At 32.9% G+C, this 57,671-nt stretch carries 56 protein-coding genes and 1 pseudogene (2 of these 57 only partly in view); 31 read left to right on the top strand and 26 right to left on the bottom strand.

Annotated elements, in window-relative coordinates; all coding sequences use genetic code 11:
* Nucleotides 1-28, bottom strand: the start of a protein-coding gene (locus tag AC3Y25_RS10890; protein ID WP_489902759.1) for a LysM peptidoglycan-binding domain-containing protein. The gene continues 1,889 nt to the left of window position 1, outside the view; the window shows 28 of its 1,917 coding nt (coding positions 1-28); the start codon lies at nucleotides 26-28; the stop codon falls past the left edge of the window.
* Nucleotides 29-91: 63 nt separating this feature from the next.
* A complete protein-coding gene (guaA, locus tag AC3Y25_RS10885; RefSeq protein WP_012024443.1) occupies nucleotides 92-1,621 on the bottom strand; it encodes a glutamine-hydrolyzing GMP synthase in 1,530 nt (509 codons plus the stop codon).
* Between the two features lie 224 nt (nucleotides 1,622-1,845).
* Between guaA and AC3Y25_RS10880 the strand changes: the two genes are divergently transcribed.
* A complete protein-coding gene (locus AC3Y25_RS10880) occupies nucleotides 1,846-2,373 on the top strand; it encodes a hypothetical protein (protein WP_250835362.1) in 528 nt (175 codons plus the stop codon).
* A gap of 170 nt (nucleotides 2,374-2,543) precedes the next feature.
* Here the strand turns inward: AC3Y25_RS10880 and AC3Y25_RS10875 are convergent, their stop codons facing one another.
* Nucleotides 2,544-3,257 carry a hypothetical protein gene (locus tag AC3Y25_RS10875; RefSeq protein ID WP_250835361.1) on the bottom strand — a complete coding sequence of 238 codons (714 nt, stop codon included), beginning with the start codon at nucleotides 3,255-3,257 and terminating at the stop codon, nucleotides 2,544-2,546.
* Nucleotides 3,258-3,550: 293 nt separating this feature from the next.
* Here AC3Y25_RS10875 and AC3Y25_RS10870 point away from each other — a divergent pair, with 293 nt between their 5' ends.
* From AC3Y25_RS10870 to AC3Y25_RS10800, 15 genes are all read left to right on the top strand, one after another.
* Nucleotides 3,551-4,471: a DnaJ C-terminal domain-containing protein gene (locus AC3Y25_RS10870; protein ID WP_489902758.1), complete on the top strand. Its 921-nt coding sequence runs from the start codon at nucleotides 3,551-3,553 to the stop codon at nucleotides 4,469-4,471.
* Entirely contained in the window at nucleotides 4,468-4,773 is a 306-nt protein-coding gene (locus AC3Y25_RS10865) for a chaperone modulator CbpM (protein ID WP_489902757.1), read from the top strand. The genes AC3Y25_RS10870 and AC3Y25_RS10865 overlap by 4 nt, the downstream gene beginning before the upstream one ends.
* 150 nt (nucleotides 4,774-4,923) lie before the next feature.
* On the top strand, nucleotides 4,924-5,307 hold the full coding sequence (locus AC3Y25_RS10860; protein ID WP_095929905.1) for a RidA family protein: 384 nt from the start codon (nucleotides 4,924-4,926) through the stop codon (nucleotides 5,305-5,307).
* A 136-nt stretch (nucleotides 5,308-5,443) separates the two neighbouring features.
* Nucleotides 5,444-6,679 (top strand): voltage-gated chloride channel family protein, encoded by a 1,236-nt coding sequence (locus tag AC3Y25_RS10855; protein WP_489902756.1) that lies wholly within the window; start codon nucleotides 5,444-5,446, stop codon nucleotides 6,677-6,679.
* Between the two features lie 275 nt (nucleotides 6,680-6,954).
* Nucleotides 6,955-7,959 (top strand): DHH family phosphoesterase, encoded by a 1,005-nt coding sequence (locus tag AC3Y25_RS10850; RefSeq protein WP_095929903.1) that lies wholly within the window; start codon nucleotides 6,955-6,957, stop codon nucleotides 7,957-7,959.
* An 8-nt stretch (nucleotides 7,960-7,967) separates the two neighbouring features.
* The gene (gene gldI / locus AC3Y25_RS10845) at nucleotides 7,968-8,618 is read left to right on the top strand and encodes a gliding motility-associated peptidyl-prolyl isomerase GldI (RefSeq protein WP_250835356.1); all 651 of its coding nucleotides are present in this window, start codon (nucleotides 7,968-7,970) and stop codon (nucleotides 8,616-8,618) included.
* Nucleotides 8,619-8,641: 23 nt separating this feature from the next.
* Nucleotides 8,642-9,718 (top strand): peptidylprolyl isomerase, encoded by a 1,077-nt coding sequence (locus AC3Y25_RS10840; RefSeq protein ID WP_489902755.1) that lies wholly within the window; start codon nucleotides 8,642-8,644, stop codon nucleotides 9,716-9,718.
* A gap of 30 nt (nucleotides 9,719-9,748) precedes the next feature.
* Complete coding sequence (locus AC3Y25_RS10835) at nucleotides 9,749-10,873, top strand: peptidylprolyl isomerase (protein ID WP_489902754.1); 1,125 nt, start codon at nucleotides 9,749-9,751, stop codon at nucleotides 10,871-10,873.
* Nucleotides 10,874-11,095: 222 nt separating this feature from the next.
* Nucleotides 11,096-11,998 (top strand): EamA family transporter, encoded by a 903-nt coding sequence (locus tag AC3Y25_RS10830; protein ID WP_489902753.1) that lies wholly within the window; start codon nucleotides 11,096-11,098, stop codon nucleotides 11,996-11,998.
* An 87-nt stretch (nucleotides 11,999-12,085) separates the two neighbouring features.
* Nucleotides 12,086-12,442 carry a DoxX family protein gene (locus tag AC3Y25_RS10825; RefSeq protein WP_489902752.1) on the top strand — a complete coding sequence of 119 codons (357 nt, stop codon included), beginning with the start codon at nucleotides 12,086-12,088 and terminating at the stop codon, nucleotides 12,440-12,442.
* A gap of 25 nt (nucleotides 12,443-12,467) precedes the next feature.
* A complete protein-coding gene (gene aqpZ, locus AC3Y25_RS10820; RefSeq protein WP_489902751.1) occupies nucleotides 12,468-13,175 on the top strand; it encodes an aquaporin Z in 708 nt (235 codons plus the stop codon).
* A gap of 43 nt (nucleotides 13,176-13,218) precedes the next feature.
* The gene (locus AC3Y25_RS10815) at nucleotides 13,219-13,458 is read left to right on the top strand and encodes a GlsB/YeaQ/YmgE family stress response membrane protein (RefSeq protein ID WP_111286841.1); all 240 of its coding nucleotides are present in this window, start codon (nucleotides 13,219-13,221) and stop codon (nucleotides 13,456-13,458) included.
* Between the two features lie 114 nt (nucleotides 13,459-13,572).
* Nucleotides 13,573-14,400: a sterol desaturase family protein gene (locus AC3Y25_RS10810; protein ID WP_489902750.1), complete on the top strand. Its 828-nt coding sequence runs from the start codon at nucleotides 13,573-13,575 to the stop codon at nucleotides 14,398-14,400.
* Nucleotides 14,401-14,521: 121 nt separating this feature from the next.
* The gene (locus tag AC3Y25_RS10805; protein ID WP_008462445.1) at nucleotides 14,522-14,800 is read left to right on the top strand and encodes a DUF2805 domain-containing protein; all 279 of its coding nucleotides are present in this window, start codon (nucleotides 14,522-14,524) and stop codon (nucleotides 14,798-14,800) included.
* A gap of 109 nt (nucleotides 14,801-14,909) precedes the next feature.
* On the top strand, nucleotides 14,910-16,766 hold the full coding sequence (locus tag AC3Y25_RS10800; RefSeq protein WP_427872724.1) for a M61 family metallopeptidase: 1,857 nt from the start codon (nucleotides 14,910-14,912) through the stop codon (nucleotides 16,764-16,766).
* A 147-nt stretch (nucleotides 16,767-16,913) separates the two neighbouring features.
* On the opposite strand, the gene AC3Y25_RS10795 is transcribed toward AC3Y25_RS10800, so the two are convergent.
* Both AC3Y25_RS10795 and AC3Y25_RS10790 read right to left on the bottom strand, forming a co-directional pair.
* On the bottom strand, nucleotides 16,914-17,357 hold the full coding sequence (locus AC3Y25_RS10795) for a hypothetical protein (protein ID WP_095929892.1): 444 nt from the start codon (nucleotides 17,355-17,357) through the stop codon (nucleotides 16,914-16,916).
* Between the two features lie 198 nt (nucleotides 17,358-17,555).
* Nucleotides 17,556-19,889, bottom strand: a complete 2,334-nt coding sequence (locus AC3Y25_RS10790; protein ID WP_489902749.1) for a GH92 family glycosyl hydrolase — start codon at nucleotides 19,887-19,889, stop codon at nucleotides 17,556-17,558.
* A 144-nt stretch (nucleotides 19,890-20,033) separates the two neighbouring features.
* On the opposite strand from AC3Y25_RS10790, the gene imm9 reads away from it, so the two are divergent.
* Nucleotides 20,034-20,483 carry an Imm9 family immunity protein gene (gene imm9, locus AC3Y25_RS10785; RefSeq protein WP_379798017.1) on the top strand — a complete coding sequence of 150 codons (450 nt, stop codon included), beginning with the start codon at nucleotides 20,034-20,036 and terminating at the stop codon, nucleotides 20,481-20,483.
* A gap of 62 nt (nucleotides 20,484-20,545) precedes the next feature.
* Nucleotides 20,546-21,169 carry a M949_RS01915 family surface polysaccharide biosynthesis protein gene (locus tag AC3Y25_RS10780; RefSeq protein WP_489902748.1) on the top strand — a complete coding sequence of 208 codons (624 nt, stop codon included), beginning with the start codon at nucleotides 20,546-20,548 and terminating at the stop codon, nucleotides 21,167-21,169.
* Between the two features lie 88 nt (nucleotides 21,170-21,257).
* Here AC3Y25_RS10780 and AC3Y25_RS10775 read toward each other — a convergent pair whose 3' ends face one another.
* The 10 genes from AC3Y25_RS10775 to AC3Y25_RS10730 form a co-directional block, all read right to left on the bottom strand.
* The gene (locus AC3Y25_RS10775; protein ID WP_427872719.1) at nucleotides 21,258-21,614 is read right to left on the bottom strand and encodes a hypothetical protein; all 357 of its coding nucleotides are present in this window, start codon (nucleotides 21,612-21,614) and stop codon (nucleotides 21,258-21,260) included.
* A 163-nt stretch (nucleotides 21,615-21,777) separates the two neighbouring features.
* The gene (locus AC3Y25_RS10770; protein ID WP_489902747.1) at nucleotides 21,778-22,956 is read right to left on the bottom strand and encodes an AIR synthase related protein; all 1,179 of its coding nucleotides are present in this window, start codon (nucleotides 22,954-22,956) and stop codon (nucleotides 21,778-21,780) included.
* A gap of 154 nt (nucleotides 22,957-23,110) precedes the next feature.
* A complete protein-coding gene (locus tag AC3Y25_RS10765; protein WP_489902746.1) occupies nucleotides 23,111-24,595 on the bottom strand; it encodes a carboxypeptidase regulatory-like domain-containing protein in 1,485 nt (494 codons plus the stop codon).
* A gap of 57 nt (nucleotides 24,596-24,652) precedes the next feature.
* Nucleotides 24,653-26,014, bottom strand: coding sequence for a CsgG/HfaB family protein (locus AC3Y25_RS10760; protein ID WP_489902745.1), 1,362 nt, complete (start codon nucleotides 26,012-26,014; stop codon nucleotides 24,653-24,655).
* Nucleotide 26,015: 1 nt separating this feature from the next.
* Nucleotides 26,016-26,420, bottom strand: a complete 405-nt coding sequence (locus AC3Y25_RS10755) for a curli production assembly/transport component CsgF (RefSeq protein ID WP_489902744.1) — start codon at nucleotides 26,418-26,420, stop codon at nucleotides 26,016-26,018.
* 16 nt (nucleotides 26,421-26,436) lie between these two features.
* Nucleotides 26,437-26,724: a curli production assembly/transport protein CsgE gene (locus AC3Y25_RS10750; RefSeq protein WP_248730006.1), complete on the bottom strand. Its 288-nt coding sequence runs from the start codon at nucleotides 26,722-26,724 to the stop codon at nucleotides 26,437-26,439.
* A gap of 38 nt (nucleotides 26,725-26,762) precedes the next feature.
* Complete coding sequence (csgH, locus tag AC3Y25_RS10745) at nucleotides 26,763-27,164, bottom strand: curli-like amyloid fiber formation chaperone CsgH (protein WP_489902743.1); 402 nt, start codon at nucleotides 27,162-27,164, stop codon at nucleotides 26,763-26,765.
* A gap of 6 nt (nucleotides 27,165-27,170) precedes the next feature.
* A complete protein-coding gene (locus tag AC3Y25_RS10740) occupies nucleotides 27,171-27,695 on the bottom strand; it encodes a hypothetical protein (RefSeq protein ID WP_489902742.1) in 525 nt (174 codons plus the stop codon).
* 62 nt (nucleotides 27,696-27,757) lie between these two features.
* Nucleotides 27,758-28,606 carry a hypothetical protein gene (locus AC3Y25_RS10735; protein ID WP_489902741.1) on the bottom strand — a complete coding sequence of 283 codons (849 nt, stop codon included), beginning with the start codon at nucleotides 28,604-28,606 and terminating at the stop codon, nucleotides 27,758-27,760.
* 407 nt (nucleotides 28,607-29,013) lie between these two features.
* Nucleotides 29,014-31,203: a glutamine synthetase III family protein gene (locus AC3Y25_RS10730; RefSeq protein ID WP_250835337.1), complete on the bottom strand. Its 2,190-nt coding sequence runs from the start codon at nucleotides 31,201-31,203 to the stop codon at nucleotides 29,014-29,016.
* Nucleotides 31,204-31,632: 429 nt separating this feature from the next.
* On the opposite strand from AC3Y25_RS10730, the gene AC3Y25_RS10725 reads away from it, so the two are divergent.
* Both AC3Y25_RS10725 and AC3Y25_RS10720 read left to right on the top strand, forming a co-directional pair.
* Nucleotides 31,633-32,649: a glutamine synthetase beta-grasp domain-containing protein gene (locus AC3Y25_RS10725; RefSeq protein ID WP_012024410.1), complete on the top strand. Its 1,017-nt coding sequence runs from the start codon at nucleotides 31,633-31,635 to the stop codon at nucleotides 32,647-32,649.
* A gap of 285 nt (nucleotides 32,650-32,934) precedes the next feature.
* Nucleotides 32,935-33,906, top strand: a complete 972-nt coding sequence (locus AC3Y25_RS10720; protein ID WP_489902740.1) for a TerC family protein — start codon at nucleotides 32,935-32,937, stop codon at nucleotides 33,904-33,906.
* A 76-nt stretch (nucleotides 33,907-33,982) separates the two neighbouring features.
* Here AC3Y25_RS10720 and AC3Y25_RS10715 read toward each other — a convergent pair whose 3' ends face one another.
* From AC3Y25_RS10715 to AC3Y25_RS10705, 3 genes are all read right to left on the bottom strand, one after another.
* Nucleotides 33,983-34,513 carry a hypothetical protein gene (locus AC3Y25_RS10715; RefSeq protein ID WP_489902739.1) on the bottom strand — a complete coding sequence of 177 codons (531 nt, stop codon included), beginning with the start codon at nucleotides 34,511-34,513 and terminating at the stop codon, nucleotides 33,983-33,985.
* Between the two features lie 88 nt (nucleotides 34,514-34,601).
* Entirely contained in the window at nucleotides 34,602-35,471 is an 870-nt protein-coding gene (locus tag AC3Y25_RS10710) for an alpha/beta hydrolase (RefSeq protein WP_489902738.1), read from the bottom strand.
* A 162-nt stretch (nucleotides 35,472-35,633) separates the two neighbouring features.
* Nucleotides 35,634-36,506: an AraC family transcriptional regulator gene (locus AC3Y25_RS10705; RefSeq protein ID WP_095929875.1), complete on the bottom strand. Its 873-nt coding sequence runs from the start codon at nucleotides 36,504-36,506 to the stop codon at nucleotides 35,634-35,636.
* 450 nt (nucleotides 36,507-36,956) lie between these two features.
* Between AC3Y25_RS10705 and AC3Y25_RS10700 the strand changes: the two genes are divergently transcribed.
* The 4 genes from AC3Y25_RS10700 (at nucleotide 36,957) to AC3Y25_RS10685 (ending at nucleotide 40,063) form a co-directional block, all read left to right on the top strand.
* Nucleotides 36,957-37,322: a T9SS type A sorting domain-containing protein gene (locus tag AC3Y25_RS10700; RefSeq protein ID WP_250835333.1), complete on the top strand. Its 366-nt coding sequence runs from the start codon at nucleotides 36,957-36,959 to the stop codon at nucleotides 37,320-37,322.
* 695 nt (nucleotides 37,323-38,017) lie between these two features.
* Nucleotides 38,018-38,422 (top strand): T9SS type A sorting domain-containing protein, encoded by a 405-nt coding sequence (locus AC3Y25_RS10695; RefSeq protein WP_489902737.1) that lies wholly within the window; start codon nucleotides 38,018-38,020, stop codon nucleotides 38,420-38,422.
* Nucleotides 38,423-38,912: 490 nt separating this feature from the next.
* Nucleotides 38,913-39,314 carry a T9SS type A sorting domain-containing protein gene (locus AC3Y25_RS10690; RefSeq protein WP_489902736.1) on the top strand — a complete coding sequence of 134 codons (402 nt, stop codon included), beginning with the start codon at nucleotides 38,913-38,915 and terminating at the stop codon, nucleotides 39,312-39,314.
* A 362-nt stretch (nucleotides 39,315-39,676) separates the two neighbouring features.
* Nucleotides 39,677-40,063, top strand: a complete 387-nt coding sequence (locus AC3Y25_RS10685; protein ID WP_111375919.1) for a T9SS type A sorting domain-containing protein — start codon at nucleotides 39,677-39,679, stop codon at nucleotides 40,061-40,063.
* A 67-nt stretch (nucleotides 40,064-40,130) separates the two neighbouring features.
* On the opposite strand, the gene AC3Y25_RS10680 is transcribed toward AC3Y25_RS10685, so the two are convergent.
* Complete coding sequence (locus AC3Y25_RS10680; RefSeq protein ID WP_489902735.1) at nucleotides 40,131-40,568, bottom strand: hypothetical protein; 438 nt, start codon at nucleotides 40,566-40,568, stop codon at nucleotides 40,131-40,133.
* A 338-nt stretch (nucleotides 40,569-40,906) separates the two neighbouring features.
* Here AC3Y25_RS10680 and AC3Y25_RS10675 point away from each other — a divergent pair, with 338 nt between their 5' ends.
* The gene (locus AC3Y25_RS10675) at nucleotides 40,907-41,293 is read left to right on the top strand and encodes a tetratricopeptide repeat protein (protein ID WP_489902734.1); all 387 of its coding nucleotides are present in this window, start codon (nucleotides 40,907-40,909) and stop codon (nucleotides 41,291-41,293) included.
* A gap of 94 nt (nucleotides 41,294-41,387) precedes the next feature.
* Here AC3Y25_RS10675 and AC3Y25_RS10670 read toward each other — a convergent pair whose 3' ends face one another.
* The 5 genes and pseudogenes from AC3Y25_RS10670 to AC3Y25_RS10650 form a co-directional block, all read right to left on the bottom strand.
* Complete coding sequence (locus AC3Y25_RS10670) at nucleotides 41,388-42,959, bottom strand: T9SS type A sorting domain-containing protein (RefSeq protein WP_489902733.1); 1,572 nt, start codon at nucleotides 42,957-42,959, stop codon at nucleotides 41,388-41,390.
* Nucleotides 42,960-43,063: 104 nt separating this feature from the next.
* Entirely contained in the window at nucleotides 43,064-43,507 is a 444-nt protein-coding gene (locus AC3Y25_RS10665) for a hypothetical protein (protein ID WP_482500521.1), read from the bottom strand.
* 202 nt (nucleotides 43,508-43,709) lie between these two features.
* Nucleotides 43,710-44,045 (bottom strand): annotated as a pseudogene (locus AC3Y25_RS10660) (helix-turn-helix domain-containing protein); the annotation flags it as partial.
* Nucleotides 44,046-44,311: 266 nt separating this feature from the next.
* Entirely contained in the window at nucleotides 44,312-45,976 is a 1,665-nt protein-coding gene (locus AC3Y25_RS10655; RefSeq protein ID WP_489902732.1) for an arylsulfatase, read from the bottom strand.
* 339 nt (nucleotides 45,977-46,315) lie between these two features.
* A complete protein-coding gene (locus tag AC3Y25_RS10650; RefSeq protein ID WP_286966398.1) occupies nucleotides 46,316-46,723 on the bottom strand; it encodes a helix-turn-helix domain-containing protein in 408 nt (135 codons plus the stop codon).
* Nucleotides 46,724-46,915: 192 nt separating this feature from the next.
* On the opposite strand from AC3Y25_RS10650, the gene AC3Y25_RS10645 reads away from it, so the two are divergent.
* Nucleotides 46,916-47,230 carry a hypothetical protein gene (locus AC3Y25_RS10645; protein WP_489902731.1) on the top strand — a complete coding sequence of 105 codons (315 nt, stop codon included), beginning with the start codon at nucleotides 46,916-46,918 and terminating at the stop codon, nucleotides 47,228-47,230.
* A gap of 236 nt (nucleotides 47,231-47,466) precedes the next feature.
* Here AC3Y25_RS10645 and AC3Y25_RS10640 read toward each other — a convergent pair whose 3' ends face one another.
* A complete protein-coding gene (locus AC3Y25_RS10640; RefSeq protein WP_489902730.1) occupies nucleotides 47,467-48,168 on the bottom strand; it encodes a hypothetical protein in 702 nt (233 codons plus the stop codon).
* 478 nt (nucleotides 48,169-48,646) lie between these two features.
* On the opposite strand from AC3Y25_RS10640, the gene AC3Y25_RS10635 reads away from it, so the two are divergent.
* Nucleotides 48,647-50,146 carry a reverse transcriptase domain-containing protein gene (locus AC3Y25_RS10635; protein ID WP_489902729.1) on the top strand — a complete coding sequence of 500 codons (1,500 nt, stop codon included), beginning with the start codon at nucleotides 48,647-48,649 and terminating at the stop codon, nucleotides 50,144-50,146.
* A gap of 78 nt (nucleotides 50,147-50,224) precedes the next feature.
* On the opposite strand, the gene AC3Y25_RS10630 is transcribed toward AC3Y25_RS10635, so the two are convergent.
* Entirely contained in the window at nucleotides 50,225-53,665 is a 3,441-nt protein-coding gene (locus AC3Y25_RS10630) for a methylmalonyl-CoA mutase family protein (RefSeq protein WP_489902728.1), read from the bottom strand.
* 297 nt (nucleotides 53,666-53,962) lie between these two features.
* Between AC3Y25_RS10630 and AC3Y25_RS10625 the strand changes: the two genes are divergently transcribed.
* The 4 genes from AC3Y25_RS10625 to AC3Y25_RS10610 all read left to right on the top strand — a co-directional run.
* Complete coding sequence (locus tag AC3Y25_RS10625; protein ID WP_489902727.1) at nucleotides 53,963-55,525, top strand: L,D-transpeptidase family protein; 1,563 nt, start codon at nucleotides 53,963-53,965, stop codon at nucleotides 55,523-55,525.
* 181 nt (nucleotides 55,526-55,706) lie between these two features.
* Nucleotides 55,707-56,048 carry a hypothetical protein gene (locus AC3Y25_RS10620; protein ID WP_427872696.1) on the top strand — a complete coding sequence of 114 codons (342 nt, stop codon included), beginning with the start codon at nucleotides 55,707-55,709 and terminating at the stop codon, nucleotides 56,046-56,048.
* A 247-nt stretch (nucleotides 56,049-56,295) separates the two neighbouring features.
* Nucleotides 56,296-57,165, top strand: a complete 870-nt coding sequence (locus tag AC3Y25_RS10615; RefSeq protein ID WP_489902726.1) for a hypothetical protein — start codon at nucleotides 56,296-56,298, stop codon at nucleotides 57,163-57,165.
* Between the two features lie 171 nt (nucleotides 57,166-57,336).
* Nucleotides 57,337-57,671 carry the 5' end (the start) of a hypothetical protein gene (locus AC3Y25_RS10610; RefSeq protein WP_489902725.1) on the top strand. Its footprint extends 526 nt past the window's final position, so 335 of the gene's 861 nt are visible here — the first part of the coding sequence; it begins with the start codon at nucleotides 57,337-57,339; the stop codon falls past the right edge of the window.

Below are 57,671 nucleotides of genomic sequence, written 5' to 3'. Positions count from 1 at the left end.
CAAGAGAAATCGTTAAAAGTTCTCTCATAAATAGTAGGTTATAAAAAATTAAGGCCTTACAAATGTAAGACCTTAATTTTAAATTATGCTACTATTCCCACTCAATTGTTGCAGGTGGTTTCGAACTAATATCGTAAACTACACGATTCACGCCTTTTACTTTATTGATAATGTCGTTTGACACTTTCATCAAGAAATCGTAAGGTAAATGAACCCAGTCAGCAGTCATGCCGTCAGTTGATTCTACAGCTCTAAGCGCTACTACTTTTTCGTAAGTACGCTCATCACCCATAACACCAACACTGTTTACAGGAAGCAAAATTGCTCCAGCCTGCCAAACTTTATCGTATAATCCCCAAGATTTTAATCCTTCGATAAATACAGAATCAACATCTTGTAAAATTTGTACTTTCTCTGGCGTAATATCTCCTAAAATTCTGATTGATAATCCTGGTCCTGGGAAAGGGTGTCTTCCCAATAATTCTGGATCTATTCCTAATGTAGCACCTACTCTACGAACTTCGTCTTTAAACAACATTCTAAGTGGTTCTACAATTTTTAATTTCATATAATCTGGCAATCCACCAACGTTATGGTGCGATTTAATTGTCGCAGATGGTCCTTTTACCGAAACAGATTCGATAACGTCTGGATAAATAGTTCCTTGCGCCAACCATTTTACGTCTTCTAATAAGTGCGATTCATCATCAAAAACTTCGATAAATACTCGACCGATTGTTTTACGTTTCGTTTCAGGATCGCTGATTCCGGCCAATTCGCCAAGGAAACGATCTCCAGCATCTACTCCTTTTACATTTAATCCCATTCCTTTGTATTGATCTAATACATTTTGGAATTCGTTTTTACGTAAAAGTCCGTTGTTAACGAAAATACAGTATAAATTTTGTCCGATGGCTTTGTTTAATAAAACTGCCGCTACAGTAGAATCTACTCCTCCAGATAAACCAAGAACCACTTTATCGTTTCCTAATTTCTCTTTTAGTTCTGCTACCATTTCGTCAACGAAAGCATTTGGAGTAAAGTTTTGAGGAACTTCAGCAATTTTTACTAAGAAGTTTTCCAGCATTTTTTTTCCATCTGTAGAATGGTAAACCTCTGGATGATATTGAATTGCATAAGTAGTTTCGCCTTCAATTTTGTAAGCTGCGTATTCTACGTCATGCGTGCTTGCTAATTTTACAGCATTTGTTGGAAGCGCTTTGATACTATCGCTATGGCTCATCCAAACCTGACTGTTTTCTGAAACTCCTTCAAAGAAAGTTTCACCTTCTTTAATATAAGACAAGTTTGCTCTACCGTATTCTCTTGTATTGGAAGCAGCCACCTCTCCACCGCTGAAATGAGCCAAATATTGAGCTCCGTAACAAACAGCAAGCAAAGGCATTTTACCTCTAATTTGTGATAAATCAGGATGTGGCGCATCTTCTCCTCTAACAGAGAAAGGGCTTCCTCCTAAAATTACGGCTTTATAACTTGATAAATCACTTGGAATGTGATTGTAAGGAAAAATTTCGCAGAATATATTTAATTCGCGAACTCTACGCGCAATAAGCTGAGTATATTGCGATCCGAAATCTAAAATAAGTACGTTGTGTTGCATGCGCAAAAATACTTTTTATATTCGAAATTGAAAAATCGGAGCAGTGAAAAAAAATATTTTTTTTTCACTGTAGATTCTAAGATACTTAGTTACTAAGATTCTGAGCTTTTTTCTAACTCAAAAACAAAAAACTTAGCATCTTAGAACCTTAGCAACTCAGTATCTTTGCAAATCCAAAAACCCAATTATTTCGTATCTAACGAAAAACCCAATTTAATTTAACCATGAAATCAAAAATTATTGCCCTGACAGCTTTTTTGTCGATCTTTTTTAGCTCTTGCAACACTGTTGATGATTTGCTGACTTTTACTATTTCGAACAATGCTTCGATTAAAATTCAAAGCACTTCTCCAATCAATTTACCTTCAGAGATTATTACGCCAGAGGTTACGACCAATTCTTCTGCTGAGTTTGAAAACAATAAAACAAAAGCAAATTTGGTGAAAGACGTAAAAATCAGATCGCTGAAATTATCAATTACAGATCCTTCGGATAAAACATTTACCTTTTTAAAATCTGTACATCTATATATTTCTACGGCTAACTCAGAAGAAATTGAATTAGCGTATGCTGACAATATCAATGTATCCAGCAATACGATCGATTTGATTTGTACAGATAAAAGATTAGATGAATATATAAAAGCAGACAGTTATAAAATCAGAACGAAAGTAACATTGAAAGAAACTTTAACAAAGGATGTGACCGTAAAAGCAGAAATGAAGTTTAAGGTTACTGCGGATCCATTTTAGTCTAAGATGCTAAGATTCTGAGGTTCTAAGATTCTAAGGTTCTGAGATTTTAATCAGATTGTATAACAAAAAGGAGATTCTATTTTAGAATCTCCTTTTTGTTTGTGTTTAAGCTTCTGAAAAAAAAACTTAGTATCTTAGAACCTCAGAACCTTAGTATCTTAAAAAAATTACTCTTTCGTCACCACTATCGACGCTTTAAAACCTGCGGCAAGATTATCCCAGTAATCATTGGTAACTAGATTGCCTTTATCGTCGTAAACTTGTATTTCTGCTGTGTTTCCTCCAAGCGTTCCTATATTTAAAGCTTCAAAATCTAATTTATTAAAACCTTGTCCAAGATTAATTTTTACTTGCTGGAAATTAGAATCTAGCAAAATTCGGTCTCTTACCACAACTTCATTGCAAGATACTTTTACCAAATCGCCATCAATTGCTCCAAAATCTCGAAACTTCACTATAAAATATTCTGATTTCGTTTTAAAATCACCCAACGAAATATTCCTCTTTACCAACACGCCGCGTCCTTCTCGCAAACCAGCATCTTTCAAGCTTTTATCTAAATCTTTTTCCATTTTTGCTACATATCGGTCACCGGGATTAGCAAAATCGGTTTCAGTAGACATGGTAAATTTGCTTTTTTCTTCTCCAATCTGAAATTTTGATTTTGGAGTTATAGTAGTATTTTCAAAAACATTTGGCGTTTTAATTGCCGGCATATCATTAAAATCTGCCTGCGGATCTTTGACTTCAGGAATCGGAGTCTTTTTGGGCTTCGCAGTAAACTTTCCCCCTGGAATTGCTTTGAATTTAGTATTAGACTCAATTTGAGCCGATACAGACATCGCAGTAAAAAATAATATGAAAAATAAAATGTGCTTCATTGAAAAAGTATTATCGAATCGCCTTTTATAATTAATACAAACCAAAAGTCTAGCTTCACAAAAATAGTATAATTTAGTTAGGTGCTGCAACTTTAGGAGTTTTATAACATTAAATTAAGCTAATTTTTGGAATCAAAAAACCTGCCAAAATTTTTTATTTCATAAAAAATAAATTTCAATTTTACAATTTGCAAATTCCAAAGACTTACTTTTTAAAAGCATATAGTATTTTGATTATTAACAACTTATTCTTACCTTGAAGACTTTATTTACCATTTATAAATCACAGCAAAATGGATTATATAGATTACTACAAAATATTGGATGTTACAAAATCGGCTACAGAAGCAGACATCAAAAAGGCCTATAGAAAACTGGCTAGAAAATATCATCCAGATTTAAATCCGAATGATAAAGAAGCCGAGAAAAAATTCAAAGAAATAAATGAAGCAAACGAAGTTTTAAGCAATCCTGAAAATCGAAAAAAATACGATAAGTATGGTAAAGACTGGAAACATGCTGACGAATTTGAAAAAGCAGGCTACGATCCGAACCAGCAGCAAAGCAGACAGCAAGGCGGTTATCAATATTCTGAAGGTGATTTCTCTGGTTTTGGAGGCGGAGAATATTCTGGAAGCGATTTCTCCGATTTTTTCAATTCGATGTACGGCGGAGGAAGAAGCAGATCGCAATCTAAATATAGAGGTCAGGATTTTAATGCTGAACTGGTGTTAGACCTAGCAGAAGCTTACACAACACATAAACGAAACTTGTCTGTAAACGGAAAAAATATTAGAATTACAATTCCCGCTGGTGTAGAAAATGGGCAGATTATTAAAATTCCGAATCATGGCGGGCCAGGTGTAAACGGTGGACCAAACGGCGATTTGTACATCACCTTTATAATTTCAAATAATTCAGATTTTAAACGTGAAGGAAATAATTTATACGCCGACGCACCAATTGATTTGTACACAGCTATTTTAGGCGGAGAAACGTTTATTAATACTTTTGATGGAAAAGTAAAAATTAAAGTCCCAGCAGAAACACAACCTGGAACCAAAGTGAAACTGAAAGGAAAAGGATTTCCTGTCTATAAAAAAGAAAATCAGTTTGGTGATTTATACATTACGTACACCATCAAAATCCCAACAAAACTTTCTGATAAAGAAAAAGAATTATTTGAAGAATTAGCAAAACTAAGAAAGTCATGAAAAGTAAAAATTTAATCCAGATCAAACAGTTTTGTATCTATCACGAAATTGAAAACACCTTCATAACCGAACTTAATAATTACGGACTCATTCATATTATTACCCAAGAAAATGATGAATTTCTGGAACCAGAACAGTTGCCAACAATAGAAAAAATGATTCGAATGCATTACGATCTCAAAATTAATTTAGAAGGAATTGATGCCATTGCACATTTATTAAATAAGATTGAAACCTTACAGCAAAATTTAAATACGATACAAAATAAGCTTCGCCTTTACGAAGAAAAAGAAACCGAATAACGATTTATATCACAAAAAAGCTTGAATTTCTGAATTGATTTCAAGCTTTTTTTTATTCCTTTCAGAACCATAATTCTTAAATTGCAGCATCTTTAATTAACCTGAATTTGCTTTTAAAACGTATAGACAAATTCGCAAAAAACTAAAAAAATGAAAAGAGAAAACATCTTAACCGGATCGCCGTGGGAAGACAAAATGGGATATTGCCGTGCCGTAAGAATTGGCAATATTGTAGAAGTTTCTGGAACTGTAGCCATTGTTGACGGTGAAAAAGTAAAAGCTGATGATGCTTATGCTCAAACCTATAACATTCTGGAGCGAGTTGAAAAAGTTTTAGAAGATTTAAATGTGGGTATGAAAGATGTGATTAGAACTAGAATTTTTACTACCAATGTTTCTACTTTTGAAGAAGTAGCAAGAGCACACTCTGCTTTCTTTAAAGATATAAAACCAACAACAGGATTTTATGAAATCAGTAAACTGGTTGCTCCAGAATATCTGGTTGAAATAGAATTTACTGCTGTTGTTCAGTAATTTTTATAGCTACGAATTCACGAATTTTTACTATTTTTTTTCTTTTGCCAGAGATTAATGGATTAAAAATGTTTTTTTTTTATCTTTTAATTCGTGAAAATTCGTGAAATTCGTGGCAAACTTTTAGAATTCATTAATGACTTCCTTAAATCCAAAACATTTTCTGCTTTCTCTTCCAAAATGGATTCTTATCTGTGTCTTAATAGGCATACTTTCAGGTTCTGCATCTGCTTTCTTTTTAGTTTCTTTAGAATGGGTGACACAATTTAGAATTCACCATGACTGGATTATATGGCTTTTGCCTTTCGGCGGATTTCTGGTGGGATTGAGTTATTATTATTGGGGAGAATCAGTTGCAAAAGGAAACAATCTTTTATTGGAAGAATACGAAAATCCTAAAAAAGTTATTCCGTTTAAAATGGCTCCTTTAGTACTTTTAGGAACATTATTGACACATTTATTCGGAGGATCTGCAGGACGAGAAGGAACTGCGGTACAAATGGGAGGTGCAATTGCCGATCAGTTTACAAAATTCTTCAAACTTGATAATTCAGAACGAAAGATTCTGATTATTCTCGGAATCAGTGCCGGTTTCGCTTCTGTTTTTGGAACTCCTCTTGCGGGAGCTATTTTTGCTTTAGAAGTTTTATACTTCAGTAAAATTAATTTTAAAAGCATTTTACTTTCTTTTTTAGTGGCTTATGCGGCCTATTTTACTGTAGAATTCTGGGAAATCAAACATACGCATTACAGTATTCCTGTTGTTCCAGAACTTAGTCTAAATAATATTATTTTCACTCTAATTGTTGGGGTTTTATCTGGATTTGCAGCATTATTATTTTCTAGAAGCACACATTTTTGGGGTTCACTTTTTTCGAAAAACATTAAATATCCTCCGCTTCGTCCTGTAATTGGTGGAGTCGTTTTGGCTATTGCTATTGCCGGTTTCGGATTTACAAAATTCTCTGGATTAGGAGTTCCTGTAATTGTCGATTCTTTTTCGAATCCAAACCAATGGTATGATTTTCTGCTAAAAATTTTATTTACCGGATTCACATTAGGAGCTGGTTTTAAAGGAGGCGAAGTAACGCCGCTATTTTTTGTCGGTGCGACTTTAGGAAGTGCTTTATCGATCGTAATTCCAATGCCTATTGCGCTTTTAGCAGGAATCGGATTTGTTGCTGTTTTCTCAGGCGCAACCCACACTCCTATCGCCTGCACGATTATGGGAATGGAATTATTCGGAATTGCTCCTGGAATATTCATCGCAATTGCCTGTACAATTGCTTATTTTTCTTCTGGTTCTGTTGGAATTTACAAATCACAGATTGTAAAGGGGGCTAAATATAAATTGTATCAAAAGTTTCTTTAATGGAGTTTTCAGTCGCAGTCGCAGTTTACACTCTCAGTTTCAAAATAAAAAAATCCGTCCAAATTCGCGTTTTCGCGATAGCGAATCCGTTTCATCCGCGTACATTCTTTTTAACCCTAAAATATCTGAAAACTGAATCCAAAAATAAGGAGACTTAGTTTTGAGACTGAAAACTGCGACTGAAAACTGAACACTAAAAACTGAACACTAACTACTCCGACTGTCCTCTAAAATTATTTTCAGCATTACATTAAAAAAATGTAAATTCGCACACTATGAAAATACAAGATATTCAAGCGATTCAATTATTACTCGCCACCCCAAAGAAAATTGTCATCATTCCGCACAGAGGACCAGATGGCGATGCAATGGGATCAACGTTAGGTTTATACCATTTTTTAATTAAAAACAATCATCAGGCAACAGTAATTGCTCCGAATGATTTTCCTAATTTTTTAGCTTGGCTTCCAGGATCTGAAACCGTAAAAATATTCGAAAAAGAAACCGAAATCTGCACACAGATTTTAGAAGAAGCTGAAATCATTTTCACACTTGATTTTAATGCTTTTCACCGTACAGGCGAAATGGAGCATACTTTAGCAAAGCTAAAAGCAACTTTCATTATGATCGATCATCATCAAAAACCTGATGATTACGCTACATATACTTATTCTGACACTTCATACGGATCTACTTGTGAGATGGTTTATAACTTTATCACTTTCTTAAACAAAAAAGAAGATATTGATAAAACCATTGCAACTTGTATTTATACAGGCATTCTAACCGATTCTGGTTCTTTCCGTTTCCCTGGCACAACAGGAAATACACATAGAATTATAGCCGAATTAATTGATTTAGGAGTTGAAAACACTCAGATTCCTGTATTACTTTTTGACAATAGCTCTTTCAGCAGATTACAATTATTAGGACGTGCTTTGCAGAACATGAAGATCCTCGAAAATCATAAAACTTCATATACCACGTTAACACAAGAAGAGCTAGATTCTTTTAATTATGTTAAAGGTGATACTGAAGGAATTGTTAATTATGGCTTAAGTATAAAAGATATTGTTTTTACTGCTATTTTTATCGAAAATAAAGACGAAGGGATTATCAAGATTTCATTCCGTTCGCAGGGAGGTTTTGATGTAAATCAGTTTGCGAGAGACCATTTCAACGGTGGCGGACATAGTAATGCAGCTGGCGGAAGATCTGAAGTTTCGATGCAAGAAACAGTTAATAAATTTGAAGATTTAGTAAAAAAACTAAAATTATAATCCAAATCATGAACTACCTAAAACTTAGCATTTACACTTTGCTTTTTACGGTTTTATTAAGCAGCTGTAAGCATCATGAAGAAGCCAGAAGACCCATTTCTAGAGCTTCGGGAACATTCATGAAAAAATCGGCTGACCGAAACAAAAAATTAGTGGCAAATGAAGAAGATGTCATTAAGAAAATAATCAAAAGCAATCCGAAGGTAAAATATTATGCTACTCCAAAAGGCTATTGGTTTTATTACGACGAAAGAAATACAAATGAAACTGCAGCTCCAAGAAAAGGCGATATTGCTTACTTCAATATGGAAGTAAAAGACATAAAAGGCAATGTCATTTATTCTGAATCAGATCTTGGTCCTCAAACTTACTATGTAGACAAACAAGACATTATGATGGGGCTTCGTGACGGAATAAAAAGAATGCATAAAAACGAAACTGTCACGTTTTTATTTCCATCGCATATGGCTTACGGATATCACGGAGATAATAAAAAAATTGGAACAAACGAATCTCTAATCGTTACAATAACGCTTAGAAATTTTGTTCCAGATCCTGCGGCACAAACAGTAAAACCTGCTGCTCAGCCATCAGCCGTAACACCAAAACCTGCAGTTGCAAAACCTGCTGCGCCAGCTAAAAAAGATACATTACATTAACTCAATAAAAACAACATCTTAAAATGAAAAAGAGTATTTTATTATTACTAATAGCCGTAGGCTCATTTTATTCTTGTAAAGATGACCACAGTAATCTTCCTGATGGTTTATATGCCGATATCGAAACAAATAAAGGTCACATCATTGTAGAGCTTGATTACAAAAAAGCACCTATTACAGTGGCTAACTTTGTGACTTTAGCTGAAGGTAAAAACGAGTTTGTAACACACGAACAATTAAAAAAGAAACCTTTTTTTGACGGTTTAAAATTTCACCGAGTAATTGAAAGTTTCATGATTCAAAGCGGTGACCCATTAGGAACTGGTTCTGGAGATACTGGATATAAATTTAAAGACGAATTTTCAGATTTAAAATTTGACAAAGCTGGAGTTTTAGCAATGGCAAATAACGGACCTGGAACAAATAGCAGCCAGTTTTTTATCACTCACGTAGAAACTCCTTGGTTAGACAACCTACATACTATTTTCGGTCATGTGGTAAGCGCAAAAGATCAAGAAGTAGTAAACAAAGTTGTTCAAGGAGACAATATTGTTGCTGTAACTATTATTAGAAATGGTGAAGCGGCGAAAAAATTTGATGCTGTAAAAGTATTCCACGACTATTTTGCTGACATTGCAAAAGAACAACAAAAATATGCTGGAGCTCAAAAAGAAAAAGTAGATTATTACGCTTCTCTAAAACCAAAAGCAACTAAAACTACAAGCGGTTTAGAATATGTAATTACAGAAAAAGGAAGTGGCAAGAAACCTGCTATTGGAAATCAAATTTACATTCACTACGCTGGTTTCCTTGAAAACGGAACTTTATTTGACACTAGCATTGAAGAAGTGGCAAAACCATTCGGGAAATTTGATCCTGCAAGAGCAGCGCAAAATGGCTACCAACCCATTCAATTTCAAGCTGGGAAAAAAGACGGTTTAATTCCTGGTTTTATTGAAGGAGTTGAGCAATTGTCTTATGGAGACAAAGCAGTTCTTTTTATTCCATCTCACTTAGCTTATGGAGCAACTGGTGCTGGAGGTGTAATTCCGCCAAACGCTAATATTATTTTCGAAATCCAGATTTCAGACAAACAGTAATTGAATTAAAGACTTAAAATTTTAAAAGCAATGAAATTTAAATTTCTATTTTTATTTTGCTTAGCAATAGTAAATATACAAGCTCAAACTAAAAAGCCTGCGGCAAAACCAGCAGCGAAACCTACAACTACAGCAGCTGCCGCGTCAAATCCTGGCGACGGGATTTTCGCTACAATATCTACTACAAAAGGAGACATTGTTCTTTCTTTAGAGTATGTAAAAGCACCTGTTACAGTAGCAAACTTTATTACTTTGGCAGAAGGTACAAATCCTAACGTTAAAGCATCTCTTAAAGGAAAACCATTTTACAACGGACTAAAATTCCATAGAGTAATTAACGATTTCATGATTCAGGGTGGTGATCCAGAAGGAAATGGTTCTGGAGGTCCAGGATATTCTTTTAAAGATGAATTTGTAGACGATTTAAAATTCGAAAAAGGCGGTGTTCTTGCTATGGCAAATTCTGGTCCGGCAACAAACGGAAGTCAGTTTTTCATTACACATAAAGATACTCCTTGGTTAAACGGAAAACACACTATTTTTGGCCACGTAGTATCTGGAATGGATAATGTAAATAAAATTGTTCAGGACGATGTAATGACAAAAATTGTTATTACACGCAAAGGTGCTGCTGCAAAGAAATTTGATGCTTTAAAAGTTTTAAGCGATGATGTAAAAAAAGAAGCGGCTAAAAAAGAAGAAGCAAAAAAAGTAATAACTGCAAAAGCAGCTTATTTTAAAGACTTAAAAGCAAAAGCAACTGCAACAGCTTCTGGTTTAAAATATGTAATCACTCAAAAAGGTACTGGCGTTAAAGGTGCTGAAGGTTCTAACATCTATTTTCACTACGCTGGGTATTTTGAAGACGGAAACTTATTTGACAGCAGCATGGCTCCAGTAGCAAAAGTATACGGAAAATATGATGCCAATAGAGATGCGCAAGGCGGATACAAAGCGTTTCCTTTTACAGTTGGTAAAAAAGAGGGAATGATCCCTGGTTTTCTTGAAGCTCTTGATATGATGACAGACGGAGAAAAAGCGACTTTCTTTTTACCTTCAAATTTAGCGTATGGCGAAAAAGGTGCTGGCGGAGTTATCCCTCCAAATGCAACCTTAATTTTTGAAATTGAAACGTATCAAAACCAGCCTAAGTAATTAGAAAAGAGAAGTTTTATTCTTTATAGATATAAAAAGCCATCAGAATTATTCTTGATGGCTTTTCTATTTTTCACTCTTTAACTTTTTAAAGAATTCTTATTTTAAGCCTTTAAAAATCAATTCTGTTACAATTAAATCATTATTTTCAACATAGTACAAGAGAATCCTAAACAAAATAGCTTACCTTTGCCGGCTTAATTTTTTTAAAATAGATAATTTATGACGTCGCAAAATAATGTATTAAAGGGTGTTTTTCTTGTTGCTTTGGGAGCAACTACTTACGGAATGTTGGCTACTTTTGTAAAAATGGCCTATTCTGAAGGATACACAACTGCAGAAGTAACGACCTCACAGTTTATATACGGAATTCTAGGTATTCTTGCCATCAATCTTTTTCAGCGTATTAAAAACAAAAACAAACCTGCCGTAAAAGCATCTCGTAAAAATATTTTCAGTTTAATGTTGGCTGGAACTTCTTTAGGAATGACAAGCTTATTTTATTATTTGGCGGTAAAATACATTCCTGTTTCTATCGGAATCGTTTTATTGATGCAAACGGTTTGGATGGGTGTTTTGCTTGAAATGATTTTAGAAAAAAAACTGCCTTCAAAACAAAAGGTAATTGCGGTATTAATAGTGCTTTTTGGAACTGTTTTAGCCACTAATATTATCAATAATGATATCGAATTAGATTGGAGAGGTTTAGTTTGGGGAATGCTCGCTGCTGCATCTTTTACTACAACTATGTTTACTGCCAATAGTGTAGCAACCGAAATTTCATCTGCTCAAAGAAGTCTTTATATGCTTTTAGGAGGTGCTGTTATTGTATTTTCTTTTGCTTTTGCAACACAAGTTACAGCCTTTAATATGGAAATCTTCCTAAAATGGGGAATTGTATTATCATTATTTGGTACCATAATTCCACCGCTTTTAATGACAGCAGGTTTTCCGTTAACTGGAATCGGACTAGGAAGTATTGTTTCTGCTCTTGAACTGCCCGTTTCTGTATTGATGGCGTATGTTTTATTAAACGAAAAAGTAATCTTTTCTCAATGGGTCGGCATTGTATTGATTATTCTGGCCATAATTATTATGAATGTAAATTTCAAGTCAAAAAAATAGCCCAAAATACATAATTTCAAAAAAAGAAGTCTTGTAATGCAATAATTGTTAATTTTTTTATAAATTCGTGATAAACAATTAAATATCATGATTTTACCTTGGCATTTATATTTAATGGCTTTCCTTTATATTCTTGCTGGACTAAATCATTTTAGAAAACCTGGAATGTACATAAAGATCATTCCGCCCGCATTTAAAAACCCCAAATTAATAAATATTTTAAGTGGTGCCGCTGAGATTATTCTAGGCATCTTTCTAATCCTGCCTTTTACAACACAAATTGCCGCCTGGGGAATTATAATGCTATTAATTGCTGTTTTCCCTGCCAATTTGTACATGTTTCAAAATAAAAAAGCAGGATTTGGTTTACCATTATGGATTTTATTTGTACGTTTGCCCTTACAAATTGTTTTAATTTATTGGGCTTACCAATATACATTCTAACATTAACCATTTAAATTATTTTATTATGAAAAAATTATTTGCAGAGTTTTTTGGAACTTATTGGCTTGTTTTTGGTGGATGCGGAAGCGCAATTTTTGCAGCGGGAATTCCAAATTTAGGAATCGGATTTGCTGGTGTTGCGCTTGCTTTTGGTTTAACGGTACTTACAATGGCCTATGCTGTTGGCCATATTTCTGGCGGTCATTTTAATCCCGCTGTTTCTTTTGGTTTGTGGGCTGGCGGAAGATTCTCTGCAAAAGATCTTATTCCGTATATCATTGCACAATGTGTTGGAGCTGTTGCGGCAGCAGGAACTCTATATACAATAGCTTCTGGAAAAGCTGGTTTTGCAATTGACAGTACAAAAGCGGGAGCCTTTGCATCTAATGGTTTTGGAGCTTTTTCTCCTGATGGCTATTCGCTACAATCTGCTTTCATTGCAGAATTTGTACTTACCTTATTCTTTTTACTAGTGATTTTAGGAGCAACTGATAAATTTGCAAATGGCAGATTTGCAGGAATCGCAATCGGTTTGGCGTTAACTTTAATACACTTAATCAGTATTCCGATTACGAATACTTCTGTAAATCCAGCGAGATCTTTATCTCAAGCCATTTTTGTTGGCGGAGAGCCATTAACTCAGGTTTGGCTGTTTTGGGTTGCCCCTATTCTTGGTGCATTAGCTGCAGGTTTTCTTTATAAAACACTGCTTCAAAATCACGCAGAAGCATAATAACTAAAAAAAGAACTCAACACATCATCAAAAAAATAAAAATATGGAATTTTTATATTTCTTACTTATAGGTGCCATTTCTGGATGGCTAGCGGGTCAAATCTGGAAAGGTGCCGGATTTGGTTTAATTGGCAATATTATTGTCGGAATCATAGGCGGATTCATTGGAGGATGGATCGCTGGAAAACTAGGCATTGGAGGTGGAGGTCTTCTATGGCAGATTCTGATTGCTGTAGGAGGTGCGTGGGTTTTATTATTTATAATCAGCCTCATCAAAAAATAATATCCTAAATAATAATTTCTAAAGAGAAAATCAGATATATTTATATTTGGTTTTCTCTTTTTTATTGGAGTAAAACCGAAAGAAATATTTAATTAATTGAAATATTTATGCATCATGAATGACATTATTAATTATTTTTCTACGATTCCTTCTTCGCATAGAAGTTTGATTTTGGTTGGCGGTATTACTATTTTCTGGCTAATTGAAAACAGTTTTCCTTTGTTTAAAATGCAATATAAAAAATGGCCTCATGCAGGTATCAATTTCTTTTTTACTTTCACTACCATTGTTGTCAATTTTATTCTTGCGTTTATTTTAATACGAACTGCTGCTTGGACAATGGAACATAATTTTGGAATTCTGCAATGGCTTCCAGAAATGCCTATCTGGCTATATACTATAATTGGCTTACTGCTTTTGGACTTAATTGGAGCTTATTTAGCTCATTTGGTAGAACACAAAGTAAAAATTCTTTGGCAGTTTCATCTGGTGCACCATACCGACACTTGGATCGATACCACTACTGCCAATAGACATCATCCTGGAGAAAGTGTAGTCCGTTTTATTTTTACCACTTTAGGCGTTTTAATTATAGGAACTCCCATGTGGATGGTTTTTCTTTATCAATCACTATCAGTTGTTGCTTCGCAATTCAACCATGCCAATATTTCACTTCCAGAAAAATTGGATCTATTCTTAAGTTACTTTATTGTTTCGCCTAATATGCATAAAGTGCATCATCATTATGTGCTGCCTTATACAGATAGCAATTATGGCAATATTTTTTCTATTTGGGACAGGCTTTTTAAAACCTTTACCTACTTACCTAAAGATCAACTTATATATGGTGTAGACACTCATATGCAGTCTGAAGAAAACAATGAATTGAAGAATCTGTTAAAAATTTCATTTCAAAAATCACGATCCTTCAAAAACAGTTAAAATCATTAAAAAAATTGAACTTTACTGAACCAACTTATTATTTTTTTTTTTAATATTGATACAGAAATTGAAAATCAATCTATTAATAATTAACACCCTATTTTGAATTAATTTTCACGAGATGAAAAAGAGTAGCCGCAAAGAATTAACTCCGGAACAAACCGAAAGACTTGTTTCGTTAGCTTTAGAAGAAAGAAATCCATTTGAAATTATAAAGAAAGAATTTGGATTGGCAGAAAAAGAAGTCCTGGACATCATGAAAAAGAAAATGCCTCTTGAAAAATTTGAGATGTGGAAAAAGAAGGCAATTGCAAATAAACCAAAACCAAAACCAGTTAAAATAGATGATTTTGATGAAGATTTGGACGGAAAATATTATATCAAAAATAAATTAGACTAAAATAAAGCTCCTGTTTTTCAGGAGTTTTTTTTTATCTGTAAATATAATGTGATTTTTTAGTAACTTTTCGGTACTTTTTGTGTCAAATACTATAACTAAACATATAAAAATGAAAAAAATACTTTACACCTTAGCTCTAGCGGTAACTTTTTGGAGCTGTAAAACAGGTAGCACTGGAGCCGCGAAAAGCAATATAGTTGAAGTTAATATCAATTTAACCGATGTTAAAGACGACAAAGTTTTAGTAACTGTCACTCCTCCAGCCATTAAGACTGATGAAATTACCTACAGTATTCCTAAAACCGTTCCTGGTACTTATTCAACAGATAATTACGGAAAATATTCAGAAGATTTTAAAGCTTTTGATGCTAAAGGAAATGCTCTTACTGTAAAGAGATTAGGTGATAATTCTTGGTCTATCTCAAACGCAAAGACATTAAAAAGAATTACTTATCTGGTAAACGATACTTTCGATACAGAAAAAGGAACTGGATTTGGAAATGACGATATTTTTTCTCCAGCAGGAACAAACATCGATGCAGGAAAAAATTTCATGGTTAACACTCATGGTTTTGTAGGATATTTTCAAGATAAATTAGACGTTCCGTACAAAGTTACGATCACGCATCCTGAAACACTTTGGGGAGCTACTTCTATGACAGATCAAGATGCTAGCAATACTTCTGATGTGTTTACCACTTCTCGTTATGCTATTTTGGTAGAAAATCCAATTATGTATTCTAAACCTGATTACACTACTTTTAATGTAAACGGAATGGACATCTTAATTGCTGTGTACTCTCCTACCGGAAAATATACTGCAGAGAGCATTACTCCAGAGATGAAAACCATGATGACCGCACAGAAAAACTTTTTAGGAAAAGTAAATTCTACTAAAAAATACACTGTTTTGGTCTATCTCTCAAGCATGGCTAAAGATGATGCTCACGGTTTTGGAGCTTTAGAACACCCAACTGCTACAACTGTAGTTTTACCAGAATCAATGCCAAAAGAAAAATTGGTAGAAACATTAAAAGATGTAGTTTCTCACGAATTCTTCCACATTGTGACTCCATTGACTATTCACTCAAAAGAAATTCAGTATTTTGATTACAATGCACCAAAAATGTCAGAACATTTATGGATGTACGAAGGGGTAACAGAATATTTTGCTAATCTATTTCAAATTAACCAAGGTTTAATTGACGAAGCTGAATTCTATACGCGTATTGCAGACAAGATTGCACAATCTAAACAGTTAGATGATACGATGTCGTTTACTGTAATGAGTAAAAATGTATTGGATCAGCCTTATAAAGATCAATATTTAAATGTTTACCAAAAAGGCGCTTTAATTGGTATGTGTATTGACATTATCATTAGAGAGAAAAGTAATGGAGAAAGAGGTATTTTGGATTTAATGCATAAATTATCTGATGAATATGGGGTTGAAAAACCTTTTAATGACGATGAATTATTCGCAAAAATCACTTCTTTGACTTATCCTGAAGTTGGTGACTTTTTAAATAAATATGTAGCTGGAACTACTCCAATTCCTTACGATTTTTATCTAGCAAAAGTGGGTGTTACAAAAGCAAGCGAGAAAAAGGCTGGAAATCCGTTCATTAAAGGCCAAACTCCTTACATTACTATTGATAAGGCAACAAAAGAAATCGCGGTTCGTCCTGAATCAGAGTCAACTGCATTCTTTAAAAACCTAAACTTAAAAGGTGGCGATAAAATTTTAGCTGTAAACAATAAATCATATAATCTAGATAACATTTATGATTTAATTACAGAAAGTGAAAACTGGAAAGAAAATGATCCTATTACACTTAAAGTAAAACGTGGAACTAAAGAAGAAACCATAAAAGGAACTGTAAAACTGCCATTTGAAGAAACAGAAACTTTTAAAGCTACAGATGCTTCAAAAGAGAAACTTAAAAATGCATGGTTAAAAGGATAATTTCTTTTTAAGACATAAAAAAAAACCGACAAGTGATTGTCGGTTTTTTTTATGTCTTCTAGGTTTGTCAAACTGAGCGAAGTCGAAGTCCCACACTGTGATTCGGCTTGTGTGGCTTCGACTTCGCTCAGCCTGACAAAAATAAGTTTATTTTTTCACTGGAAATTTCCAATCAAACTCATCTTTACTATTGATGATGGCTCCAATTTCAAACTTCACTACCTCATCAAATTCTGTTTGAAGGATAAACCAGTTGTCTTCGTTGAAGTAATTTTCAAAAGTATCAAAAGTTTCTTGATTGAATTTTGTGATTCCTTTTGCAGCAAAATCTTTCTTTACGTCAGCAATTTTTCTTCCGATTAATTTGAATCCGAAAACTTCTAGATCATTGCTTGATGCTACTAAATAACCTAATTTCAAATCTTCTTCCTGATAAAATGTCAATCTGATTTTGTGTGCATTATAAACAAAAATCACATTGTCGTCTTCGTCTTTATAGTTTTTATCAGGTTTTCCTAAAGCTGCTGTTACATCATTCTGCTTCATTCCGAAAAGCAGTTTCTCTATTCCTGATTTTAAATTGATCTTCATATCGATTGTCTTTATTTGAAGTGCAAATTTCGTGAAGTTTTTTGTTGTTTAGCCACGAATTACACAAATTTTCACGAATTAATTATTCTAACAAAACCTAACAGGTTTTAAAAACCTGTTAGGTTTATGTATAGATTTAGATTCTAAAGGTCAAAAAAACTTAGTACCTTAGAATCTTAGAATCTCAGCACCTATCATTTAATAACTCTTTTTATTAGGTTTGTTGCTCATATAAAACGTAATTTTTCCGCCATTGACAACATCAGAATGTTTTAAAAATGGTTTATCTAATTGTTTTCCGTTCAGCAACACTTTACTCACAAATACGTTTTTATCAGATTGGTTTACGGTTTCAACTTCAAAAGTTTTTCCGTTTTCTAAATTTAAAATAGCATTTTTAAGCAACGGACTTCCTAATGCATATTCATCAGAGCCTGGAGCAACTGGATAAAATCCTAAACTGCTAAAAATATACCAAGCACTCATTTGTCCGAAATCATCATTTCCGCCTAAACCGTCGGCTCCATTTCTGTACATTTTTTTCAAGATCATTCTAATTTTATCTTGCGCTTTCCACGGAGCATCGGTCCAATTGTACAAATATACAACGTGATGCGAAGGCTCATTTCCGTGCACATAATTTCCGATAATTCCGTCTCTGGTAATATCTTCTGTACTTTCAAAATATTTGTCTGGAAGATGCATATTAAATAACGAATCTAAACGGATTTTAAACTGCTCGTTTCCACCCATTAATTTAATCATATCGGCAGGATCTTGCGGAACATATAAACTGTAATTCCAAGAATTTCCTTCAATAAAGCCTTGCCCGTGTGTATCTAATGGATCAAATTCTTTCTTGAAAGTTCCATCATTTAATTTCGGACGCATGAAACCCGTTTTCTCGTCATAAACATTTTTATAGTTTTTCGATCTAGTAATGAATTCATTATAAATATCTGTTTTTCCTAATTTCTTAGCTGCCTGTGCAATTGCCCAATCGTCATAAGCATATTCTAAAGTTTTAGAAACCGAAGCACCGTTTTTATCTTCTGGAACATATCCTTTATTCATGTAAAATTCCAAACCATCGTAATACGGCACTTTTGCAGTATTTACACAAGCTTGAAGCGCTTTTTCGGCATCAAAACTAATATTGCCTTTTACAATTGCGTCTGCCACAACCGAAACCGAATGATATCCAATCATACACCAGTTTTCATTGGCATAATGCGACCAAATTGGAAGCATTTTATGAACACTTTGATCTGAATGTGCCAACATAGAACTTACCATATCGGCGTTTCTTTTTGGCTGCACAATATTAAATAACGGATGCAAAGCACGATACGTATCCCAAAGTGAATAACTGGTATAATTGGTAAAATTCTCCGCTTTATGCACATTCATATCTAGCCCCTTATAATTTTTATCTAAATCCACGTATTCTGTTGGTCCCAAAAATGCATGATACATTGCGGTATAAAAATTAACCAAATCTTCTTTTTGAATGGTTTCTACTTGAACTTTATTCAATTCGTTATTCCAAACCTCTTGACTTTGTTTTTTCACTTTTTCGAAATCCCAATCTGGAACTTCTTTTTTCATATTTTCTAATGCACCGGCAGAACTTACAGGAGATAGTGCCATTTTGATTTTAATTTTCTCGCCTTCATTCGTATCAAAATCAAAAAATAATTTTAGGTTCTGACCTGCCATTTCTGGAAAGTTTTTTGTTTGATCGAATCTTCCCCAAAAACCTCTATAAACGCTTTTTTCATGAGCAGCTTGTCCGTAACTTTTAATTGGTTTACTGAAAGACATTGCAAAATAAACCGTTCTAGTTCTCGCCCATCCGTTTGTTTGGCGATATCCCGTTATTAAAGTGTCATTTTCTACACGAACAAATGTCCAAACATTCTTTTTATCGTAGTTGTAAATTCCTGAAGTCAGATCTAAAATGATATGTGCTTCATTAGATTTTGGAAAAGTGTATTGATGCATTCCAACGCGCGTTGTCGCTGTCAATTCTGCTTTTATTTTATGATCTTCCAGAAAAACACTGTAATATGCCGGTTCTGCTTTTTCTGTCGAATGTGAAAATGCAGATCTATAACCAGACAACGGTTTTGATGCTACACCAGGATTCAATTGCAGTTTGCCAGTTGTTGGCATAATTAAGAAATCGCCTAAATCGGAATGTCCCGTTCCGCTGAAATGGGTATGGCTGAAACCTACAATCGTCTTATCTTCATACTGATAGCCAGCGCAGTATTTATAAACTTCTCCGTTGTATTTTCCGTTTAAACTGTAAGCAATAGTATCGGTTTCTGGGCTTAATTGCACGCTCCCAAAAGGAACTGTTGCACCTGGATAAGTATGTCCCATTTTTGCTGTTCCAATCATTGGATCAACATATTGAATTAAATTTCGTTTTTCGGTTGCTTTCTTTTGCCCTGTTATATTATTCGAAAAAGAGAATATTAAAACCGATATTCCTAGAAGAATTTTTTTGGAGTTTCTTATAATCATTTAGAATTGTCTTTTATTGCTTTTTGAATGTAGAAAAATACAACAAAATGTAGTTTTAAAAAAATATATACTTACACTAAAAAAATATTAAAAAAAACAAGATTTTTCTTTCGTTTAATTTCTAAATATCTTTGCATAAAAAAAATGAAATTTAAAGTAAATCTAAACCCTGAAATGTTTGACTTTCAAAATTTGCAAAATGAAAGACAAATAATAGAAAAACGCCTTTTTGAAATAACAAAAAGCTGTAATTTCATCAAAGAATTACCTGATTGGACAATTGAAATTAATATACAATTAGGAAAAGGAATTTGGGCTGGAATTTATAAAAAAGGAATTACAACATCATCAATGTTACTTAGAAGTCATACATTGTTTTTACCTATACCATCTAATAAAGAAACTGAATGGGGCGTTAATGAAAAGAAATATGTAAAACAGCCATCAAGGGATTCTAGTAAATTTAAAACTTCGGATGCCAGTTTTTCTAAATACAATAATGCCAGCGACTATATTATAGAAGAATCTTTTTTATTAATTAATGAGCTTTTAAAAATAGGTATAAAATTGCAAAATATAGATATTAAAATTTAGGCTAATAATTAAAACTAAGTTCTATTAAATATCTTTGATATACTAAAAGTATACCACTAAATATGAAAAAATATATTTTAATTCTTCTTTCCTTTTATTCGACATTTGTTTTTTCTCAAAAAGTAGAAAGCTATAAATTGACCAAACAAGAAATTTCAGAAAGAGAGCTTGAAAACGTTACTGATTTTCCTATTTATAAAGCATTTGAATTTAGCGATAAAGGCGGTGTTTACGAATTGGTTTTAGGCGAAAATCAGAAAACAGTTTCTAAAAAAGACACTTTAAATACCAAAATACAAGCCATTTGCGTAGTCAATGATCACGGCGGATTTCTAGAAAAATGGCGAATTAATGATTTGCTTGAAAATACTATTCCGAAAGAAATAAACATTTGGTTCTGGACAAAATATTGCAGCACAAAAGATATTGATGGCGACGGTTATATTGAACCTATTATTGTTTATGGAACTCGCAATGAAGATGGCTATGTAAGACGCGTAAAAATTATTACGGTTTATAAAAACAAAAAATATGTCATCCGCGCGGTTGAATGCGATTTAGATGATTGCAGAAGTTTTGAAAAAGATCAAAATTGGAATACGCTTCCGCAGAAAATAAAAACGTACATCAATCAGTTGACAGAAAAAATGAGAAAAGAACAGGATTTGCTTTTGAAAAATGGATAGGGTTAAGAAATTCCAATTTTTTAAATTCCAAATTCCAAAACTTTGTGGAAAAACTTGGAACCTTAAACTTGAAACTTTAAACAAAAAACTACTCATTCATTTCATCGTAACGTTCTGGAACTTGTGGGTCGTAAAGTGGACATTTGAATTCTTCCATGATATCTACCAATTTATTCATGGTTTTTCCTTCCGTTCCGTAGCAGTCAATCTTTATGCTTTGGGGTGTAGTAACAACTTGAAACGCACCTTTTCCTTTTGGGTTTTTCCAGCTGTTTTCATCCACTCTTTCCCATTCAGAAAAGACTGAATTTATTCTATTTACGATTACTTCAACTTGAAGTTCAGCCAGACCTTCCACTTCTTGTTTTTCAACAAGAGCTTCATAAACTTCCTGATTGTTCAGGTAGATTTCGTCTAGATATTTCCAAAAAAGTAATTCGTACATAGTTAAATATTTTTAAACCATATAAGTGATATAAGAAAATATAAATTCTTTCTGAGTGAAATCGAAAGCTGTCAAATCAAAATAGGACTTCGACTTCCCTCAGCCTGACAATCAAATCTGCCAGTTTAAAATGAACTTATATCACTTATATGGTTAATTTATTTTAATAATTGAATGTTCCGTATTCGCTTGTAATAGTAAGCTTTTTAGCATCTGAAGCTTCTACTCTACCTACAATTTGCGCATCAACATTGAATGATTTCGAAATTTCGATAATATCTTGTGCAATACTTTCTGGAACGTAAAGCTCCATTCTGTGACCGCAATTGAAAACCTGGTACATTTCTTTCCAATCTGTTTTTGATTGTTCTTGAATTAATTTGAACAATGGTGGCACTGGAAATAAATTGTATTTTATAACGTGTAAATCTTTTACAAAATGTAAAATTTTAGTTTGCGCTCCTCCACTGCAATGCACCATTCCGTGAATATCATTTGGAGTGTATTTGTCTAAAATTTTCTTGATAATTGGTGCGTATGTTCTAGTTGGAGAAAGCACTAACTGCCCCGCATTGATCGGGCTGTTTTCAACTTCATCTGTTAAATTAACCTGTCCAGAATAAATCAATTCTTCTGGAACTGCAGCATCGTAGCTTTCTGGATATTTTTTAGCCAAATATTTTCCAAAAACGTCATGACGTGCAGAAGTTAATCCGTTACTTCCCATTCCGCCATTATAGCTTTTCTCGTAAGTTGCTTGTCCGAAAGAAGCCAAACCAACAATTACGTCTCCCGCTTTAATTTTTGCGTTGTCTACAACATCACTGCGTTTCATACGAGCTGTTACGGTAGAGTCTACAATAATAGTACGAACTACATCTCCAACATCGGCAGTTTCTCCTCCTGTTGAATGAATGGTAACTCCGAATGATTTTAATTCGTTGATTAATTCTTCTGTTCCGTTGATGATTGCAGAAATTACCTCAGCTGGAATCAGGTTTTTGTTTCTTCCAATTGTTGAAGAAAGCAAAATATTATCTGTTGCACCAACACACAATAAATCATCAATATTCATGATTAGGGCATCTTGAGCGATTCCTTTCCAAACCGAAAGATCTCCAGTTTCTTTCCAGTACATGTATGCCAAAGACGACTTTGTACCTGCTCCGTCAGCATGCATAATAAGACAATGCTCATCGTCCTGAGTTAAATAATCAGGAACAATTTTACAGAATGCTTGCGGAAATAAACCTTTGTCAATATTTTTTATAGCGTTATGTACGTCTTCTTTTGATGCCGAAACACCTCTTTGTGCATATCTTTTGCTAGAATCTGAACTCATGAAAATTAGTTTGTGTTGATGTGCAGCAAAGATAATCCCTTTTTTTAATTCTTTGCCTTATTCGATTATTTGATTGATAAAAAAATCGGCAGAATTATATATTCTGCCGATCTCCCGAAATAAAATTGGTTATTAAAGCTTGGTTTATTATTTTTTATTTCCAATCGGGCATTGAGGTTCCTGTGAACAAGGTAGTTCTTGAATTCGCAACTCCAATACCGCATTTCACGACGTTTTTTACAGAGATGCCATCATTTGAAGTATTTAGAAAAATTAATTCTGCTTCATTAGGAGAGTATCGAACATCTAAATCATTTGTTCCTGCTATTTTTTCTGTAGCCAATTGATATGAATTTCCAAGAATAAAACTGTATTCGAAAATTTTAGAATCCAACTGACGATAATTTGAACTCTCAAATCCTGAAACATCTTTTGTGTAAACTAATTTTAGACCTGAAACAGAAAAATTCAAACCACTAACGGCACCTGGCTCTCCTGCCAACACAGGTGTGACAATTACACCCGACGGATTTATAACGTAAATTTCCACATTATATCCATTTATATCATTCACTTTTAAGGCTATTTTGCTTCCATCTGCACTCCAGTCGCATTCTGAAATAAATTTACCATTTGGAGTCTGAAAGATTTTTGTTAATCCGCTGCCGTCGCTTTTTATTCGGTATAATTTATCAAAATTTGGATAGATAAATTCGCTTCCTGATGCATTCCAAGAATAACCTAAATAATCGGCATTAAATCCTGCAATAGAAACCGAACTTGTCACCTTTTTAATATCGGTTCCGTCAAAATTCATAGTATAAATATCATTTTGCGAACCGCTTGTTCCTATAAAAGCAATTTTTTGAGCCTGATTATTTCGTCTAGGACGCCAGCTATTTTTTTCTGAACTTGTCAATTGGTATTGTTTGCCAGCATCATCTGCAGTAAAAATTACATTATTGCCACTGATACTTTTCACAAATAAATGCCTTGTTGCAGGAAATGCTATTGTAGAAAAGGTGCTGATAGTACTTAATACAGGCGTATTTACTCCATCATTTACTGTAACTTGCCAATAATATTTAGTTCCATAAATCAGATCTGTGACTGTCAATTTTTTATCTTTCACATCATTAAAAACAGCCACATCGCTATTTTTATCATTTCTAAGCGTTATAGTATAGGTCATTGCATCATTATCTGGATCTGTAACAGTCCAGGTTAAATCTAAATTTACGAGTTGGTTTATACTATTATCGGCAGGAACTGTTAAGACAGGAACTGTTGGCGGTTTATTATTTGCCGTAGATTTATTTAATTCAAAAACAATTTCTGAGGTATTATTTGCTGTCACGTTGACTGATTCAAATTTTGCTGTAAAGCCATCTTTTTGAGCCTGAAAAGAATATTCACCAACTTTTACATTCGAAACAGTAAACTTTCCTTCGGCGTCTGTAAAAACTGTACTAGTTGTTGGGCTAGACATTATTTTTACATTTTCCATCGGCACAAAAGTTTCGCTGTTAACGACTTTTCCGGTAACGGTTCCATAATCAGATGATCCAATTTTTTCTTCACTACAAGAAATAAAAACCACTAAAAAAATTGCACTTATTATTTTGTATAAATTCTTCATGATTAGCTTGCTTTAAGATTTAAACGTGTGTCTTCTATTTTCGAAATTTCTAACCTATTACTTCTTCTTTTTGCCGAAATAAAACGTTAGTCCTAACCCAAATTTATAATAGTAATCATCACGTGTTCCTGCTACGATATAATCAAGATTGTCACTGAAATTGATATTCTGCTCAGCAAATAATTTTATTCCTATGCGATCTGATGCCATATATTCTAAACCCGCACCGTATTGAAATTTTCCGTACGTGTTTTCAAATTTCCTATTCATACCATATCCTCCTCCAGCATATAAATATGGAGTAAAACGATCTTTTGGGAGAATAATCCATTCCATATTAAGATCATAGGTAATGTAGCCGACATCCAATAAATTTTTGTTAGCGAGGTTTACAACATTGGTAGAAGCACTTACTGTAAAACTTGGAGTAAGCATCCATTTTAAAGCTCCACGTCCAAAAGGTCGTAATAGCGGATCTCGGTAATCTCCATCCATTAAAGTAGTACCGCCAGAAAGTTCTATGGCAAATTTACTTCTTCTATTTTCAAGCACTCTGTCATACAAACCAGTTACATCGGCAGTTTTGGTTTCTTCTGCGTATGCTTTCAGTAAATTATCAACTTCCCATTTTGGAGCATCGGCTTCCCAGACATTATCTTTTATTCCTTCTAATACTAAAGATTCAACAGCTTTTTCTATAGCTTCTGTAACAGCCATATGCACTGGTTCGTTGGTAGTATATCCCGTTTCTACTTCTAGAAGTCTTTTAAAATTGACATATCTAAAAAGGCTCTCATCGATTGCTTGCGACAAGATCGTTTTTGAAATATAAACAGATTTTAAAATTTTACCGTTTGATGTAGAAATCATTCTAAGATAAATCGTTACACGGTCTTGACGGTATTTTACAGATGCTCCTGCACCAAAATATCTCGCACCAAATCCGCCCGTAATAATATTAGAATCATAAGAAACAATTCCTCCTTCTAATAAAACACCCGCATACAATAAAGGAGTTAGTTGCGGTTCATTCGGATCAGCATTTTTTATATATTCTTGACGAGTAGCACGAATAAGATTTCGCTCCTGCAATAGATTTCCAATATTTTCACGCTCAATTGGTATAAACCATTTTGAGTCCTCCAGCGCTTTTATCAAAATAGAAGTGGCTCCTTGGGTCACAGCTGTACTAAAACTGCTTCCATTTTCCTGAGGCTTATATTGTCCCGTTTGGTCTCTAAATTTATAGACCCCAACCACAACTTGTTCCTTAGGTTTTGGCAAATCTTTTAGTAATGATGTTGCAGGCGTTCCCTCTCCCAAAACAGCTTTTTGAACTCCAGTGGGTTGATTATAGTAAGCGCCGCAGCCATTAAGAAGAAATCCAAATAAAATAAATAGGTAGTGATGTAATCGCATGTTATTGATTTGGGATGATTACTTGTGTTTGCTCTCCTGTATTGGTATCCAAAATATTAAGTGTTAATCCATCTGATGACGGAAAAACATCTACCGAATAACTCCCAAAAGTATAAGAGCCTTCTTTTATACCATCTGTACCAAATTGCTGTTTGTAAAGCTGGCTAGAGATCTGACTTAACAATTGCGAATTTAAATTGGTTTTAAATCGTTCTAAATCAGTTTGTGTTGTAGGAACTGCTGTCTTATCTTTTTGCTTATTCTGTGCTTCTGCACTGCTTAAAAGCCATTGATAATTAAAGGTGTCTCCTCCAAAAGCCGGATTGACTGGTTTATAAACTAATGCCTGAGCATTTATAAACGGAGAAATGCAGAGTACTACTGCGAAGGTTAAAATAAATTTCATAGCGCTAATAATAAAATTAATACTGAGTGAAATATTTGCGTTCTTTTTCTTTTTCTTTCAAATAAGTAAAGGTTGCGTTTACAGCTTCTTCTGCAACCGCATCTAAAAATTCGTCGTCTGGCCTAATTAGAAAATTATAAATAACTTCATTATCTATTACTATAGATATTGCAGTATTTCTGGCAAAACTATATTCTTCACCTATTGTTACTATTTTTTCGGCGTTTATCCCTATTTCATTGTATTTGTAATAATACCTATCGTAAAAATCTTTTCCTGCTTTTGTTTTAGTATCATCTGTGATAATACCTCTTAAAACAAACCCATCAGTAGGAAGGACTATTACATTATCTTTTTTTTTTCACCTAATACCACACGATCTTTTGCGACAATTTGTTTGTCTTCATCATAAAACAATAGTAAAACAATTACTTCGTCATCTGTGGCCAAATTAATTTGAGAGGTGGATAGTTTCTGAATCTCGTTGGGCTGTAAGGTAAAAACACCAACTTGCTCATTATTAGATTGATTATTACTTTTATCATTATTTTTTATAACAGACAAGCGATAAGCGGCACTTCGAATAACATCTGTTAAGTTCTCTGCAGTACCTGTAATTTTTACGCTGTTCTCTACTTTCTCTATTTCAATTTTTGCTTTTATCTTATCCTGCGGAACTTGCCCGTAGGCTAAAACTGCAAAAAGCATTAAAAAGATTGTAATATATCTGTTGATAAAATGCATGTTATTTTAATTATTTATAAGAATAATTGAGGCTCCATTTCCTGTCTGTGTAATTTTCATGTTTTTGGACAGTGAATTGGTTCCAATGTTTTGAATGCTTTGATTATCTCCTTTTTGGATCATTTCCATATTTACATTGTAATTAGTGTGCAATGTAAAATCAGTAATCTTATTATTGTCTCCTTGCTGAACAACACTTTGAGTAATTGTTTTAGCATTTTTATTTAACAATAATGCGTTGCTGTCGCCATTTTGATCTATAGCAACTTTTGTATCGTTAGATTTTAAGACTGCATAAACTGTGTTAAAATCTCCGATCTGCTGAATTTGCACACCAGATGGAATTCTAAAATTCAATTCGTTTTTTTCTTTTTTATTCAAATTAGAAACAATACTAAATGCTTTCTCTTTTGAATTAAAAAGAGATGAACTATAATTTTTAAATTCTGAATTATCTGCTTTTTCCTGAGCATAAAACACAGGGCAATAAAAGATCAAAAGTATTATGTATAAAATGAAAGCTTTCATCATTTAATAATTTAGATTAAAAAATGTGATAACCGTTTTACGGCTATCACATTTTGTTTTTACTCTTACATTCCTGATTGAGTAACAGTAATGGTATTCAAGTTACCTTGTGAAAATGCAACACTGCTATGAGAAGCACCAGTTTGAGTTACAGTTGCAGTATTGTTGTTACCAATTTGCAAAGTGCTTTCTTTCAATTTAGTACCATCTTGAGATGTAGTAGCTTTGTTTTCATTACCATATTGATAGTGGTATGATTTGTTACCATCTGCTACAGAAGTTCCAGCTGGAGCTTTTTGTGTCTGCCATGATTTGTTTTTAACCCCTCCTTGAGTAGCATAAGCGTAGTTACCATCTCCGTTTTGAGTTTGAGTAGCTTCATTAGTGTTATGAGGAGCAAATGGCACACTCACAGCATTAACAGCTGCCAATTGAGCTGCATTGAAAGGAGCTCCAGTTGGTTTTTCGTTTCCTGTTGTACCTTGATCAATAATAGCTTCGTTGTTTTTTCCTGTTTGTGTTTGAGTTGCTTTATCAAATCCGCCTAAAGCTGATGCTGGTGGAGCGATCTGATCTTGCCAAATTGTTGCTTTATTCCAGTCTCCTGTTTGAGTTTGGTAAGCTTTGTTGTCATGGTTACTTTGAGAAGCAAATGCAGTATTATTATTTCCTTTTTGTTTTACATCAGCTGCATTATTTTTTGCATTATAAACTCCTGGCTGAATTCCTTGATAAACTTCAGATTTGTTCGAATCTCCTAATTGGTCAATTTTAGAATCATTCGTTTGACCATTTTGATTTACAATACCTGTGTCAGAATTTCCAACCTGGTTTACTGATGAAGTGTTTCCCTGAGCAATTGCTGCTACACCTACAAACAGCATCGCGGAGATGCTTAAAATTACTTTTTTCATAATAAATATATTTAATTGGTTATTAATACAAATTATTATGTAGGTACTTGCAGGTTTACAATTTGGGGGGCAACTTGAAGGGGGCTTCAGAACATCATTTGAAATAGATTTTTAATCTTATTTTCTCAACTTCACGACCAAAATTAGAAAACTTTCTGTAAAATTGGTTCACGTATAAATACCTATTTTACAACATATTAACCTCTTTTCGATGAACTGTAATACTATCTCGATGAACTGCCCAAATGCGCAAAAATTTTCATAGGAAAAAAGATACTTATTACAATTTCTTTACCTTTAAGGGGGTATAAGTAGCAAAAAAGTTCTTCACAAACCTTTTTTTTAGTATAATCTCAAAAAAAAGCCTGTCTTTTTGAGACAGGCTTTAACAAATTGTTATAATATAATTACTTGGTAAACAATAATTCTCTGTATTTGGTCAATGTCCAGCTTTCGTCATCTACTAATAATTCTAATTTATCGCAGTGATTCCGAATTTCATCAAAATAAGGTTTTACGTTATTGCAATACGCTTCTGCCATTTTTTGAGCATCGGTCAATTGATTGGCTTTTTTTCTTTCATTGGTCATAGCCAATACTTTAGAATTGATTCCTTCAATGTGACCCGAAATTTCTTTAATTAAAACAATCTGTTCTTTGGCTAAAGCCTCAAACTCCTTTGCAAAAATTTCTTTCAACCCTTTTACATTATCAATTAAAGTATTTTGGTAACGAATTGCTGTCGGAATTACATGATTTCTCGCAATGTCTCCTAAAACTCTTCCTTCAATTTGGATTTTTTTAGTGTATTCTTCCAATTCGATTTCGTAACGAGCTTCAGCTTCTACGTGATTAAAGATTCCTAATTGTTCAAATAACTCTAAAGCTTGTTTAGAAACCTTTGCTTTAATAGCTTCTGGAGTAGTTTTAAAGTTGCTCAAACCTCTTTTAGCCGCTTCTTTTTCCCAAGCTTCACTATAACCGTCTCCTTCAAAAAGGATTTTTTTAGATTGTTTGATGTATTCTCTTAAGACATTAAAGATCGCATCGTCTTTTTTCATGTCTTTATTTTCAATCAAGTTCTCTACTTCATTTTTAAAATCAATTAACTGTTTTGCTACAATCGCATTCAGAGTTGTCATCGCATTTGAACAGTTTGAATTAGATCCAACAGCTCTAAACTCAAATTTATTTCCAGTGAAAGCAAAAGGTGAAGTTCTATTTCTGTCTGTATTGTCTAATAGTACGTCTGGAATTTTACCAACAACATTCAATTTCAAATCTGTTTTTTCTTCTGGCGAAAGTTTTCCTGTTGTTACGCTTTCTAATTCAGATAAAACCTTAGTTAATTGAGCCCCAATAAATACAGACATAATTGCTGGCGGCGCTTCATTTGCTCCTAACCTATGGTCATTACTTGCTGTTGCGATAGAGGCTCTTAATAAAGTTTCGTTGTCGTTTACTGCTTTTATCGTATTAATAAAGAAAGTCAAAAACTGTAAATTGCTCATTGGCGTTTTACTCGGACTCAACAAGTTAACTCCTGTATCTGTGGCCAGCGACCAGTTATTGTGTTTTCCAGAACCGTTTACTCCTTTAAATGGTTTTTCGTGAAATAACACTTTAAAGTCATGACGCTCTGCAACTCTCTGCATCACATCCATTAATAAAGAGTTGTGGTCAACCGCTAAATTCGTTTCTTCAAAAATCGGTGCTAACTCAAACTGATTTGGCGCTACTTCGTTATGGCGTGTTTTTACCGGAATACCCAATAACATACATTCTTGCTCTAAATCTCTCATATAAGTAAGAGCACGAGTTGGGATAGATCCGAAATAGTGATCGTCTAACTGCTGGCCTTTTGCAGAAGTATGGCCTAACAAAGTTCTTCCCGTCATCATTAAGTCAGGGCGAGAATTTGCCAGCGCTTTATCAATCAAGAAATATTCCTGCTCCCATCCTAATGTTGCAGTTACCTTTTTTACGTTTTTGTCAAAGTATTTACAAACCTCTGTTGCAGCTTCGTCAATTGCAGACAATGCTCTTAATAAAGGTATTTTATTATCTAAAGCTTCACCTGTGTAAGCTATAAATACGGTTGGAATACATAAAGTTGTACCATATATAAAAGCTGGAGAAGTCGGATCCCAAGCAGTATATCCTCTTGCTTCAAAAGTATTTCTGATTCCGCCATTCGGGAAACTAGATGCATCTGGCTCTTGCTGCACTAATTGTGCTCCTCCAAATTTTTCTACAGGGTCGCTTCCGTCATAAGAAGTTTCAAAAAAAGCATCGTGTTTTTCTGCTGTTGTTCCAGTAAGAGGCTGAAACCAATGCGTATAATGAGTCACTCCTTTAGAAAGAGCCCATTCTTTCATTCCCATAGCAATATAATCTGCTAATTTTCTGTCGATTTTAGTTCCGTGCTGGATGGCATCTCTTACTCCTTTAAATGCATCTGAAGTTAAAAATTGCTTCATTGCCTTTTCATTAAACACATTTGCACCAAAAAGATTTGATTTTCGGCCAATTTCTTCAAAATGTACCGGCTTTCTGTTAGAAGCTTGTTGTAAAGCTTGGAAACGTAATGTTGACATGGTATGTATATTTTAAATTCGTACTAATTTTCATTAAAAAAAGAAGCAACAAATATAAACAATAAATAAGCCTGTTTAGAATATAAATTATAGATTTTTAGTCAATGATTTTTCAACATAAAACGCTTTTTTCGAAGAATAATGAATTCAAATCGTAGAAATATAACAAAACTGTACGGTATTATTGATTAAATAAACATTTTTTCATAATTTATTAACTCATAAATTCAAAAATGAGCCGTAATTATTACGAATTTATTTTTTTAAGCTTACTAAAATTGCTTTTTTTAAAATATACCCCTCACAAAATTGCGCTTATCCAAAAAATTATACTTCGCAAAACAAAATAGCCCCCTAATTTTTAGGACTAAAAAAATAAATCTATATTTGACCCAACGAAAAAAAACAAAAAAATTAATTTATATTATTATGGCTAAAATTAAGTTAGAGTACATTTGGTTAGATGGATATGAACCAACTCAAAATCTTAGAAGTAAAACTAAAGTTGAAGAACACGAAAACTTCAAAGGAACATTAGAAGAACTTGGAAACTGGTCATTTGATGGTTCGTCAACTAAACAAGCTGAAGGTGGTTCTTCTGACTGTCTTTTAGTTCCTGTTGCAATTTATCCAGATCCAACTCGTATCAATGGATGGTTAGTTATGTCTGAAGTTATGTACGCAGACGGAACTCCACACCCTTCTAACGGTAGAGCTACAATTGATGATGATAATGATGATTTTTGGTTTGGTTTCGAACAAGAGTATTTCATTATGGATACTAAAACTCAACTTCCACTTGGTTTCCCTGTTGGAGGATACCCTGCTCCACAAGGGATGTACTACTGTTCAGTAGGTGGAAAAAATACACACGGAAGAAAATTAGTTGAAGAGCATGCTGATTTATGTATCGCTGCTGGAATCAACTTTGAAGGAATCAACCAAGAGGTTGCTTGCGGACAATGGGAATTCCAATTATTTGCTAAAGGTGCTAAAAAAGCTGGAGATGAAATCTGGGTTGCTCGTTACCTATTAGACCGTTTGACTGAGAAATATGGTTACTATATTGAATATCACCCAAAACCTCTAGGAGATACAGACTGGAACGGTTCTGGAATGCATGCTAACTTCTCTAACGAAGTATTAAGAACATGTGGAGACCAAGCAACTTACGAAAGAATCTGCGAAGCTTTCCGTCCTGTTACTGCTGAGCACATCGCAGTTTACGGAGCTTACAACGACCAACGTTTAACTGGTAAACACGAAACGGCTTCTATTCACGATTTCTCTTATGGAGTTTCAGACAGAGGATGTTCTATCAGAATTCCTTTAATGACTGTTCAAAAAGGATGGAAAGGATGGTTGGAAGACAGAAGACCAGCTTCAAACGGAGACCCTTACAAAATTGCTGCTAGAATTATCAAAACTGTTAAATCAGCACTATAATTTTAAGCTTAAATTATATTCTAAAAATGCCAGCATTATTTGCTGGCATTTTTTTTTATACTAAACCCGAGAGCTTTAAATCATAAGTTATCTGCCAACTTTGTCAAAGTTTTAAACTTTGACAAAGTTTCAACATCACCTATTTTCACTCTTAAACCTCATAACTTTATAACACTTAACATTTTACAAATAACAAATATTACTTAATTTTAAGGTTAATTTAATTTTTAAATTAATTAAGTTAAACATCAAAACTTATCTTTGTAAATCATTAAAAAAATTATTATGATAGTCTGGTCACTCTTTTTACTTGCTGTAGTTTTTATTCTTGCTTTAGATTTAGGTGTCTTCAACAAAACACCCCATATTATTAGCACAAAAGAAGCCAGCAAATGGACCTTGGTTTGGGTTACTTTATCATTCCTGTTTTCAGGAGTAATTTATTGGCTATACACCACTGACTATATCGACAATCCAGATAATCTCAAACCTGCTGTTGCTTCAATGAAGTTTATTACCGGTTATTTAATCGAGCTTTCTTTGAGTGTCGATAATATCTTTGTTATTGCTATTATTTTTGCTTCTTTTAAAATTCCACAAAAATATCAGCACCGTGTTTTATTCTGGGGAATCTTAGGCGCTATTGTTTTCCGCGGATTAATGATTTTCTTCGGAGTTATGCTGATCAATAAATTTGCTTGGACAACGTATGTCTTTGGAGTTTTCTTAATATTTACCGCAATAAAAATGCTTTTTTCTGGAGAAGAAGAAGATTTTCATCCAAAAGATTCTTTTATCTATAAAGCTTTAGGTAAAGTTATGCCGATTACAGCAGAAACAGATGGCGAGAAATTTTTCATTTCGACCAAAACGGCAAAAAAAGCAGCTACTCCACTATTTGTAGCTTTAATTGTTATTGAAGTAATGGACGTTTTATTTGCCGTAGACAGTGTCCCTGCAATTCTGGCTATTACCAAAGATCCTTTTTTAGTATTCAGTTCGAACATTTTTGCTATTCTTGGATTACGTTCTATGTACTTTTTCTTAGCAAATATGTTAGCAAAATTCAGTTATTTAGAATACAGCTTAGTAGCAATTTTAGCTTTTGTTGGATTAAAAATGCTTTTACACGATTTCTTCCACGTTCCAGAATGGGCTTCTTTAGGATTTATCGCCTTATCTCTTCTAGTAGGAATTTTAGTTTCTCTTAAATTCGGACCAGAAAAAGTTTTAAATGATTCGTCAAGCGAAGAATAATTAGTTTTAAAACATATATTCATAAAAAAAAGGAAATCTTAGGATTTCCTTTTTTGTTTCTAAATCAATTTTAAAATTAATTTACTTGTTTAACATTACTATCATCAATGTTATATTTTTTAATTACAGCATAATAATCTGAATAATCTGGCTTATTAACAGATTTATTAGTGTTTACAGGATCATTACCCGGTACAACTACTATACGGAATTTTTGTCCAGTTCTTAAATCAGCTGGCACTTCATTTAATTCAAAACCTTGAAGATAAAGTTCATAATCAACTAGAGTAAAATTAAATTTGTAAGTGAAAAATAAAGTTCCATCATTGTAATAATGTGATTCTGGAATCTGTACCCAAACAGTACGTCCTGCACTTACTCCATCTGCTCTGTAAGCCAAAACTACATCACCTGGAAAAAGTGTAAAACCAAAAGATCTAACACCACCATTTCCATTGGCATCAAATGAGACATTATTTACATCAATAACTTCAGCAGCTACTGATTCACCTGGAACTCCTGGAACTCCCGGAGGCCCTTCTGGTCCTTCACAGCTAGAAAATGCAATTAAACCGATAACTGCAAATAAGGTAAGTATCTTTTTCATAATTATTTTTTTTAAGGATTATATATAAAGGTATTCCAAAAATTAAACCAAAAAAAGTGATTTGGCTTATTTTACAACAAAAATGTCCTTATTTTTTCACAGTCACTTGATTTCTAGCTAGTATTTTATTAAAAAATAATACGTGATACGGAAGTGAGTTTTCCCAATAATCCCAAGTATGAGCCCCTGGACGTTCTGTATAATCGTGGTCAACTTTATTATAAACCAATCTTCTGTGCAGTTCTCTATTTGGCTCGATTAAAAAATCGTCTACACCACAATCTATAATTAAAGGAAGCTTATTCGATTTCAATTTATCGGCCATTCTTAAAACAGAATTTTGTTCGTACAATTCTGTATTACCGCTTTTATCCCCAAATACGGGCTGCATCAATTTTACAACCTGCGCTGAGGAATCTCTGTTAAGCATCGTACTCATATCTACTGCCCCGCTCATACTTCCTGCTGCACAAAATAATTCTGGATGCCTGGCTGACAAATACAATGCACCATGTCCGCCCATAGACAGACCTGTAATAACTCTACCATTTTTATTGGCAATTGTTTTATAGGTTTTATCTACTTTCTGAATTACTTCCTGTGTAATAAAAGTCTCAAACTGACTTTCTTTATTGACAGGACTATCAATATAAAAACTAAACGTTTCCCCCTCTGGCATTACAATAATCATATTGTATTGATCCGCCAGATTGTGAACCAATTTTTTGTTTGGAGTACTTTTTAGCCAGTCGCTAAAATGTCCGTAAGCACCATGCAAAAGATACATTACAGGAAAAGACATTTTACTTTTTGCATAAGAATTTGGCAAAACTACCGCTGCTTTATAGGTTTTTCCCATTGCGGTACTGGCAACTTGAAGTGTGTCTACTTTTGCAGCATATGTCATGGTGGTAAGACAAAGCAAAAATGCAGACAATAGCATTTTAAATTTCTTCATTTTGATATTTTTTTCTGATTAGGGTTTGTAAATATAACTTTTTTCAGAATAAAATATATGAAAAATCCGACTTGCTTTGGAGTAAAAAAAGATAGCCACGAATTCACGAATTAATATTAAATAAAATTCGTGAATTGGTGGCTAAAAAAACTCAAGCTAAAACTAACTGATTATAATCTTATGCTCGTGGCGGTATTGCGAAGCACTTTTACCGGTATATTGTTTAAACGATTTACTAAAGTGGCTGAAGTTATTAAAACCGCTTTCGTAGCAAACTTCATTTATACTCATTGGCTGTTCTGCCAAAAGTTTTGAAGCATGCACGAGACGATATTCATTTACAAACTCAGTAAATGTTTTATTGGATATCTTCTTGAAATAACGGCAGAAAGAAGGCGTAGTCATACTAACCAGACTCGAAACCTCATCTATAGAGATAGATTCCTGAAAATGATCTTTTACAAAATTAAAAACCACATTCATACGATCATTATCTTGAGTTTGCAATTCCATCGAAAATCCGTCGGCGTTTAAAATGGTATATTCCTCAGCCGATTCCAGTTCGTCTAAAACACTCAAAAGCGTTATAAGTCTTTGAAATGGCGGTTCATTTTCCATCATTTCAATTTTCTTACCAATACGTTTTTTCGTTTCACCTCCAAAAGCGATTCCGCCTTTAGCTTGTTTCAAAATATTCTGCACCTTTTTCATTTCGGGCGCAACAAAAAAGTCGCTTCCTAAAAATTCAGGTTTAATATGGATAACGGTTTCCGTTGTATTTCCTGTTTGCTCATTTGTAAAACCGCAATGCGGCAAATTAGCTCCTATTAAAAGTAAACTACCATTGGTATAATAAGAAACATGGCTTCCTATTTGTCTTTTTCCTGCCCCACCGTTTATATAGACCAACTCAATTTCTGGATGATAGTGCCATAAATGAGCTTTGCTATTGGTCTTTTCGGCGTGTTTAGCGTAGGTAAAAGAACTTCCGTATGAGTTAGTTATCACTTCAAGAGCTGGGGCAATAGTCTTCATGATAATTTCTTTAAAAAATAATAGCAAATTTAACAAAATCACCTAAAATAATTTAAATTTTAACCTATAACGGTTTCGTAAATGCGAATTTTACATTAAAATAACGTTCTTAACGCTGAAGAATTTATACCAAATTCGGCTTTTTTTTAGGGTCTTATTTTTTTTCCTTACTTTTTTTCTATTTATCTTATTTAAAACTCAATTTTATTCCAATATGTTAAAATTTGTAAGAAAAATAGAAATTTTAAGAAGTATTCAGTTTTTGAAAAACTTTGAATAAAAACAATCAAATTAACAAAAACACAACATTAAAGTCAAATTTTAACATATAACGGTTTCGTAAATGAGAATATAGCATATAAATTGGAAAATATAGATGTTAAAATACCACACATGCTGCTATAACTTTGCATCAGAGAAATGAACGAAAAAAATTTAATACTATAGAATATGAAAAAGGTTATGAAATTAAGTTTAGTATTTGCAGTACTTCTAACAGGAATGAGTACATATGCAATTGATGGAAATGAAGCATTAAATCTTCATGTATTAAAAGGAAATGGCAAGGTAATTGCTTTTGGAATTAATCAATTACAAAAAGCAGTTATTAGTATATATGATACAAATGGTACTTTAATCTATACTGAGAATGCTTCTGGTAAAGACGGAATCTTAAGAACTTTCAGTTTAGAAGAATTCCCTCAAGGAAAATATATTTTAGAGGTTGCCGACAGCTTCAAAAAAGTAAAATACGATATCACTGTTGACGCTAATAGTTCTGTTTTATCTTCAAAAGGTACAGTTTCTGTTAACTAAGAAAATATTAAGGTTAAGTGCAATTCTTCACGGCACTTAAAACTTTATACTCTAATACAGTATAAAAAGTGAGGTTAGATAGTTAGTAAGTTAAAAACTTTCAAAAGTTTTAAAAACAGCTCTTTGTGGTTACTGAGCTGTTTTTTTTTGCTCTTTACTTTTTGAGTTTTCAACCGCAAAGATTTTTTACCGCAAAGACACAAAGATTTACGCAAAGTTCACAAAGTTTTTTTTTCAAAGATCATGCATATAAATGCAAAGTTCGCAAAGCTATATTAGGATATTATTCTATAAAATTTACTCCAAAAATCTTTGTGAACTTTGCGTTTTTTATAACCCCTCATACTAAAAATCCTAGCGCACTTTGCGGTTAAATTCACGCAGTTTTTTTACCGCAAAGGCACAATCCAAATAAAAACTTAGAATCTCAGTATCTTAGAACCTTAGCATCTTTATAATTCCTACATTTTTTAAACAAATCGTTATCTCAATGTAAATTAAAAACTACCAAAAACGTTGAAAAATAGTAACAAAATCAAGAAAAACAGTATAAAATAACTCGAATTTTAACATATAACGGTTTCGTAAATGAGAATATAGCATATAAATTGGAGAATATAGTATTGATTTTTTACTTACAACTGAAGTAATTTAGCATCAGAGAATTAGAACTATTAATTTAAAAACTAAATACCATGAAAAAGATTGTTAAATTGAGTTTAGTAGCAGCATTGCTTTTCACAGGAATAAGCACATATGCAATTGATGGAACAGCAGATTTTAATTTGCATGTAATTAAAGCTAATGGTAAACAAATCACTTTTGGTCTTAACCAAACGCAAAAAGCCAACTTAGCAATTTACGATAAAGATGGATCTTTAATTTATTCTGAAAGCGCTTCAGGCAAAGACGGGATTTTAAGAACTTTCAGCCTAGAAGAGTTTCCAGAAGGAACTTACTTCCTGGAAGTAGAAGACAATACAAAAAAAGCAAAATACGAAATCACTATAACGGATGAAGTTTCTGTTTTATCTAAAAACGCAGTTTCTTCTGTTTACAAAGAAGGTTTCGCTAAAAATACAAGCGTGGCAGCACGCTAAAAAGTTTATGCTTTCATAAAGTATAAAAGTGAGGTTAGATAGTTAGTAAGTTTAAAAACTTTCAAAAGTTTTAAAAACAGCTCTTTGTGGTTATAGAGCTGTTTTTTTTTACCACAAAGTTTTTTACCGCAAAGCTCGCAAAGATTTACGCAAAGTTCACAAAGCTTTGCGAACTTTTTCGTTTTATAAACCTATTGTATAATAATTCTTAGCGTACTTTGCGTAAATCTTAGCGCACTTTGCGGTTAAAAAAATCACTTCGTTTTTGTAAAGAAATCCTTAACCCACTGTAAACTTAAAATCAAGCAAAAAATTGAAAAATAATAACTGAATTAACAAAAACATTAAAAATAATTCACGCTTTAACCTATAACGGTTTCGTAAATGAGAATATAGCATAGAAATAGGAAAATACAGTTGCGCTTTTTCATGCAATACATAAGTAATTTAGCATCAGAGAATTAGAACTATTAATTTAAAACTAAGTACCATGAAAAAGATTGCAAAATTGAGTTTAGTAGCAACGTTGCTTTTCACAGGAATAAGCACTTACGCAATTGATGGAAATGGAGATTTTAATCTTCATGTATTAAAAGCTAATGGAAAACTGATCACTTTCGCACTTAACAAAGTACAGAAAGCCAATTTAGCTATTTATGACAAGGACGGAACTTTAATCTATTCTGAAAGCGCATCTGGAAAAGATGGGATTTTAAGAACTTTCAGCCTAGAAGAATTTCCTGAGGGAACTTACTATTTAGAAGTAGAAGACAGTGTAAAAAGAGTAAAATATGAAATCACAATAGGAGATAATGCCTCTTTATCGAGAAATGCAGTTTCTTCTGTTTACAAATCTGGTTTTGCTAAAAACACTAGTGTTGCTACACGCTAAAATTTTATACTTCAAAAAGGTATAAATTATGGTTAGAAAATTTAAAAATTACGCTTATAAGAAACAGCTCGTGGTGGTTACAGAGCTGTTTTTTTTTGTTTAAAGATTAAAACAGATGATGAAACAGAAAATTTCTGAAAATTATTCTTATTAATTCAACTCTTTGATTTTTAAGTGTTAAAAAAGTTTTCTAAAAATAAATCCAAAAGCACAGTATTTACGTACATAGTTCAAACAAAATACCGAAATAATTACAATTCAATAACTTAAGCGTTTAAAAATGCTAATTTATTGCTAAAAATTAAATTTGTATTTGTAGTTTTACGCGTTCCACATTTAGTAATTAACAATTTAAAAAAAACATGACAAAATTTACCAAAGCTGGTTTAGTTGCTGCCTTTTTTTTAGCGACTGTGTTTACCTACGCCATTGATGGAAAAGGTGATTACATTTTAAATATCAAAACAGGAAATGGAAAAGTAGTTAGCTTTACTTTAGACACTGTAGAAAATGCATCTTTCTCTATCTACGACGAAAATCACAATTTACTTTATGCGGGAGAATCTGCAGCAGACAAATTAGAAGTTTCTAAAACAATTAGTTTAGAAAGTTTTCCTGCTGGAACGTATGTTCTTGAAGTGAAAGCAAACGACAAAGTTGCGAAACACGAAATTAAAGTCGCTGCTAAAAAAGTGAAGACTGTAAAGTTAGATCAATCTGTTAATCAGAGTCCATCTTTCCGTCGTTAATTTTTTGCCCCCAAAAGAATTAGAAAAGCAGCTCGTACCAGGAGCTGCTTTTTTGTTTTCATATTTTCTATTTCCTTAAACCTGAACCTATTTTTGCCAGTTTCCAAAAAAGATCTTTTTCAGAGGGAACGATTACTTTTTGAGATTCTTTAAAAGCAGTAGAATGTCCAAAAGCATATATATAATCCAGCACATCTATCAATTTGAAGCTTTGTTTATATTCTGATCGTACCTCATCACTGTTAGCAAAACATACATTTCCAGCTTCTTGTTCTTCTAAAAACAATAAACCTAAATGATTGGCAAAATATTTCACCACATCTTTATTTATAAAAATTATTTCGGAAGTTTCTTGAAACAAATCATCTATTATAAAAGATGCATCAGGACTACTCTGCTGTATTTTTTGAACACAGAACTCCAGATCAACATTCTCTTGAAATGCAATCGTTGTCTTCTGTTGCCGTAAAGCTTCTATTTTATTCAGATATTCTTGTATTGTCATCTTAAAAATTGCGTTATGACATAAAGTTAAATTATATTTTTTAACGAATGAAAAACACGGCATCTAAAATCACTTTTCTAGCTTTTGAAAACACACAAAAACACACAAAAACACACAAAATCAAACACTTAAAAATCATTAACAGAATCGACAAAATCAAAAAAAAATCGTTAAAAAACACTTTACATTACTGATTTCCATATATTTGTATACTAAAAGTATCTTTAATCGTAAAATAATAAAGTAAAAATGCCGTTTACGATTAATAAAGCTTTTTTGGTGTAGAGAATCATTTTAAAAGCAATTCAAAAAATACGATTAATACCAAAACTAAACCTATGCAAAAACAACTAGCTATTTTAGTATTGTTTATCGCATTTTCATTTCGTGCTTCTGCACAAAACGAAACTTATTATAAAACCGATAAAGTTGGCGAAAAGTATGCCTATGTCGATGTTATAAGAACTTACGAAAAGGTTGCGGCAAAAGGCTACAAATCTGTAGACTTGTTTCAAAAACTAGGAAATTCATCGTATTCGAATTGCGAACTAGAAAAAGCAGCCGAATGGTACAGCGAACTCTTCGCTCTAACCACAGATTTGGATCCCGTTTACTATTACCGCTATGCAGAATCGTTACGTTTTATTTCTGAAAACGAAAAAGCCGATGCTCTTATCGAAAAATTAAAGCGTAAATCGAAAACTTCTATAAAAAGTAAAGTTTAATAAAACTTGAATGGATATAAAAAAACCTCTCATTTCTGAGAGGTTTTTTTGTTTTATAACCTTTTCCATAATTAGTGATGAAAACTCTAGAAATCTATTTTTTAATTATTTTCTTAGAAATAAAAGTTCCATTAACTTTTGCTTTCAATAAATAGGCTCCTTGGCTTAATTTAGATATATCAATTTTATCATTTAAACCCAATTCCTCACTAATTATCAATCTTCCATTTAAATCAAAAATTTGGAAATTTTCAATCTTAACATCATTTTCAGCTTTTACATTTATAAAATCACTTGATGGATTTGGATAAAAAACTAAAGGCGATTTATTTTCTATTAATGGAATACTTAAATTATTAGCATATTTCCATAATGTATTATCTTTTGCATAATATAAATAATCATTGTAAGAAACGAAACTTAGCACCTTATCCAATGCGCTAATTTGCTTTAGAGTATTTAGTTTTAAATCAAAAATATATCCTTTAGTAGATCGATTTTGATCTACTGATGCTATGTAATATTGATTATCGTTAATTTTGAAAAAAATAGAAGAATCTAAAAAATCAACGAACATAGAAGATTTAGGTATACCCTTCGATAATTCTCCTAAATTTGTTTCTGTATAATCAGTAAGGCTTAAAGACACTAAAGATGTGCCTCCCATTTGGTCTGGTGAAGCAAAAAGTAGCGAGTTGTCCGTTTTTGTAAAATTTGACGGAGGAAAATAATAACTACTAATTTTTCTGTAAATTTCAGTTACATTTTTATTCACCGAATCAAATTTCCATATTGAAAGTTTATTTAACTCGTCAGAAAAAAACATAAAATACAAGTTATTATTTGCCTCGATAACACTACTATGGTCAACCCAATATTGTTGGGCGTTCCAAACTTCTCCTATTGTTTTTGTATTTTCAAGCGTTCCATCTGTTTCATGCAGATATAATCTACTAACAAAGTACAATTTACTATTGTGTTCTATATATTGTGATAGACCCGATGAACCTACACTATCAGATCCATTTCCTTCTATTAAACCTGTTATCGGAAATGTCCCAACTGAAGTGCCGTCACTTCTCCATACTTTAGAATTACTTGTACCTGGAGGCTGAAACGTAAATATAAAAGTACTATTGCATTTACCTTGAAACGTCGGAGTATTCCAAATAGGTAAATTATCTTTTACCAATACTGTACCCATTGACGTTCCGTCGGTTTTCCAGACTTGCAGCTTATCATCTTCCTTAATTAAAAAATAAATTAAATTGCCAACAGCTGTAAGCTTTGAAGTTCTTCCATTAATAAAACTTGTAACTTTTACAGTACCAGCTTCCGTTCCGTCGGTTTTCCATATCTCTCCAGAAGAACTTTCATCTTTAGCAATAAAATAGAAATTATTATTTAGTACTGTACCTTTTCCAGGTGTCCCTACGATAGAAAATTCTGGACCAGAATATATATCTTTTATTAGTTTTGTACCAAAAGTAGTTCCATCACTTTGCCATATTTCGCGACCAGTATCAGCTTCACTTGCTTCGAATATCAGCTTATCGTTAATTTTTTGAAAACCTAATGGATAACTCGTAAAATCATATATTTTTTGCTGAGCATTGGTTTCGGTAAAAATACAAAGTATAAAAAATAAAAGTAGTTTTGTTTTCATTCGGTTTGTTTAGTAAGTTTTCTTCATAAAAGTCAAAATCAATAAACAAAAAAACTCTCTATTCAGAAAGATCTTTTATTTAAATCACAACCTTATCATTTCAATTAATCCGATATTTTATAATCGGTAAACTTATAAGTATTGTCCTTTTTTCCCATTAATTCAATAGACTGGAAATTAACGCCTTGATCTGTAACTTGATAATCATAAACATCTATTACGCCATCATAGTTATGTAGTTCATAATACTTTCCGTTTTCAACCCACCATTTACCATTTTCAGTAATTTGATCAACTTTACCGTTTTCGTACATCGCAACAAAAAGTAAAACACTTGTTCCGTTTTCAAAACGACATGACACCCAATATTTATTTACTCCTTCTTGCTGTTGTCCCATTTCAGAACCTTTCCAGCACCCAAAAAGTTTCGGGTCATATGTTTTCTTTTCCGCCTTATTAATTGCTTTTACATCCAGTTTTGCTTTTGTCTGGCTAAAACCGAAGTTTGCAATAAGGAACAATCCTAAAATAAAAATGCTTTTTTTCATTTAAAATTAATTTTTGAAGTTAGATATAGTTTTTGGTTTTTATAATTTGTTTGCCTTTCCGCTTAAGCTTTTCATCTCCATTTTCCGATTGCTAATATATACAAACAAATTACTTCTAAATTGAGGAAAGCCGTAAAACGATATTTTTTTATAAAAGAAAAAACCTCTCATTTCTGAGAGGTTTTCTTTTATATAAAATTTACTATTTCTCTTTTAGCAATTTTTCTAAATATTCTATTTTATCTTTTTCTGCTTGAAGCAAACGCTCGTAAAGCTTTTTATTTTCTTCTACCGTTTCCATTAATTTATCTAATGGATTGAAAGTGCAATGATTATTATTTCCAAAGTGACTATTATGTAGAGCCTCATTAAAACTATTGAAATAATTAATTGCCGCTTCGTCTGAAAAATTCTTAATCGCTTCAACCGTTACACCAAGCGCTTTTGCAACCTCAACAAGTTTTTCGTCATCAATGGTTTCGCTGTTTTCCATAGCCGAAATCGCTTGCTGGTTTGTTCCTAAAGCCTGCGCCAAAGCTTATTTCAACCCAATTAGCACACAATCTTGTCATTTCAACGTAAGGAGAAATCTTCGCAAGAAACTCGACAAAGATTGGCGACATTCTGTATGGAGCTACTTGTGGAGATTTCTCCTTACGTCGAAATGACAAGCTTTATGGAATTTTGTTCTTTTACAGGCTCGAGCGTCACGCTTATGCATTACTTTACGTTCATGAGCATGATGCTCGAGCCAGCAGGGAATGCTCCCCTTTTTTTATTGAAATTACCCATTAAACAAAAAAATTATTTTTTCTTTTTGACTGCTCCAGATTCCTGCTGGTTTGCTTTGATTTTTTCTTTTACAGATTTTAATATTCCGTCAATCGTGAAACTTGCCGGTTCTTGGCTTGGCGGATAAGCAATGAATGTTTGCAAGAATACGGCTGATTTTTGAATTCCTTGTGCTAGGATAAAGTCATTTTTCAATCTCCAGTCATTATATTGGTCGGTATCGTCAGATCTTTCATAAGGGTCTTGACGCAAGTTGAACAATTTAGGAAGACGAAGTTTAACCAATGGGTCTTGCCAAATGTCTAAGTTCCCTTTAGCTCTTTGTTCTTCAAACACCACTTTCCAGTCGTCAAATCTAATACCTACAAGATCTGCATCATCATCAAAATAAAAGAATTCATTTCTTGCTGATTTCTTGTCTTGAGCTGCACTTGTCAAATAAGGCAATTGGTTGAAACCATCCAAATGCACTTTGAAAGAGTTACCTTGTGATTGATAGCTACCTTTTAACAACTCATCGGTTATATTTGCGTTACCCGCTGCTGCAAGCAATGTTGGGAACCAGTCAAGACCAGAAAAAATACCGTTCAGAATTTGTCCACTTGGGATATGTCCAGGCCAACGAATGAAAGCTGGTGCACGGAATGCACCTTCCCAGTTTGAGTCTTTTTCGCTACGGAATGGAGTGATAGAGGCATCGGGCCAGCTAAACATATTTGGGCCATTATCGGTAGTGTACACTACTATAGTATTGTCGGCAATACCTAGTTCATCCAGTGCTTTTAGAATTTTGCCTATGTCGCCGTCATGCTCCAACATACCGTCAGCATACTCGTTATCAGGCATACCACTTTGTCCGCGCATTGATTCGCGCACGTGTGTAAATACATGCATACGCGTAGCATTCATCCATACAAAAAATGGTTTTCCGTCTTTATTTTGTCTTTTTATAAAATCGATTGCTTTATCAAAAGTTTCATCATCAATAGTTTCCATTCTCTTTTTAGTTAATGGTCCCATATCTTGAATGGTTTGTTTGCCTACCCTTCCAAAGCGTGGATCAACCGTAGGATCATCTTTGTCAGATGCCTTACAGTTCATAATACCGCGAGGGGTGGCTGTTTTTAAGAATTGAGGGTCTTTAGGCCAGTTTGCTCTTTCGGGCTCTTCCTCCGCATTTAAATGATAAAGGTTACCGTAAAACTCATCAAATCCGTGTACAGTTGGTAGATATTTGTTCAAATCGCCTAAGTGATTTTTACCAAATTGGGCTGTTGCATAACCTAATGGTTTAAGGGCTTGTGCAAGAGTAATGTCACGCGCTTGCAAACCAATATCAATTCCTGGAAGTCCTACTTTTGACAGACCTGTACGGTAGCAACTTTGTCCAGTAATAAACGTTGAGCGTCCTGCCGTACAACTATTTTCAGCATAATAATCAGTAAACATGGCTCCTTCTTTGGCCAAACGGTCGATGTTAGGGGTTTGGTAACCCACTACGCCTTTTCCGTAGGCACTGATATTAGAAATACCAATATCGTCTCCAAAAATAACCAAAATGTTTGGTTTATTCTTCTCCTGAGCCATGGCGTTAGGCGAAACAATTATCCCTGTTACCAATACAGCGCCAATGGTAGTCCATTTGCAACACTTTTTTAATTTGTCTTTTAAATCCATTTGCCTTCCTTTATAGTTAATACTGTACTTATTTTAAAAATCTTAAAAATTTAGATTATAATTTTATAGTATACTATTTTTAGCCAGACTAAAGTTAATTAATTGTTTGTTTTAATCAATAAATTTTAACACGCATTCATTTACTTTTTTATCTTTATTCGTCACTTTTTCAATAAGTTAAACAAATTCCAACTACAAATTGTAAAACAAACATTCATTTTTCAAGTATAAATCTATTTTGTGTTTTTCAGCAAGACACCAATAAATTATTATTAAAAATTCCTACATAAACAAAAAAAACCTCTCATTTCTGAGAGGTTTTCTTTTATATAAAATTTACTATTTCTGATTTAGCAATTTTTCTAAATATTCGATCTTATCTTTTTCCGCCTGAAGCAAACGCTCATAAAGCTTTTTATTTTCTTCTACCGTTTCCATTAATTTATCTAACGGATTGAAAGTGCAATTATTAAGTCCGAAATAATTATTAGGACTTTCATTAAAAGTATTGAAATAATTGATTGCTGCTTCGTCTGAAAAATTCTTAATTGCTTCAACCGATACACCAAGCGCTTTTGCAACCTCAACAAGTTTTTCGTCATCAATGGTTTCGCTATTTTCCATAGCCGAAATCGCCTGCTGATTTGTTCCTAAAGCCTGTGCCAAAGCTTCCTGTTTCATATCACGAAGTTCACGAATACGGCTTATTTTTCGCCCTATATGATTTGGTTTTGTTAGTGTGCTCATAATTCAAAGATAATAATAAAGTCTCAAAATTGGTAAAATGTAAAAAACAGATTTTACGCCGTGCGATACAGCAAAAAATGATTTGGTACAGCAAAATCTATTTCTTCCTTCGCCGAATCAAACAAAAGTACAATTTTTCTTATAATAATTTTATAAAAGTCAAATTGTAAATCATTTAAAAATACACGCCTTATGGAAACAAACGAAACAGAAAAGCTACAAAAACTGCAAAAATTAACCGCTCAGTATTTTACAACGCTAAAACCAACCGATGAAGCCAATTCTTATACCGCACAATTTAAAGTGGTTAATTATCTAGAACTCGGCTGTCTCATTACCGATTTACTTAAATTATGCATTCTAGCACTTGATAATGACATGCATAATTTTTCTAAAAAAGATAAAAGTGCAACTATTAATGTGAGTCTGATTTTGGAAACGATTCTGCATTTGTTTCCGATGGATGAAATGGAGTTTTTGGGGTTTGTTGGGGAGATTGTTGAATAGTTATATTTCAACCCAATTAGCACACAATCTTGTCATTTCGACGGAGGAGAAATCTCCACGAGAAACTCGACAAAGATTGGTGACATTCTATATGGAGCTACTGGTGGAGATTTCTCCTTTACAGAAATGACAAAATTTAATGGATTTTTGTTGTTTAGCTGGCGCGAGCGTCTCTCTCGTGCATTTCTTTGCGTTCATGAGCGAGACGCTAGCGCTAGCAGGCAAGCTTTTTTAAATTAATCGAATGGTTCTATATCTGTAAAAAATTCAATTGGTAAGTAATATTCACTAAATTTATTATTTATAGGATTAAACCATTTTATTTTAACTGACTCTCTAGAAACTAATCTTCTACTTTTACCATCACTATAAAATAAATCTTTATATTCTTCCACTTTAAACCCACATGCAATAAAATCTGGTGTTGCATAATTCACCACATATTGAATTATTTCTTTTACATCTGTTAAGCTTTCATTTTTCTTATCCTTTGTAATTTTAATTGAAGATCTTTTTTTTAAAATCTCTAGCTTTTTAGTTTTAAAATATAGGAGTTCACCATAATTATATTCTGGCTTTTCAGGGTAATTTAAAATTTCAGAAATAACATCAATCCTATTATTTCTATTATTATCACTAATGCTTGCAATTTTAAGATTTTCAAAACTTTCAAGCATTTTCTCATAAAGATGTACTTCTACAAATTCACTTTTATTATCATCAAAATATACACAAATATATTTTATCAATTCTGCAATCTTTTTTCCACTTACTTCATCACAAGTCTTTTTTTGTGTGTTTTCAAAAAAAACTTCTTTTACTATCATAATGGGAGGAACATATTTACCATCACCTTTAATATAAAAATCGTAAAGTAAAGGATGAGTTTTAAAGGTTACAATATCTCCTACTTTGAAAGCATTATCTAATTTTATCATACAAGTATATTTTTAGTAAAAATATTAATAAATTCTTATATTTAGCCCAGAGTAAGAAGTTCTTTAGTTAAAAAATAAAACAGTTATTGTGAACTATTGTAAACATTTGTTTCAATTAATCCAGACCTTTGGGGATAAATAAAATATGTGGATTAGTAAATCTGAACAATTTCTGAATTATCAGTAAAGAAATCGATTTAATTACTGATAATCTCAGAAATTGGAATATAGTATAGTATCTGCACCATTTAGATGTTTCATGTTTACCTTTACCTTTAGAGGAAGAGAGAAAGTGTGAGTTTAAATTCATAATTACTGTGTTGATTATATATATTATAAGTTCATTGTCTAGCGGCAAATCTACGTACAATTACAGCGGGAGTCGAAAATCGGCTAATGGTTCAATCTCTTAAAAATAGAGGTGTAAGTTTTATTTTATTATAAATCCGCGCGAGAACTTTTTACTCTAATTTTAAATATGACAAAAAAAGATTGGTTTAAAGATCGAGGATATCCTCATTTTTCAAATAGAACACCTTTATCAGTTAGAAAAGACTGTGAGATATATGTATCAAATAAATCCAAAATTGCAAAACATTCTTTTTTACCACTTATCTTTAAAGAAATTAAACAAAGAAGATATAAAAAAAGTCTAATTAATGGCGTTGTTAGACGTTCACATAAAAAGCAAAAGAAAAATAATAAGATTGTTTCCAATACAAAAATTAGAAAAATACTTTACGCCAGTCATTTAGATTCTCATATCTTTTCATATTACACGCAAAAAATAATATCTCCAGAATACGAAAAAATATTAAAAAAAAATCCAACTTTATCTGATTCTATTTCAGGTTATAGACAAATCCCAACAATAGATAATTTAAAATTTAAAAATAACATTCATTTTGCAAAAGATATTTTTGATGAAGTGAAAAAAAGAGGGAATTGTGTAGTATTAGCTTATGATATAGAAAACTTTTTTCCAAGCTTGAATCATAAATTATTAAAATTACTTTGGGCAAGAGTTATAGGATGTAAATCTTTGCCAAAAGATCATTATAATATTTTTAAAGCTACTTCAAATTTTTCTTATGTCAAACTTAATGATTTGAAAACTTACAAAAATCATTTTGATGAAAAAATTTTGGAAAAATATAAGAAACTTGGAAAGAATACTTTTTTTGAAAGTATAAATGAGCTAGTGAGCTCTGATATTCCTATTTATAAAAATCAACAACATAAAGATGGGAAGCTTATTGGAATTCCACAAGGGCTACCTATAAGCGCCTTATTGGCTAATATTTATATGTTACCATTTGACGAAGCAATAATTGCTGAACTTACCGAAAAATCAAATATTTATTATCGTAGGTATTCAGACGATATAATTTTTATATGTTCGAAAAATGAAGTTGATAAAGTAGAGAAATTTGTAAAAGAAGAAATTGAAAAAATTAAATTAATAATTTCTTTTGAAAAGACGGAAAAAACTCTTTTCAAAATGGACAACAACAATCTTCAATCCTACAGAATGGAAGGTAATAATTTAATTAAAAACATACCTCTAAATTATTTAGGTTTTGAATTTTATGGAAACAAAATATTAGTAAAATCAAAAAACCTTGCAGGATTTTATAGGCGTATGAAAAACACAATTAAAAGAAAGCATAATCGAGTTTTAAATATCAAGCAAGATAAATTATTAGATGATGCACCAATATTTAAAAGAAAAATTTACCGATTGTATAGTTTTAAAGGAACAAAAAACAGAACATTACCTTCTAAAAGAATCACTTACAAAAATCAAAAAATAATAATTAAGAAAACCACAAAGAAGTATAGAGGCAATTATATAAAATATATTTACCGTGCATCAGATGAAATGAATTCACCTGAAATAAAAAGGCAAATTAGAAATCACTGGAAAATATTAAAAAAAACTATTTCAAAATATGATTTTTCAAATGGAAAAGAATGATTTCAAATTCAATTTAAACAAACAAAAACCTCTCAAAAATCTTGAGAGGTTTTTCCATATCATTAAAAAAAGTAAAACTTACATATTCCTTCTATACTGCCCACCAACTTCAAACAACGCCGAAGTAATCTGCCCTAAAGAACAAACCTTTGTAGCTTCCATTAAATGGTCGAATAAGTTTTCGTTTTTAATTGCGGCTTGCTGTAAAGTACTTAAATGTTCGTTTACTTTTGCTTCGTGGAAATTGTGCAGGTTATCCAGCATCGTAATTTGATATTGTTTTTCTTCTTCAGTTGCACGAATAACTTCTGCTGGAATTACCGTTGGTGAACCTTTAGAACTCAAGAAAGTGTTTACACCCACAATTGGGAAATCTCCATTGTGTTTTAAGGTTTCGTAATACAAACTTTCTTCCTGAATTTTAGATCTTTGGTACATCGTTTCCATTGCGCCTAGAACTCCGCCACGTTCTGTAATTCTATCGAATTCTTGTAAAACCGCAGCTTCCACTAAATCAGTTAATTCTTCGATGATGAACGAACCTTGAATTGGGTTTTCGTTTTTCGCTAAACCTAATTCTTTATTGATAATCAGCTGAATTGCCATTGCACGACGTACAGATTCTTCTGTCGGCGTTGTAATCGCTTCGTCGTAAGCGTTGGTGTGCAATGAATTACAGTTATCGTAAATCGCGTATAAAGCCTGTAAAGTCGTTCTAATATCGTTAAAATCAATTTCTTGTGCGTGTAACGAACGTCCAGATGTCTGAATATGATATTTCAGCATTTGCGCTCTTTCGTTGGCTCCGTATTTGTTTTTCATGGCTTTTGCCCAAATTTTACGCGCCACACGACCAATTACCGAATATTCTGGATCTACTCCGTTGGAGAAGAAGAACGATAAGTTTGGTCCAAAATCGTTGATGTTCATTCCGCGGCTCAAATAATATTCCACGTAAGTGAAACCATTTGAAAGCGTAAACGCCAATTGCGTAATTGGGTTTGCTCCCGCCTCTGCAATATGATATCCTGAAATCGAAACCGAATAGAAATTACGAACGTTTTTAGTAATAAAATATTCTTGAACGTCGCCCATTAAACGCAAAGCAAATTCGGTTGAGAAAATACACGTATTCTGCGCCTGATCTTCTTTTAAAATATCGGCCTGAACCGTTCCACGAACTTGAGCTAACGTTTTTACTTTTATTTCGTTATAAACTTCCAAAGGTAAAACCTGATCTCCCGTCACACCCAAAAGCATTAATCCTAAACCGTTGTTTCCAGCAGGAAGTTCACCTTGGTATTTCGGTCTTTCGATTCCTTTGTCTTTATATAGTTTGTTGATTTTAGCTTCGACTTCTTTTTCTAAATCATTTGCTTTGATGTAAATCTCACATTGCTGATCGATTGCGGCATTCATAAAGAAACCTAACAGCATTGGTGCAGGCCCGTTAATGGTCATACTTACCGAAGTTAAAGCATGAACCAAATCGAAACCTGAATATAGTTTTTTTGCATCATCCAGACAGCAGATTGAAACTCCCGCATTTCCGATTTTTCCGTAAATATCCGGACGTAAATCTGGATCATTTCCGTATAAAGTTACACTGTCAAAAGCCGTAGAAAGACGTTTTGCAGGCATTCCCGCACTTACATAATGAAAACGTTTATTGGTTCTTTCTGGTCCGCCCTCGCCCGCAAACATTCTCGACGGATCTTCGCCTTCACGTTTAAACGGATATAATCCTGAAGCAAACGGAAATTCTCCTGGAACATTTTCCTGTAAATTCCAACGCAGAATATCGCCCCAGCCTTCATATTTAGGTAAAGCAATTTTCGGAATCTGTAAATGTGATAAGCTTTCAGAATGCGTTGCAATCTTGATTTCTTTATCACGAACTTTAAAGCTGTAAACCGGATTTTTGTATTTGGCTACTTTTTCATCCCAATTCAGTATAATTTCCCAATTGTACGGATCTAAATCCATTTTTACTTTATCAAACTGATTCAGTAAAAGATTTAAAAAGATTCTGTTTTCATCGTGTTCAGCAATTCCGCTTGGTAAAACTGTAGCATCATCAATTCCTGCTTTATTAATTTGAGGAACTTTTCCAGAAACCGATTCTATGGTTTTGAAAATTCCGTATAATTTTTGCGCTACTTTTTGCTGCGAAAGTGCGATTTCATCATAAGATCTGTTATTCTCTGCAATTTCAGATAAATAACGCGTTCTGTGTGGCGGAATCACGAAGATTTTCTCGCTCATTTCTTTGGTGATGGTGAAAGTCGATTTCAAATCTGAAGCCGTTTTTTCAACCACTTTATCCATAATCGCTTTATAAAGCGTGTTCATTCCCGGATCGTTAAACTGCGAAGCAATCGTTCCGAAAACCGGCATTTCGTCTGGGCTTTTATCCCAAAGATTATGGTTTCTTTGATATTGTTTTTTAACATCGCGTAAAGCGTCTAAAGCGCCGCGTTTATCAAATTTGTTTAAAGCTACTAAATCGGCAAAATCAAGCATATCAATTTTCTCTAATTGCGTTGCAGCTCCAAATTCTGGCGTCATTACATATAGAGAAACATCAGAATGATCCATAATCTCGGTATCTGATTGTCCGATTCCAGAAGTTTCCAGAATAATCAAATCGTATTTTGCGACTTTTAGAACCTGAATTGCTTCGGCTACATATTTAGACAAAGCCAAATTCGACTGGCGTGTCGCCAACGAACGCATATACACACGAGGATTATTAATGGCATTCATACGGATTCTGTCTCCTAAAAGTGCTCCTCCTGTTTTTCTCTTAGAAGGATCGACAGAAATTAATCCGATTGTTTTTTCTGGAAAATCAATTAAAAATCGGCGAACCAATTCGTCAACCAAAGAAGATTTTCCTGCACCACCCGTTCCCGTGATTCCTAAAACTGGAATTTTTGAAGTGGCATTGCTTTCGTGAATTTTATCAAAAACAGGTTTTGCTATTTCTGGGAAATTTTCTGCTGCCGAAATCAAACGTGCAATTGCCGTTGGAACCTTATTTTCGATATGATCAATTTCTCCGTTCAATTTATCTCCAATAGGAAAATCGGCACGCTGTACCAAATCATTAATCATTCCCTGAAGTCCTAAAGAACGTCCATCGTCTGGAGAATAAATTCTAGTGATACCATATTCATGTAATTCTGATATTTCACTTGGAAGGATTACTCCACCTCCGCCTCCGAAGATTTTAATATGCCCCGCTCCTTTTTCGCGAAGCAAATCATACATATATTTAAAGTATTCGTTGTGTCCGCCTTGATACGAAGTCATTGCAATGGCGTTGGCATCTTCTTGAATAGCGGTATTTACCACTTCTTCAACGCTTCTGTCATGACCAAGGTGAATTACTTCAACTCCAGTTGACTGAATAATACGACGCATAATATTGATGGCGGCATCATGTCCGTCAAAAAGTGAAGCAGCGGTAACAATTCTTACTTTATTTTTAGGAATATATGGTATTTGTTGTTCCATTTTATGAATATGATAATTTTAAGCGACCAATGTACAAATTATTTTAATATTTGATCGTTCAAATAACATTATGTTAATAAAAAAGAAAATATTTTTTCTTCAATATAAAGGTAATAATTCTTGACACTAATGGGTATAAGTTAAAGAAAGCTTAAAGACATGGCAATTTCGCAACATTTAAACAAAATCAGGAAACACGTTTTGAGTACTCCCATAGTAATTTAGCATTGTAGAAAAGCCCCAAATTTTTACCAATGACTTACGTAGAAAAGTAATAACGTAAAAATTTAAAAAAAAATGAAAACATTTTATTCATTCACCGTAATTTTAGGTTTGAGTTTTTTTGTATTTTCTTTTAACAAAATTGAAAACAATAGTTTTAAATATAAAAAAGCTTCAAATCATTTAACCGTTTATCATAATCAAAATGATGTAAACGAAATTTCGAACGATTTCTTTAAAAGATATTCAGATTTGAAAAAATATAAATCTGATGTCATGTCATTATACAAAACCAGAACTCTTGGATCTATCTGGTTTGATGAAAACGAAATCAACGAATTTGGCTCTGCTTTGTACGAAAAAGCAAAAAAAACAAATGATTTAATTATTCCTTATCAAAAAGAAATAGACCAACTGTTTAGCACTTCATCAGATAAAAGCACACTTTCTCAAACTGATGCAGATATGCTTTTGAGCTCATTATACATAGTGTATGCTAAAAAAAGTAATGCCGACAAGAAAAAACTAGCTTATGATACTATGCTAAAAGATTTCTTAAACTACAGTACATTAGAAGAGGCAGAAACGACAGCAGTTGCAAGTAATGAAAAAGTAGAATTTGATCAATATTACAAATTGCAAGATGCTCTAAAAAAATACAAAAGATTAGAAAAATCTAGTAAATACAAACCAATTGTTCCGGCAGAGTCTCCTTATAAAGAGTTGCGCCCTGATGCAGTTTCAAGCACTATCTCGCAAGTTAGAACTCGTTTGTATTTATTAGGAGATTTAAAAACAGATTCTAAAAGCGATGTTTATGATCGTGAATTGATGGATGCTGTAATGAAATATAAAGTTCGCAACGGATTTAAACCCAATTACATTCTGGCAGAAGAGCATATTAACGAAATGAATATTCCGCTTGAAAATAAAGTGGCTACTTTAAAACTTAACATGGAAAGATGCCGTGAGATTTCGGCTCAAATTGCTGCCAGCGATGAGTATGTTTTGGTAAATGTTCCTTCTTATGAATTGTTTTATGTTAAAAACGGAAAAGTGGTATTGACTTCTAGCGTTTTTGTTGGAGCTCCTCTTACCAAAACAACCATTTTTAATGGAGAAATTGACCGAATCGTTTTTAGCCCTTATTGGACAGTTCCTCAAAGCATTGTGCAAAATGAGTTGAGATCTAAAATCGCTGCAGACCCAAATTATCTTGCAGAAAAAAACATGGAAATGGTTAATGGTCAAGTACGACAAAAACCAGGTCCAGACAATTCTTTAGGATTGGTAAAATTTATGTTCCCAAATTCAGATGATATTTATATGCACGATACCCCATCTAAAACTTTATTCGATTTTGAAAAAAGAACTTTTAGCCACGGATGTATCAATGTAAAAATGGCAAAAGAATTGGCTGTTGCCATGCTGAAAGATTATCCGGAATGGAATCAGGCAAAAATTGACAAAGCCATGGATGGTAAAGCAGAAAACAGTTTTAAACTGTCTAAAAAAGTACCAATTTTCATTACCTATTTTACTTCATTGGTGAATGAAAACGGAGAAATTGGTTTCTTTCAAGATGTTTACGAAAAAGATGCAGAATTGAATAATCAATTGTCTCTTAGTGCAAATTAATGCGAAACTAGATATTTAAGATAATAATCGGGAATTCATTCAGTTGAGTTTCCGATTTTTTTTATTTAAAAATGTCTTAAGTTATTAGTTTTAAAACTTTTAAGGCCTTTTATATTTTTATTTCTGTCGCAACTTTGCATCGTAATACTACCACTAACATTAAATTAAAAAACAATAGATCATGAAAACAGAAAATATTGAAGGTTTATCATTGTTTGAAATAAATTTATTGATACAACAAGGCGGAAGATTTGTAATGTTTCCAAACCTGATGACAAAACTTAGAGGCTATACTATTTATTTTATTCGTCCTGACGAAAAAACAATTAAATACGCATTAAAACATTTTTTTAAAAATATAACGCTTGGCTGGCGCGCAGTTCTGCTAAGGCCATCTTACATTTCAAAATCTTTATTCTACTTGACATTTGGCGGTAAAGATTGCACGCAACATATTTTAGCCAATTTAAAGCAGATTAACCCAATCAATAACCCCAATTTATATTGTTTACAGTACGTTTAAACACCTTTTTTGTCCCATAAATTTTTAATTGTACAATTTGAAAATAAAAAAGTATTAGAGTAAAGGGAAAACCTACATCCTGAAGCAAAATGATTCTAATACTTATAAGTACAAATTTAAAATCATCTTATATTTTTGTAAGGTGATTTTTTTTGTCTTATTCTATTATTTTTAAAACCTTTTGAGACTAGTTTGATTATATGTTAAAGAGAGATTTGCAAATTCTTTTTTTAATAGAAAATCAACAATGAAAAAATACATTTTAATTTCTAGTCTTATTGTTTCAATTCTCCTTTTTTCATGTAATAATTTCAAATCAGAAAGCTCAATTACTTCCGACGGTATCAGCAAACCAAAACCACCAAAAGCCGTAGGCCCTCCGCGTATATTATTTATTGGAAATAGTCATATCGAATATTTTGTAAGCAGCCCCACTCTATTTCAGGAATTATGCAATGCCAATAATCAAAATATAAATGTGCAGCAGCTGATAACAATAGGAGTTCCGCTCAATAAAGTTTATTTCACTAATAAAACAGAGGCCGAACAAAATTTTTCCAATATAGATAAAGATGGAAACTATTATGATTATGTCATAATTCAGGAATCGACACCAATTGCCCTAACAAATCTTTCTAAGTATAGAGACAATTTGAAATTATTTGCAGAAAAAATACATAAAAACAGCCCAGATGCCGCAATTTATGTTTATCAAAATATGTCTCCTTTATCTTATGCAAACTCAGAATACAATAATTATTATACAGAATTACGTAAAAATACCATTCTAGCTGCCGCTTTTATTAAAAATGCAGGCGTATTAAGAGTGGGTGATGCTGTTAAAGATGCATATGAAGGAAAAAGCGGTTATAAGTATCTAACAGGTAATAAAGACAATCTTCGTGATGGCAAAAATACCCTTCATTTTATAAACGATGGAGGTTTTTTACAAGCTGTTTTAATATATTCTACAATATTTAATAAAACACCAATCATCCCTAAAAAACTTCTTTTAAGTACTGGAACTGGTGATAATGACAATATGAGAAAACAAGAAGTAGCAAAAGCAGTAACCAATCCTAAGGCTCTAGAGGAAATTGCTTTTAGTAATAGATAAATTATCTGGAATCTGTTTATTGGATTTCACACCAAATTCAATGCACAAATTTAATGTCCTAAACTAACACTTTTAAAACTTATCAAGACTCTAATTGTTGCCGATTAAAAAGAGATTTGCCGAAATTTATTTTGTCTAAAAAAATAGTGAACCTTTTTAATTAAAATCATAATGAAAAAACATCTTTTAGTATGTAGCATTCTAATTGTTTTATTTTCCAGCTGCCATACAAAGACCGATTCCAATCATTATCTGCTAATACCTAAACAAACTGAAACAGATTTGATCATTCCAGAAAGGAAAGGAAAACCTAGAATATTGTTTATAGATAATAACAGTAAAGCAATTTCTTGCTACTTCACTCCTTCTCTTTTTCAAAATATCTGCGAAGCAAATAATCAACCAATGGATTTTTCACTTGAAAGTGATTATAATAAAAATGAATCTGCTATAGATCAAATTTTTAAAAATAAAGAAACTGATGGTAACTATTTTGATTATGTAGT

It is taken from the genome of Flavobacterium sp. LK-23 (assembly GCF_058135255.1).
This window is presented reverse-complemented; position numbering and strand designations above follow the sequence as displayed.

What these genes read in the sequence shown, in the direction of transcription:
- AC3Y25_RS10665 (WP_482500521.1), bottom strand. Translation starts at nt 43,507, where the DNA reads ATGAAAAAAAGCATTTTTATTTTAGGATTGTTCCTTATTGCAAACTTC.
- AC3Y25_RS10655 (WP_489902732.1), bottom strand. Translation starts at nt 45,976, where the DNA reads ATGGATTTAAAAGACAAATTAAAAAAGTGTTGCAAATGGACTACCATT.
- AC3Y25_RS10760 (WP_489902745.1), bottom strand. Translation starts at nt 26,014, where the DNA reads ATGCGATTACATCACTACCTATTTATTTTATTTGGATTTCTTCTTAAT.
- AC3Y25_RS10635 (WP_489902729.1), top strand. Translation starts at nt 48,647, where the DNA reads ATGACAAAAAAAGATTGGTTTAAAGATCGAGGATATCCTCATTTTTCA.
- AC3Y25_RS10640 (WP_489902730.1), bottom strand. Translation starts at nt 48,168, where the DNA reads ATGATAAAATTAGATAATGCTTTCAAAGTAGGAGATATTGTAACCTTT.
- AC3Y25_RS10735 (WP_489902741.1), bottom strand. Translation starts at nt 28,606, where the DNA reads ATGAAAAAAGTAATTTTAAGCATCTCCGCGATGCTGTTTGTAGGTGTA.
- AC3Y25_RS10770 (WP_489902747.1), bottom strand. Translation starts at nt 22,956, where the DNA reads ATGAGTTCAGATTCTAGCAAAAGATATGCACAAAGAGGTGTTTCGGCA.
- AC3Y25_RS10875 (WP_250835361.1), bottom strand. Translation starts at nt 3,257, where the DNA reads ATGAAGCACATTTTATTTTTCATATTATTTTTTACTGCGATGTCTGTA.
- AC3Y25_RS10815 (WP_111286841.1), top strand. Translation starts at nt 13,219, where the DNA reads ATGGAATTTTTATATTTCTTACTTATAGGTGCCATTTCTGGATGGCTA.
- AC3Y25_RS10880 (WP_250835362.1), top strand. Translation starts at nt 1,846, where the DNA reads ATGAAATCAAAAATTATTGCCCTGACAGCTTTTTTGTCGATCTTTTTT.
- AC3Y25_RS10620 (WP_427872696.1), top strand. Translation starts at nt 55,707, where the DNA reads ATGAAAACAGAAAATATTGAAGGTTTATCATTGTTTGAAATAAATTTA.
- AC3Y25_RS10720 (WP_489902740.1), top strand. Translation starts at nt 32,935, where the DNA reads ATGATAGTCTGGTCACTCTTTTTACTTGCTGTAGTTTTTATTCTTGCT.
- AC3Y25_RS10870 (WP_489902758.1), top strand. Translation starts at nt 3,551, where the DNA reads ATGGATTATATAGATTACTACAAAATATTGGATGTTACAAAATCGGCT.
- AC3Y25_RS10715 (WP_489902739.1), bottom strand. Translation starts at nt 34,513, where the DNA reads ATGAAAAAGATACTTACCTTATTTGCAGTTATCGGTTTAATTGCATTT.
- AC3Y25_RS10810 (WP_489902750.1), top strand. Translation starts at nt 13,573, where the DNA reads ATGAATGACATTATTAATTATTTTTCTACGATTCCTTCTTCGCATAGA.
- AC3Y25_RS10805 (WP_008462445.1), top strand. Translation starts at nt 14,522, where the DNA reads ATGAAAAAGAGTAGCCGCAAAGAATTAACTCCGGAACAAACCGAAAGA.
- AC3Y25_RS10765 (WP_489902746.1), bottom strand. Translation starts at nt 24,595, where the DNA reads ATGAAGAATTTATACAAAATAATAAGTGCAATTTTTTTAGTGGTTTTT.
- AC3Y25_RS10690 (WP_489902736.1), top strand. Translation starts at nt 38,913, where the DNA reads ATGAAAAAGATTGCAAAATTGAGTTTAGTAGCAACGTTGCTTTTCACA.
- AC3Y25_RS10685 (WP_111375919.1), top strand. Translation starts at nt 39,677, where the DNA reads ATGACAAAATTTACCAAAGCTGGTTTAGTTGCTGCCTTTTTTTTAGCG.
- AC3Y25_RS10835 (WP_489902754.1), top strand. Translation starts at nt 9,749, where the DNA reads ATGAAATTTAAATTTCTATTTTTATTTTGCTTAGCAATAGTAAATATA.
- AC3Y25_RS10625 (WP_489902727.1), top strand. Translation starts at nt 53,963, where the DNA reads ATGAAAACATTTTATTCATTCACCGTAATTTTAGGTTTGAGTTTTTTT.
- AC3Y25_RS10740 (WP_489902742.1), bottom strand. Translation starts at nt 27,695, where the DNA reads ATGATGAAAGCTTTCATTTTATACATAATACTTTTGATCTTTTATTGC.
- AC3Y25_RS10865 (WP_489902757.1), top strand. Translation starts at nt 4,468, where the DNA reads ATGAAAAGTAAAAATTTAATCCAGATCAAACAGTTTTGTATCTATCAC.
- AC3Y25_RS10710 (WP_489902738.1), bottom strand. Translation starts at nt 35,471, where the DNA reads ATGAAGAAATTTAAAATGCTATTGTCTGCATTTTTGCTTTGTCTTACC.
- AC3Y25_RS10645 (WP_489902731.1), top strand. Translation starts at nt 46,916, where the DNA reads ATGGAAACAAACGAAACAGAAAAGCTACAAAAACTGCAAAAATTAACC.
- AC3Y25_RS10800 (WP_427872724.1), top strand. Translation starts at nt 14,910, where the DNA reads ATGAAAAAAATACTTTACACCTTAGCTCTAGCGGTAACTTTTTGGAGC.
- AC3Y25_RS10850 (WP_095929903.1), top strand. Translation starts at nt 6,955, where the DNA reads ATGAAAATACAAGATATTCAAGCGATTCAATTATTACTCGCCACCCCA.
- AC3Y25_RS10695 (WP_489902737.1), top strand. Translation starts at nt 38,018, where the DNA reads ATGAAAAAGATTGTTAAATTGAGTTTAGTAGCAGCATTGCTTTTCACA.
- csgH (WP_489902743.1), bottom strand. Translation starts at nt 27,164, where the DNA reads ATGCATTTTATCAACAGATATATTACAATCTTTTTAATGCTTTTTGCA.
- AC3Y25_RS10650 (WP_286966398.1), bottom strand. Translation starts at nt 46,723, where the DNA reads ATGAGCACACTAACAAAACCAAATCATATAGGGCGAAAAATAAGCCGT.
- AC3Y25_RS10830 (WP_489902753.1), top strand. Translation starts at nt 11,096, where the DNA reads ATGACGTCGCAAAATAATGTATTAAAGGGTGTTTTTCTTGTTGCTTTG.
- AC3Y25_RS10780 (WP_489902748.1), top strand. Translation starts at nt 20,546, where the DNA reads ATGAAAAAATATATTTTAATTCTTCTTTCCTTTTATTCGACATTTGTT.
- AC3Y25_RS10840 (WP_489902755.1), top strand. Translation starts at nt 8,642, where the DNA reads ATGAAAAAGAGTATTTTATTATTACTAATAGCCGTAGGCTCATTTTAT.
- AC3Y25_RS10790 (WP_489902749.1), bottom strand. Translation starts at nt 19,889, where the DNA reads ATGATTATAAGAAACTCCAAAAAAATTCTTCTAGGAATATCGGTTTTA.
- AC3Y25_RS10725 (WP_012024410.1), top strand. Translation starts at nt 31,633, where the DNA reads ATGGCTAAAATTAAGTTAGAGTACATTTGGTTAGATGGATATGAACCA.
- AC3Y25_RS10730 (WP_250835337.1), bottom strand. Translation starts at nt 31,203, where the DNA reads ATGTCAACATTACGTTTCCAAGCTTTACAACAAGCTTCTAACAGAAAG.
- AC3Y25_RS10670 (WP_489902733.1), bottom strand. Translation starts at nt 42,959, where the DNA reads ATGAAAACAAAACTACTTTTATTTTTTATACTTTGTATTTTTACCGAA.
- gldI (WP_250835356.1), top strand. Translation starts at nt 7,968, where the DNA reads ATGAACTACCTAAAACTTAGCATTTACACTTTGCTTTTTACGGTTTTA.
- AC3Y25_RS10825 (WP_489902752.1), top strand. Translation starts at nt 12,086, where the DNA reads ATGATTTTACCTTGGCATTTATATTTAATGGCTTTCCTTTATATTCTT.
- guaA (WP_012024443.1), bottom strand. Translation starts at nt 1,621, where the DNA reads ATGCAACACAACGTACTTATTTTAGATTTCGGATCGCAATATACTCAG.
- AC3Y25_RS10675 (WP_489902734.1), top strand. Translation starts at nt 40,907, where the DNA reads ATGCAAAAACAACTAGCTATTTTAGTATTGTTTATCGCATTTTCATTT.
- AC3Y25_RS10630 (WP_489902728.1), bottom strand. Translation starts at nt 53,665, where the DNA reads ATGGAACAACAAATACCATATATTCCTAAAAATAAAGTAAGAATTGTT.
- imm9 (WP_379798017.1), top strand. Translation starts at nt 20,034, where the DNA reads ATGAAATTTAAAGTAAATCTAAACCCTGAAATGTTTGACTTTCAAAAT.
- AC3Y25_RS10755 (WP_489902744.1), bottom strand. Translation starts at nt 26,420, where the DNA reads ATGAAATTTATTTTAACCTTCGCAGTAGTACTCTGCATTTCTCCGTTT.
- AC3Y25_RS10860 (WP_095929905.1), top strand. Translation starts at nt 4,924, where the DNA reads ATGAAAAGAGAAAACATCTTAACCGGATCGCCGTGGGAAGACAAAATG.
- AC3Y25_RS10775 (WP_427872719.1), bottom strand. Translation starts at nt 21,614, where the DNA reads ATGTACGAATTACTTTTTTGGAAATATCTAGACGAAATCTACCTGAAC.
- AC3Y25_RS10705 (WP_095929875.1), bottom strand. Translation starts at nt 36,506, where the DNA reads ATGAAGACTATTGCCCCAGCTCTTGAAGTGATAACTAACTCATACGGA.
- AC3Y25_RS10680 (WP_489902735.1), bottom strand. Translation starts at nt 40,568, where the DNA reads ATGACAATACAAGAATATCTGAATAAAATAGAAGCTTTACGGCAACAG.
- AC3Y25_RS10615 (WP_489902726.1), top strand. Translation starts at nt 56,296, where the DNA reads ATGAAAAAATACATTTTAATTTCTAGTCTTATTGTTTCAATTCTCCTT.
- AC3Y25_RS10855 (WP_489902756.1), top strand. Translation starts at nt 5,444, where the DNA reads ATGACTTCCTTAAATCCAAAACATTTTCTGCTTTCTCTTCCAAAATGG.
- AC3Y25_RS10795 (WP_095929892.1), bottom strand. Translation starts at nt 17,357, where the DNA reads ATGAAGATCAATTTAAAATCAGGAATAGAGAAACTGCTTTTCGGAATG.
- aqpZ (WP_489902751.1), top strand. Translation starts at nt 12,468, where the DNA reads ATGAAAAAATTATTTGCAGAGTTTTTTGGAACTTATTGGCTTGTTTTT.
- AC3Y25_RS10700 (WP_250835333.1), top strand. Translation starts at nt 36,957, where the DNA reads ATGAAAAAGGTTATGAAATTAAGTTTAGTATTTGCAGTACTTCTAACA.